The sequence below is a fragment of the Streptomyces sp. NTD91 genome (genome assembly GCF_059510455.1).
The window spans coordinates 1-57,671 of sequence record NZ_JCAJZW010000043.1; the positions used below are offsets into that span (position 1 = coordinate 1).

Annotated in this window: 25 protein-coding genes and 1 pseudogene (1 of these 26 running past the window's edge); 19 read left to right on the plus strand and 7 right to left on the minus strand. The window is 72.4% G+C overall.

What is annotated here, in order from left to right:
- Positions 1-110: 110 nt before the first annotated feature.
- The 7 genes from AC5WRT_RS31370 to AC5WRT_RS31400 all read right to left on the minus strand — a co-directional run bounded on the left by AC5WRT_RS31370 (position 111) and on the right by AC5WRT_RS31400 (position 7,627).
- A complete protein-coding gene (locus tag AC5WRT_RS31370; protein ID WP_496100829.1) occupies positions 111-1,331 on the minus strand; it encodes an acetylornithine transaminase in 1,221 nt (406 codons plus the stop codon).
- Positions 1,328-2,317: an acetylglutamate kinase gene (gene argB / locus AC5WRT_RS31375; protein ID WP_496097446.1), complete on the minus strand. Its 990-nt coding sequence runs from the start codon at positions 2,315-2,317 to the stop codon at positions 1,328-1,330. The genes AC5WRT_RS31370 and argB overlap by 4 nt, the downstream gene beginning before the upstream one ends.
- Positions 2,314-3,465 carry a bifunctional glutamate N-acetyltransferase/amino-acid acetyltransferase ArgJ gene (gene argJ, locus AC5WRT_RS31380; protein WP_496097445.1) on the minus strand — a complete coding sequence of 384 codons (1,152 nt, stop codon included), beginning with the start codon at positions 3,463-3,465 and terminating at the stop codon, positions 2,314-2,316. The genes argB and argJ overlap by 4 nt, the downstream gene beginning before the upstream one ends.
- Positions 3,462-4,490, minus strand: a complete 1,029-nt coding sequence (gene argC, locus AC5WRT_RS31385) for an N-acetyl-gamma-glutamyl-phosphate reductase (protein WP_496100830.1) — start codon at positions 4,488-4,490, stop codon at positions 3,462-3,464. The genes argJ and argC overlap by 4 nt, the downstream gene beginning before the upstream one ends.
- A gap of 27 nt (positions 4,491-4,517) precedes the next feature.
- Positions 4,518-5,714: a serine hydrolase domain-containing protein gene (locus tag AC5WRT_RS31390; protein WP_496100831.1), complete on the minus strand. Its 1,197-nt coding sequence runs from the start codon at positions 5,712-5,714 to the stop codon at positions 4,518-4,520.
- Between the two features lie 156 nt (positions 5,715-5,870).
- Positions 5,871-6,854 carry an AfsR/SARP family transcriptional regulator gene (locus AC5WRT_RS31395; protein ID WP_496097442.1) on the minus strand — a complete coding sequence of 328 codons (984 nt, stop codon included), beginning with the start codon at positions 6,852-6,854 and terminating at the stop codon, positions 5,871-5,873.
- A 26-nt stretch (positions 6,855-6,880) separates the two neighbouring features.
- Entirely contained in the window at positions 6,881-7,627 is a 747-nt protein-coding gene (locus AC5WRT_RS31400; RefSeq protein WP_496097441.1) for a thioesterase II family protein, read from the minus strand.
- A gap of 474 nt (positions 7,628-8,101) precedes the next feature.
- On the opposite strand from AC5WRT_RS31400, the gene AC5WRT_RS31405 reads away from it, so the two are divergent.
- The 19 genes and pseudogenes from AC5WRT_RS31405 to AC5WRT_RS31495 all read left to right on the plus strand — a co-directional run.
- Entirely contained in the window at positions 8,102-8,317 is a 216-nt protein-coding gene (locus AC5WRT_RS31405; protein WP_496097440.1) for an MbtH family protein, read from the plus strand.
- A gap of 188 nt (positions 8,318-8,505) precedes the next feature.
- A complete protein-coding gene (locus tag AC5WRT_RS31410; protein WP_496097439.1) occupies positions 8,506-9,231 on the plus strand; it encodes an LmbU family transcriptional regulator in 726 nt (241 codons plus the stop codon).
- 90 nt (positions 9,232-9,321) lie between these two features.
- Positions 9,322-10,902: an amino acid adenylation domain-containing protein gene (locus AC5WRT_RS31415; RefSeq protein WP_496097438.1), complete on the plus strand. Its 1,581-nt coding sequence runs from the start codon at positions 9,322-9,324 to the stop codon at positions 10,900-10,902.
- Between the two features lie 34 nt (positions 10,903-10,936).
- Positions 10,937-11,167, plus strand: coding sequence for a phosphopantetheine-binding protein (locus AC5WRT_RS31420; RefSeq protein WP_496097437.1), 231 nt, complete (start codon positions 10,937-10,939; stop codon positions 11,165-11,167).
- 16 nt (positions 11,168-11,183) lie between these two features.
- Positions 11,184-12,371, plus strand: coding sequence for an NAD(P)/FAD-dependent oxidoreductase (locus tag AC5WRT_RS31425; RefSeq protein WP_496097436.1), 1,188 nt, complete (start codon positions 11,184-11,186; stop codon positions 12,369-12,371).
- A 41-nt stretch (positions 12,372-12,412) separates the two neighbouring features.
- Complete coding sequence (locus AC5WRT_RS31430) at positions 12,413-20,206, plus strand: amino acid adenylation domain-containing protein (protein ID WP_496100832.1); 7,794 nt, start codon at positions 12,413-12,415, stop codon at positions 20,204-20,206.
- Positions 20,203-27,969, plus strand: a complete 7,767-nt coding sequence (locus AC5WRT_RS31435) for an amino acid adenylation domain-containing protein (RefSeq protein ID WP_496100833.1) — start codon at positions 20,203-20,205, stop codon at positions 27,967-27,969. Before AC5WRT_RS31430 ends, AC5WRT_RS31435 begins: the two co-directional genes overlap by 4 nt.
- Before the next feature lie 4 nt (positions 27,970-27,973).
- Positions 27,974-31,861 (plus strand): non-ribosomal peptide synthetase, encoded by a 3,888-nt coding sequence (locus AC5WRT_RS31440; protein WP_496097433.1) that lies wholly within the window; start codon positions 27,974-27,976, stop codon positions 31,859-31,861.
- A 278-nt stretch (positions 31,862-32,139) separates the two neighbouring features.
- Positions 32,140-32,874 (plus strand): thioesterase II family protein, encoded by a 735-nt coding sequence (locus AC5WRT_RS31445; protein ID WP_496097432.1) that lies wholly within the window; start codon positions 32,140-32,142, stop codon positions 32,872-32,874.
- A 100-nt stretch (positions 32,875-32,974) separates the two neighbouring features.
- The gene (locus AC5WRT_RS31450; RefSeq protein WP_496097431.1) at positions 32,975-33,949 is read left to right on the plus strand and encodes an ATP-binding cassette domain-containing protein; all 975 of its coding nucleotides are present in this window, start codon (positions 32,975-32,977) and stop codon (positions 33,947-33,949) included.
- A complete protein-coding gene (locus AC5WRT_RS31455; protein ID WP_496097430.1) occupies positions 33,946-34,710 on the plus strand; it encodes an ABC transporter permease in 765 nt (254 codons plus the stop codon). Before AC5WRT_RS31450 ends, AC5WRT_RS31455 begins: the two co-directional genes overlap by 4 nt.
- 408 nt (positions 34,711-35,118) lie before the next feature.
- A complete protein-coding gene (locus AC5WRT_RS31460) occupies positions 35,119-35,379 on the plus strand; it encodes an acyl carrier protein (RefSeq protein ID WP_496097429.1) in 261 nt (86 codons plus the stop codon).
- A complete protein-coding gene (locus tag AC5WRT_RS31465) occupies positions 35,376-36,626 on the plus strand; it encodes a cytochrome P450 (RefSeq protein WP_496097428.1) in 1,251 nt (416 codons plus the stop codon). Before AC5WRT_RS31460 ends, AC5WRT_RS31465 begins: the two co-directional genes overlap by 4 nt.
- Positions 36,623-37,360, plus strand: coding sequence for a thioesterase II family protein (locus AC5WRT_RS31470; protein WP_496097427.1), 738 nt, complete (start codon positions 36,623-36,625; stop codon positions 37,358-37,360). Before AC5WRT_RS31465 ends, AC5WRT_RS31470 begins: the two co-directional genes overlap by 4 nt.
- A gap of 55 nt (positions 37,361-37,415) precedes the next feature.
- On the plus strand, positions 37,416-40,508 hold the full coding sequence (locus tag AC5WRT_RS31475) for a type I polyketide synthase (RefSeq protein ID WP_496097426.1): 3,093 nt from the start codon (positions 37,416-37,418) through the stop codon (positions 40,506-40,508).
- A 70-nt stretch (positions 40,509-40,578) separates the two neighbouring features.
- A pseudogene (locus tag AC5WRT_RS31480) lies at positions 40,579-46,164 on the plus strand (type I polyketide synthase); the annotation flags it as partial.
- A gap of 9 nt (positions 46,165-46,173) precedes the next feature.
- Positions 46,174-52,734 (plus strand): type I polyketide synthase, encoded by a 6,561-nt coding sequence (locus AC5WRT_RS31485; protein ID WP_496097425.1) that lies wholly within the window; start codon positions 46,174-46,176, stop codon positions 52,732-52,734.
- A 5-nt stretch (positions 52,735-52,739) separates the two neighbouring features.
- On the plus strand, positions 52,740-55,850 hold the full coding sequence (locus AC5WRT_RS31490; RefSeq protein ID WP_496097424.1) for a type I polyketide synthase: 3,111 nt from the start codon (positions 52,740-52,742) through the stop codon (positions 55,848-55,850).
- A gap of 154 nt (positions 55,851-56,004) precedes the next feature.
- Positions 56,005-57,671, plus strand: the 5' portion of a protein-coding gene (locus AC5WRT_RS31495; RefSeq protein ID WP_496097423.1) for a non-ribosomal peptide synthetase. It continues 1,552 nt past the right edge of the window; the window shows 1,667 of its 3,219 coding nt (coding positions 1-1,667); it begins with the start codon at positions 56,005-56,007; its stop codon lies beyond the right edge, outside the window.

Below are 57,671 nucleotides of genomic sequence, written 5' to 3' on the forward strand. Positions count from 1 at the left end.
GGTGCAGGTGATAGCCGTGAAATTGTTGCAATGGATCTGAAAGTAACGCAACGTTCATGAGTGGAACCATTGCAATGAGCTGAAGGTGAACGCTATGCGCTGGGACGCCCTCAGACCGCTGTCAACGACCTGGCGTGGACCTCCGACAGCGCTGCTCGGAAGCCGGAGAGGAAGGTGTCCACCTCGTTGTCCGACACGATCAGCGGTGGGGCGAGCCGGATGACGGACGGTGCCACCGCATTCACCAGGAGGCCCCTGTCCTGTGCCGCCTGCTGCACGCGTCCGGCGAGGTCGCCGGCGAGCACCACGCCCAACAGCAGTCCCGCGCCGCGGACTTCGCGTACCAGCGGGTGCCCCGGGGACTCGAGGCCGTGGCGCAGCCGCTGCCCTGTGCGGGACACGTGGTCGAGGAGACCCGCCCGCTCGATGGTGTCCAGTACGGCGAGGGCGGCCGCGCACACCACGGGGTTCCCGCCGAACGTGGAGCCGTGCGCGCCCGGCGTGAGAAGGTCGGCGGCCCGGCCGAAGGCGAGCGTCGCCCCGATGGGCAGACCGCCGCCCAGGCCCTTGGCGAGGGTGACCACGTCCGCCTCCACGCCTTCGGCCTCGGCCGCGAACCAGCGGCCCGTGCGCCCGATGCCGGTCTGGATCTCGTCCAGGACGAGGAGGGTGCCGCTCGCCGCGGTGATCTCGCGGGCGGCCCGCAGATAGCCGGGCGGAGGCACGACCACCCCGTTCTCCCCCTGCACCGGCTCCAGGACGAGCAGCGCGGTCCGCGAGGTGACGGCGGCGCGCAGGGCCTCGGCGTCCCCGTACGGAACATGGGTGACGTCGCCCGGCAGAGGCTGGAAGGGATGCTGCTTGGCGGGCTGCCCGGTGAGCGCCAGGGCCCCCATGGTGCGGCCGTGGAAGCCGCCGGTGGCCGCCACCATGTGCGTGCGGCCGGTGAGCCTGCCGATCTTGAAGGCCGCCTCGTTGGCCTCGGCACCGGAGTTGGCGAAGTAGACCCGGCCCGGGCGCCCGGCGAGCCGCAGCAGGCGCTCGGCGAGCCGCACGGTCGGTTCGGCGAGGAACAGGTTCGAGATGTGCCCGAGCGAGCCGATCTGCTCGCGGACGGCTCGTACGACCGCGGGATGGGCGTGACCGAGCGTGTTGACCGCGATACCGCCGACGAAGTCCAGGTACTCCGCGCCCTCTGCGTCCCAGACCCGGGTGCCCCGGCCCTTGACCAGCGGCAGCCGGGGAGTGCCGAAGTTGTCCATCATGACGCCCTGCCAGCGGCGGGTCAGCGCCGCGTTGCCGGCCCCGGTGGTGTCCGCGCCGTCGCTCATGCCGTCGCTCCCTCGAAGGTGACGTCGTCGTCCGGCACGACCAGCGTGCCGGAGCCGTCCTCGGTGAAGATCTGCAGCAGGATGGAGTGCCCGACCCGGCCGTCGATGACGCGCGCCGCGCGCACCCCGTGGGTCACGGCGTGCAGGCACGCCTCCATCTTGGGGATCATCCCGGAGGCCAGCCGGGGCAGCAGCTCGGTCAGTTCGCCGGCGGTGAGGCGGGGGATCACCTCGTCGCTGTGCGGCCAGTTCGTGTACAGACCCTCGACGTCGGTCAGGATGAGCAGCATCTCGGCGCCGAGCGCGGCGGCGACGGCCGCGGCCGCGGTGTCGGCGTTGACGTTGAACACACCGCCCTCGGCGGCGTCCTTGTCGTCCTCGGGCCGGGCGACGGAGGAGACCACGGGGATGCGGCCGTCGTCGATGAGCGCCTTCAGGATCCCGGCGTCGACGTGGGCGACATCGCCGACGCGGCCGATGTCCACGGGCTCGCCGTCCTTCTCCGCGTAGCGCTTGACGGCGGTCATCAGGCGGGCGTCCTCGCCGGTCAGACCCACCGCGTGCGGGCCGTGTGCGTTGAGCAGCCCGACCAGCTCCCGCTGCACCTGCCCGGCGAGGACCATCCGTACGACGCTCATGGTCTCCTCGGTGGTGACCCGCAGGCCGCCCTCGAACCGGGACTCGAGGCCCAGGCGCCCCAGCTGCGCGCTGATCTGCGGGCCGCCGCCGTGTACCACGACGGGGTTCAGGCCCGCGTGCCGCAGGCAGAGGACGTCCATGGCGAAGGCCGTCTTCAGGTCGTCGTCGACCATGGCGTTGCCGCCGAACTTGATGACGACGGTCTTCCCGCGGTGGCGCGCCATGTGGGGCAGCGCCTCGACGAGGGCCCGGGCCCTGGACAGGGCCGCGCTCCCGCCGAGGTGGTCGGGGCCGGACGGCCGGGCAAGGAGGTGGGGGGCCGGTTGCGGAGACGGAGAATCGCTCATGAGGCGTACTCGCTGTTCTCGTGGACGTAGTCGGCGGTGAGGTCGTTGGTCCAGATGACGGCGGATTCCGCGCCCGCGGCGAGGTCCACGGTGACGGTGACCTCGCGGCCGGTCATGTCGACCAGCGCGCGGTCCTCGCCCACCGATCCGTATCTGCAGACCCACACGCCGTTGATGGCGACGCCGAGCCGGTCGGGTTCGAACGCGGCGGAGGTGGTGCCGATCGCGGACAGGACGCGGCCCCAGTTGGGGTCCTCGCCGTGGACGGCGCACTTGAGGAGGTTGTTGCGGGCGATCGAGCGGCCCACCTCGACGGCGTCGTCCTCGCTCGCCGCGCCCACGACCTCGACCCGGATCTCCTTGCTCGCGCCCTCGGCGTCCCCGACGAGCCGGCGGGCCAGGTCGGCGCAGACCGTGTGGACGGCCGCGGCGAACTCGCCGTGTTCCGGCGTGAGCCGGGAGGCGCCCGAGGCGAGCAGCAGCACGGTGTCGTTGGTGGACATGCAACCGTCGGAGTCGACCCGGTCGAAGGTGACCCGGGTGGCGTCCCGCAGTGCCCGGTCCAGGGCCGCGCTGTCGAGGTCGGCGTCCGTGGTGAGCACGACCAGCATGGTGGCGAGCCCGGGGGCGAGCATCCCGGCACCCTTGGCCATGCCGCCGACCGTCCACCCGCCTCGGGTGACGGAGGCCGTCTTGTGCACCGTGTCGGTGGTCATGACGGCGATGGCCGCGTCCTCACCACCGGACTCGGAGAGCCGGGTGACGGCGTCGTCGACGCCGGCCAGGAGCCGGTCCATGGGCAGCGGCACGCCGATGAGCCCGGTGGAACAGACCGCGACGTCCGCCGCGTCCAGGCCGAGCAGCTCGGCGGCCTTCTCGGCGGTGGCGCAGGTGTCCTGGAAGCCCTGCGGTCCGGTGCAGGCGTTGGCACCGCCGGAGTTGAGCACGACCGCGCGGATCTCGCCGTTCGCGAGGACCTGCCGGGACCACTGGACGGGGGCGGCCTGTACGCGGTTGGAGGTGAAGACGCCCGCCGCGGCACAGTGCGGCCCGTTGTTGACGACGAGGGCAAGGTCCCGGTTGCCGTTCTCCTTGATGCCCGCGGCGACGCCCGCCGCCGTAAAGCCTCGTGCTGCGGTGACACTCACGGTGCGACTCCGATCGTGGAAAGCCCCAGTTCCTCGGGCAGGCCCAGAGCGGCGTTCATGCTCTGCACGGCCCCGCCCGCGGTGCCCTTGGTGAGGTTGTCGATGGCGCTGATGGCGATGATCCGGCCGGCCGCCGTGTCGAGGGCCACCTGGATCTGCGCGGCGTTCGACCCGTACACGGCCGCGGTGCTGGGCCACTGGCCCTCGGGCAGCAGCCGTACGAACGGTTCGTCGGCCAGCGCCTTCTCGTACGCGGCCCGTACCTCGGGCGCGCCGACCCCGGGCCGGGCCGCGGCGGAGCAGGTGGCGAGGATGCCGCGCGGCATGGGGGCCAGGGTCGGGGTGAAGGAGACGGTGACCCGGCGACCGGCCACGGCGCTCAGGTTCTGCACCATCTCGGGGGTGTGCCGGTGGCCGCCGCCCACCCCGTACGGCCGCATGGACCCCATGACCTCGCTGCCGAGCAGATCCGCCCGCAGGGTCCTGCCGGCGCCGGACGTGCCGGACGCCGCGACGACCACCGCCTCGGGTTCGGCCAGGCCCGCCGCGTACGCCGGAAAGAGCGCCAGGGACACGGCGGTCGGGTAGCAGCCCGGCACCGCGACGCGCCGGGTGCCCGCCAAGGTGGCGCGGGCGCCGGGCAGTTCGGGCAGACCGTAGGGCCAGGTGCCCGCGTGCGGCGAGCCGTAGAACGACTCCCAGTCGGCCGCGTCCGCGAGACGGAAGTCCGCGCCGCAGTCGATGACGAGCGTGTCCTCGCCCAACTGCTGTGCGACGGCGGCGGACCGGCCGTGCGGCAGGGCGAGGAAGACGACGTCGTGGCCCTCGAGGACATCGGCGGTGGTGGGCCGTATCTCCCGCTCGGCCAGCGGAGCCAGGTGGGGCTGCAGCGCGCCCAGCCGCTCTCCTGCGCTGGAGTGCCCGGTCAGGGCACCGATCTCCACTTCCGGGTGAGCCAGAAGCAGGCGGAGGAGTTCGCCCCCCGCGTATCCGCTCGCTCCCGCCACGGCTGCTCGGACGGTCATGAACCCTCTCCGTTGACAGACATGTCGCTACTCGTGCGATCCGGTCCCCGAGGCGACAGGCGTGTCGCAGAACTCGGCGTTCAGAATGGGCAGCAGGGTCTCCGGTCCCCAGTCGCTGTTGTAGTTGAACGTCAGCAGGTGGCGGCCGTCCTCGGTGAAGGCGGTCATGGTGAGCGACCCCGTCGTGCCGCCGTCGCGGAACCAGACGGGGGTGCCGCAGGCCAGCGTCAGCTTCTCGACGTCCAGTCCGTACACCGCGCCCGGGAAGTCGGGGTTGGGCAGGGTCGTCGTCAGCTCCTTCAGCTGCTGCGGCGGCAGCAGCCTGCCCCGGATCAGGGCGCCGTAGAAGCGGTTCAGGTCGTCCGCGCTGGAGATGATGTCGCCGTTGCCCCAGAGCTGCGAGCCGTTCAGCTCGGTGACGTCGTCGATCCGGTCCGGCTGCGACAGGAAGAGCTTGGAGTAGCCGCGGCTGCTCGGGCGGGGCAGGCCGACGCTGTCGCCGGGGTTGGACGTCGCCCGCAGCCCCAGGGGTTCGATGATGCGCTCGCGCACCTCGTCCTCGTACGACCTGCCGCCCGCCTTCTGCACGATCAGCGCGGCCAGGACGTCGTTGGTGTTGGAGAACGAGAAGCGGGCCCCGGGCGCGAACAGGGGCGTGTGGCCGAGGGCCACCTTCACGCGCTGCTCGGGCGTCAGCGTGTCGTACCGGTGCTGCAGGAAGCCGTCGCCCAGCGCGTACGTCTCGTAGTACCCCTGGTCGGCGAGGTAGTCGTACAGGCCGCTGGTGTGGTTGAGCAGCTGCCGTACGGTGATCTTGCGGCCGTCGTTGCCGTTGCCCGTCACCAGGCCGGGCAGGTAGCGGTCCACGGTGTCGTCGAGGCTGAGCTTCTTCTCCGCCTCCATCTGCAGCAGGACGGTCGCCACGAACGTGTCGGTGAGGCCGCCGATGCGAAACCGGTCGTTCTTGCCGCGCGGCGCACCCGTGAGCCGGTTGCCCACGCCCGACGTCGACTTCCAGACTCCGTCGGTGTCGCGTGCCTCGACGGTGATGCCGGGGATGCCGGCCGCGACGGCCGCGTCGATCGCTTTCTGCGTCGCCCGGTGGGCGGCCGCTCGGGGAGCCGTGGCCTGCGCCGCCTGGGCGGGACCCGCGAAGGCGGTGGTCGCGAGCGCGACTGCCGCCAACACGACCACGCCGGCCCGTGGTCTCTTCCGTCTCGTCATTCCCCGCTCCTGACCATCGTGTCCAGTCGGCTGATGTCGTACTTGTGCGTTCCGTGGCGGCACAGTAGGTCAGCCGCCTCGAGCGCGGGTCGTGTGCGAACACCCCGGGGCGCACCGGTCCCGAAGACGCACGGCATGAGCCGCCTGGCAGCGTTGTCAGCAGGCCGGGGCCGCCACGTTGGACGTCAACTCGTTGAAGCGACTGACCAGTTGCTGCTGCTCCTGCTGCAGTCGCTCGATGCGGCGCTGCAGACGGGCTATCTCCTGGCAGAGGGTGAGCACCGTGCTGTCGGCCGTCGCGTCCGGCCGCGCGGGCACCGCCGCGGCCCGGACCGGGGCGGCCGGGCGGGGGAGGAGCGCGGTGGCGAGGGCCGGGTCGTGGTGCAGGATCGCCTCCATCAGGCCGCGCAGGACAGGGCCCGGCTCGACACCGAGTTCGTGCACCATGCGGGTGCGCGCCCGCTCGTACACGCCGAGCGCCTCCGCCTGCCGGCCGCAGCGGTAGAAGGCGACCATCAGCAGGTCGTAGAACCTCTCCCGCATCGGGTGGTCGGTGGTCAGCTCCACCAGCTCGCCGGTGATCTCACGGTGGCGCCCGGTGCGCAGATACGCGTCGTACATCATCTCCAGGGCGGTCAGCCGGTCCTCCTCGAGCTGGGCCGCCCTGCCCGCGCAGATGTCGCCGAGCACGCTGCCCTCCAGCGCCGGGCCGCGCCACAGCGACAGAGCCCGGCGCAGCAGCTCACCGGCCTGCCCCGGGTCGTCGCGCAGCACCCTGCGGCCCCGTTCGGCCAGGTGCTGGAAGCGCGCGGCGTCGGTGTCCACGGGGTCGAGCTGCAGGACGTAGCCGCGCGAGGTGGTCACGATCCACGGGTGCGGTGCGGGCCGGCCGGCGTGTCCGCCCTGGGGGCCCGCCAGCAGCCGGCGCAGCCGGGCCACCTGGAGCTGCAGCGCGTTCGCCGCGTTGGCGGGCGGGTGTTCGCCCCACAGCTCGTCGATGAGCCGTTGCACGGAGACGTTGTGCCCGGCCTTCACCACCAGCGTCCCCAGCAGCGCGCGCTGCTTGGCACCCGTGGGAAGGATCCGCAGACCGGTCTGTTCGTCCTGGGCCTCCACGAGGCCGAGAATGCGGAACTGCATCTCTTCCCCTCACACAGCCGAAAGGCTCAGCGGGAGCGCGCCGCGCCCGCCGCCCGAAGCGCCGTGGCCGCGTCCCGTTCGATCTGCCGCAGCAGCGGCCCGGGATCGGCCTGGAAGTAGAAGTGACCGCCGTCGAAGACCCGCAGTCCCAGGAAGTGCTCGCTGTACTCCGCCCAGCCGGCCATCCGCTGCGGTGAGGCGGAGTGGTCCAGGGCGCCCGCGAACGCGGACAGTGCCAACGGCAGCGGCCCGGCGCCGGGAGCGGGGCGCCAGTTCTCTACCAGGCGCAGGTCGGCCCGGATGATCGGGTCGAACAGGTCCCACAGCTCCGGATCCTCGAAGACCCCGTCGGGCGTGCCGCCGAGCAGCTTCAGACGGGTGCGCAGCTCGGCGTCGGGCAGCTCGTGGTATCCGCTCCCCGGCCCCGCCAGCTGCGGCGCGGAGCGTGCGGAGACACCGGCCCACACCGGCAGCGGCAGGCCCCGCTCGACGACCCGCCGGATGATCTCGTACGTCACGAGGCCGCCCATGCTGTGCCCGAACAGGGCGTAGGGGCAGGTCAGCTCGGACTCGATGCTGCGCAGCAGGTAGTCGGCGAGGCGGCCGGCCTCGGGGATCTGCGGCAGGTCCAGGAGGAGGCCGTGGCCCGGGGCGTCGAGCAGCCGGACGTCCCACGTGTCCGGAAGCAGGGCCGGCCAGTCGCGGTACAGCAGGTGTGAGCCGCCCGCGTGGTGCAGGACGAAGAGGCGCAGGTCGGGTCGTGTGCTGTCCATCGCTCTCCCTCGGATCGGGCCGCGCACCCTCGAACCATAGAGCGGTGTCCGGCCGCGGGGACGCGGACACCGGTCGGGCTCCGCCCGCGCTGAGACGGCTCTTGAGCGATCCTCAGGTGCCACACGTCGCGCGGCGCACGGGCGGCGGGGGCCCGGCATCGTGGCACACGAACCCGGCCGGGTACAGAGGATCCGGCGGCGTGCGGACCGGGGTGCACGGCCGGGCGCCGCCGAGCCCGTCGCGCCTTGTAGCGCCGACGGCCGAGTCCTTACGGTGACGTGGCAACGCCGGGGTCGCCACCGATGCCGGGTGTCCTGTCGACCGGACGCTCGGGTGTCCTGTCGACCGGACAGCGGAAGCGTCCTGTCGGCCGGACCACGCCGACCGGCGGCCTCGCGCCGGTGCGCTCTCGCACCCGGCCTGGCGATTTCCCCATCCCGAGTTACTCGATGACGGTTTAAGGACGGTGCCAGTTGAGCGCGAACCCCTTCGATGACGAGGACGGCCGCTTCTTCGTCGTGGTCAACGACGAGGAGCAGCACTCCCTGTGGCCGGCGTTCGCCGAGGTGCCCGCGGGCTGGCGGGTCGTCTTCGGCGAGGCGGCCCGGGCCGAGTGCCTGGAGTACGTCGAGCGGAACTGGACCGACCTGCGCCCCAAGAGCCTGCGCGAGGTCATGGCGGCCGACTGAACGTCCGGCCGCACACCGGCGGGCTCGCGGGCCCGCACACCTGCGTTTCACCGGACGCTCGCCTTTCGTGCCGAGCGGGCCGGCCGAAGAGGAACAACGGTGATCGCCGCCTGGGTGCCCGGCCGACGGAAACGCTCGACACCCGAAAAGATGGGCTGAGTTGGGAGATGAAGGTAGTGACGGGCGCTGTGAGAACCGCGAGCAGGTACAAGGCGATTCCGGTGGACGACAGCGGTGAACCGGCACAGCGCGATGTGCTCCTGTCCTTCGTGGGGACCCAGGCCAAGGTGCGCAAGTCCGGGCTGCTCTTCCCGCAGAACCTGCCGGAGCGGTCCTGGGAGCAGATCGGGACCAACCTGCGCGAGCTGGTCAACTCCTCGGCGTGGTGGCTCGCCGACTGGCTGATCTACGGCGAGGCCACCTACGGGTGGCGGCGCTACAAGGAGGCCATCGAGCGCACCGGGCTCGACTACCAGACCCTGCGCAACTACGCATGGGTCGCCCGCCGTTTCGAGCACCACCGCAGGCGGGACGGCCTCAGTTTCGCCCACCACGCCGAGGTGGCCCGGCTGTCGCCGCCGGAACAGGACTACTGGCTGCGCAAGGCCGAACAGCAGAAGTGGTCGCGCAACGAACTGCGCAGGGCGGTGCGCGCCAGCCTGGCCGTGCAGAACGACACCGCCGAGGTCACCCCGGGCACCCGCGACGAGCAGCAGGAGGTGCCCCGGCTGGCCGAGGCGGCCGGCGCCGACCAGCGCCGGCAGCAGGTCACCACGCTCACCATCGAGCTGTCCGCCGGCCAGTTGGAGCACTTCTCGAAAGCCGCAGCCGCGCACGGCCTGCCCGTCGACAAGTGGGTGGCCCAGCTGCTCGAGACCGCCGACCGGCGCATCCCCGGGACGCGCACCGCCTAGGCGCACGCCCCCGAAGGTGCCGGCAAGCCCGTTCGCCGGGGTGTGCCGGCGGCTCGTCCGACCGGACACCTCTCACATCGGAGTCAGTTCATGATCCTTCAGGGAAAGCGGGTCGCCCTGCCCCCGGCGCCCGTCGTCCACCAGCAGTTCGAGGCCCATGCGGCGGCCACCCCGGATGCCCTCGCCGTCGTCTGCGGAGCCGAGCAGGTGACGTACGCCGAGCTGGACGCGCGGGCCAACCGGTTCGCGCAGTTCCTCGCCGTGCGCGGACACGGCCGGGGCGCGAAGGTCGGCGTCTGCCTCGACTACTCGGCCGACCTGCTCGTCGCCATCCTCGGCACGCTGAAGGCCGGCGCGGCCTATGTGCCGTTCGACCCGGCCTACCCGGCGCAGCGGCTCCAGCTGCTGCTGGGCCAGGTCCCCGATCTCGCCCTGATCGTGGCCTCGGACGCGACGGCCCGGATGGTCGAGTCGGCGGCCGTCGACGTCATCGACCTCCAGCAGCTCTCCGGCCACCTGGCGGGTCTCCCGGCGACCGCTCCGGACGTCCCGGTCACCGGGGACGACATCTGCTACGCGGTCTTCACGTCCGGCTCGACCGGCACGCCGAAGCTGACCGCGGTACGGCACGAGGGCTGGTTCAACCTGATGAACTGGCTGAAGCTCGAGTACCACCTGGACAGCGCCTCGAACAACCTGGTCGTCAGCGCCTTCGGCTTCGACCTGTCCCAGCGCGCCCTGATGACAGCGCTGTTCTGCGGCGCCACCCAGTACCTGATGGGGAGCCGGAACTTCGACGCCATGCTGGCGTACCGGCTGCTGACCGAGCACGACATCCGCACGGTGCACTGTGCCTCCAGCACGCTGTACCTGCTGGTGGACTGGGAGACCGCACGCGGCGGTGACGCGCTCACCCAGCTCGACTACGTGCTCTTCGGCGGCGAGCCGCTGAAGTACGAGCGGATCGCGGACTGGGTGAGCCGCGAGGGCAACTACTGCACCCTCCTGCACCAGTACGGCGTCGCCGAGTGCACGGACGTCGCCACGTCGTACGACCTCGCCGGGCACCGGCCCTGCGAGCAGGACATCGCCCCGGTCGGCACGCCGGCTTACAACACCGACATCCACCTCGTCGACGAGGACCTGCGCGGTGTCGCGCCGGGGGAGTACGGCGAGATCTGCATCGCCGGGGCCGGTGTCGGCGCCGGCTACCTGGGCGGCTCGGGCCCCGAGAACGAGAAGTTCACGACCATCGTGGTCGACGGCGAGCCACGCCGGGTGTACCGCACCGGTGATCGCGGCTACGTCAACGAGGCGGGCGACCTCGTCGTCGCCGGCCGGATGGACGCGCAGGTGAAGGTGCGGGGCATGCGCATCGACCCCACCGACATCGAGCGTGCGCTCGGCAGGCTGCCCGGGGTCCGGGAGGCCGCCGTGGCGGTCACGTACACCGACGCCGGGGAGGCCGAACTGACCGCGTTCGTCGTCCCGTCGGGCGGCGAACTCGCCGAGGACGACCTGCGCACGGGCCTGTTGCAGACACTGCCGCGGAACATGGTCCCGGCCAGGTTCGTGAACATCACGCGCATTCCCCTGAGCCCCCACGGAAAAGTCGACCGCGCGGCGCTGGCCCATTCACTCGAGAACCAGTACAGCGGCACGGCGGCATAGTCGACGGACCTTGCCGACGAACGAGAGGACTGTGATGATTGCCGACCGCGTGCGCGCCATTTGGTGCCGGGAACTGCAGCGCGATGACATTTCGGCCGACGACGATTTCTTCGCCCTGGGCGGCCAGTCCGTGATCATGGTCAGGATCCAGGGTGCCTTCATCGAGGAGCTGGGCGCCGAGGTGCCGATGGACCAGCTCTTCCTCAACCCGACGGTGGCGTCGATCTCCGCCTACATCGAATCCCTGAGCGCGGTCACCAATTAGAAAGAGAGGCGCCGCCATGTACGACGTGATTGTCATAGGTGCCCGCTGTGCGGGTTCGCCGACGGCCATGCTCTTCGCCCGGCAGGGTTATCGCGTCCTGCTCCTGGAGAAGGCGAAGTTCCCGCAGGACACGCTGTCCTCGCACTACCTCCACATGCAGGGCGTGGCGCTGCTGAACCGGTGGGGGCTGCTCGACCGGATCCGTGAGTCGGGCGCCCAGCCGATCACCCGCCAGAGCTACCAGGGGCCCGATGTCCGCATCGAGGGCTTCTCCCTGCCGATCGACGGCCTGACGACCACGTACGCGCCGCGGCGGTACGTGCTCGACCCGATCCTCGCGGACGGTGCCGTGGCGGCCGGCGTGGAGTTCCGGCAGGGCTGCGCTGTCAGGGACCTGGTGTGGGAGGACGACCGGGTCGTCGGGGTGCGGTACACCACTCCGGGCGGCGCCGAGGCGACGGACCGGGCACGTCTGGTCGTCGGCGCGGACGGCATGCGCTCGCTGGTGGCACGCAAGGTCGGCGCGGAGAACGTCATCGAGCACCCGCGGATGACGACCACCTACTACAGCTACTGGTCCGGGGTCCCCGCGAACTTCGAGCTGTACGAGCGGCCGGGACGCTGGATCGGTGTCCTGCCCACCAACGACGACCTCACGCTGCTCATGGCCTACTTCCCGCAGGACGACTACAACGAGGTCCGCAGGAACGTGGAGCCGGCCTACCTCGACGCCTTCCGCACGACGGCGCCCGAGCTGTGGGAGCGGATGCAGTCCGGCAAGCGGGAGGAGCAGCTGTACGGCACCGGACACCAGGAGAACTACTTCCGCAAGGCCTACGGGCCCGGGTGGGTGCTGGTCGGCGACGCGGTGAACCACAAGGACTCCATCACCGCCCGCGGCATCACCGAGGCCTTCGTCCAGGCCCAGTCGCTCACCGACCACATCGGGGAGCGGCTGCACGACGACGAGGCGCTCAAGGCGGCGCTGCGGCGCTACGAGAACGACCTGGGCGGCGAAGCCCTCAGCCACTACCAGGGCGCGCTCAACGTGGCCGAACTCAAGCCCGAGGGCCGTACGGACATGCTGCGCAAGCTGGTCGGCCACCAGGAACACATCGACCGCTACTTCTCGACGCTGTCGGGCGCGTGCTCCATCGACGACTTCTACAACGACGAACTCCTGACCCTGCTCGACCAGGGCTGACCGACACCACCTGCTCACTGGTTTGCCGATTTGGAGACACAATGATCCCGTTGTCGTTCGCGCAGCGTCGGCTGTGGTTCGTGGACCGGTTCGAAGGCCCGTCGCCGACCTACAACGGCGCTTTCGCCCTGCGGCTGACCGGTGAGCTGGACGCGGGAGCGCTCGAGGCGGCGCTCCGCGATGTCATCGACCGGCACGAAGTGCTGCGCACGGTGATCGTCGAGGACGACGACGGTGTCCCGCACCAGCAGGTGCTGCCGTCCGGACGGCAGCCGTTCGACCTGCCGGTGGTCGAGGTCGCGGGCGAGGACGAACGGGCGGCGGCGGTCGACGAGGTGGCCACCGCGACCTTCGACCTGGCCGCCGACGCGCCGATCCGCGCCCGCCTGGTGCGGTCCGGGCCGCACGAGCACACCCTCGTCGTCGTGGCCCACCACATCGCCGTGGACGGCGAGTCCTTCGGGCCGCTGTTCCGCGATCTCACCACCGCCTACACGGCCCGCACCGAGGGCCGGGCCCCGGGGTGGGAGCCGCTGCCGGTGCAGTACGCGGACTACACGCTGTGGCAGCGGGACGTGCTCGGTGACGAGTCCGACCCCGACAGCACCGCCGCCCGGCAACTTTCCTACTGGCGCGAAGCGTTGGCAGATCTGCCGCAACCGCTGGCGCTGCCCACGGACCGTCCGCGCCCGAGGGTGATGAACCCCGACGGCGACCGGATCCCGTTCTCCGTCGGGCCCGACCTGCTCGCCGCCGTGGAGCAGCTGGCCGCGGAAGCGGGCACCACGGTGTCGATGGTCATGCACTCGGCGCTCGCGGTGCTGCTGCACCACCTCGGGTGCGGTGACGACGTGTCCATCGGCGCGCCGATCACGGACCGCACCGACGAGGAACTGCGCGACCTCGTCGGGTTCTTCGTCAACACCTGGGTACTGCGCGTCGACCTCTCCGGGAACCCGACCTTCCGCCGGCTGCTGGAACAGGTGCGGGAGAGGTCGCTGGCCGCGTACGACAACCAGGACATGCCGTTCGAGCGGCTGGTGGAGCTGCTCAACCCGGACCGGTCCACGGCCTACAACCCGTTCTTCCAGGTCATGCTCTCCTGGCAGCCGCCCGTGCCGCCCATGCAGCTGCCCGGCCTCGACGTGCGGGCCGAGCGGCTGGAGACCGGCACGGCCAAGTTCGACCTGTTCTTCGACCTGATCCCGAACGGCTCCGGCGGGGCGAACTGCCGTCTGGAGTACGCCACCAGCCTCTTCGACCGGGAGACGGCCGAGGGCATCGCGCAGCGGTTCGTCCGCGTCCTGGGCCGGCTCGTGGCCGACTCCGAGCGCACCATCGGCACCGTCGACGTGCTGGACGCGGCCGAGCGGGAGCGGCTGCTCACCGAGTTCAACGCCACCGCCACCGCGGCGCACGAGGTGACCGTCCCGGAGTTGTTCGAGGCCCAGGTCGCCAGGACGCCCGACGCCCCGGCGCTCGTGTGCGAGGACCGGACGCTGACCTACCGGGAGCTCGACGACCGGGCGAACGGCGTCGCCTGGGAGCTCATCCGGCGCGGCGCCGGTCCGGAGGACCTGGTGGCCCTGGCGCTCCCGCGCACCGAGGACCTGGTTGCCGGCCTGCTCGGCATCCTCAAGTCCGGTGCCGGGTACGTACCGTTGGACCCGCAGTACCTCAGCGGGCGGGCGGAGAGCGTGCTGTCCGAAGCGGCCCCGCGGTTCGCGGTTACCGACACCGCGACCTGGCAGGAGCTGCCGCAGGGCGCGATGGCGTGCGTCAACCTCGACCGGCGTGCGGAATGGGAGACGCCCGCGCAGGCGCCGCGCAACCTGGACCGGATCGCGCCGCTGGCCCCGGACAACCTGGCGTACGTGATGTACACCTCCGGCTCCACGGGCAAGCCGAAGGGCGCGGCGATCACCCACCGGGGTGTCGTGGGCGGCGTGCGGGAACTGGTGCGCGTCCTCGACACCCCGTCCGGCTGGCGGATGCTGGCCGGCACCTCGGTCAACTTCGACGTCTCGGTCTTCGAGCTGCTGACCACCCTGACCACCGGCGGCACGGCCGAGCTGGTGCCCAACGCGCTGGCGCTCGGCGAGCGGGAACGCTGGGACGGCCAGGTGATCAGCGGGGTTCCCTCGGTGCTCGGGGAACTGGTCGGCCAGCTGCACAAGGCGCCCGAGGTGCGCACGGTCGTGTTCGCTGGCGATGTGCTCCCGGGCCGGCTGGTGCGACAGGTGCGCGAGGCCCTGCCCGGCGTGCGGATCGTCAACTCCTACGGGCAGAGCGAGAGTTTCTACGCCACCACGTTCTCCCTCGCGGCCGGTGAGGAGTGGGCGGAGGGCGACGTCGCGCCCATCGGCACCCCGCTGGGGAACATGCGCGCCTACGTCCTCGGCCCGGGACTCGCCCCGGTGCCGCAGGGTGTGATCGGTGAGCTGTACGTGGTCGGGACCTGCCTGGGCCGCGGCTACCACGGTCGCCCGGGACTGACCGCCGAGCGCTTCGTGGCCAGCCCGTTCGGCCCCGCCGGCGAGCGGATGTACCGCACCGGCGACCTGGCCCGCTGGAACGCGCAGGGACAGCTGGAGTGCGTCGGCCGCGGCGACGGCCAGGTGAAGGTGCGCGGCTTCCGCATCGAGACGGCCGAGGTCGAGGCCGCGATCACCGCGCACCCAGGCATCAGCGAGGCCGTGGTGATCAGCCGGGAGGTGCCCTCGGGCGGGCGGCGGCTCGTCGCGTACGTGGTGCACACCGGTGAGGGGGCCGTCGGTGACGACGGCGCCGGTGGTATCGGCGACGTGGACGTGCAGTCCGGTGCCTCCGCCGCCGAGCTGCGCAAGTTCGTCGCGGCACGGCTGCCCGACTACATGGTGCCCTCGGCCTTCGTGGCCCTCGGCCGGCTGCCGCTCGGACCGACGGGCAAGCTGGACCGCAAGGCGCTGCCCGAGCCGGAGTTCCTCGGTGAGACCTACCGCGAGCCGCGCACCGAGGCAGAGAAGATCATCACCGCGGCGTACGCGGACGTGCTCGGTGTGGACCGGGTCGGCGTCGACGACGACTTCTTCGCGGTGGGCGGCGACAGCCTGCGCTCCATCCAGGTGGTGGCGCGGGCCCGGGCCCGGGGCCTGGAGCTGAGCACGCGGGAGATCTTCGAGTGCCGCACGGCGGCCCGCCTCGCCGAGGTGGCCTCCGCCCGCCAGGGCCTCGGGCCCGTGCTCGCCGAACTCGAGGGCGGCGGTGTAGGCCCGGTGCCGCTGCAGCCGGTGGCGCGGCAGGTGTTCGAGCACGGCGGCGGGACGAACCGTTTCGCCATGTCGATCGTCCTCGAACTGCCCGTCGGCATCGACGCCGACGGCCTCGCCGCGACGCTGGACGCCGTGCTCGACCGGCACGACCTGCTGCGCGCGCAGCTCGTACGCGGCGAGGAACCCTCCCTCGTCGTACGCCCGGCGGGCTCCGTGCGGGCCGCCGGCCTGATCCACCGCGTCGACTGCGACGGCGGCTGGGACGAGCCGTCCGTGCTTCAGGCGGCCAGGGAGGAGCTGGACGCCTCGGTCGGCCGGCTCGACCCGGAGGCCGGGACCATGGCGGACTTCGTCTGGTTCGCCGCACCGTCCGGTGCGGGCAGGCTGCTGCTGGTGCTGCACCACCTGGCGGTGGACGGCGTCTCCTGGCGGATCCTCATGTCGGACCTCGCCGAGGCGTGGCAGCAGGTCCGCTCCGGCAGGGCGCCCGAGCTGCCCGCCGTCGGCACCTCGGCCCGCCGCTGGGCGGCGGCGCTCCAGGACGAGGCGCTCTCGCCGGAGCGCGAGGCGGAACTGGCGTACTGGCGCGACCTGCTCGAGGCGGCCGACCCCCCGCTGGGCACCCGGGCGTTCGACCCGGCCGTGGACGTGTGGTCCACGCTCGACACCGTGCGGATCGAGCTGTCCGTCGAGGTCACCGAGGCCGTGCTGACCAGGCTGCCCGCCGCGTTCAAGGGCACCGGAACCGACGTGCTGCTCGCCGCGCTCGCCCTCGCGGTCGACCGGTGGCGCGGAACGGAGCGCTCGACCCTGGTCCGCCTCGAGGGCCACGGCCGCGAGGAGGAGGCCGTGCCCGGTGCCGACCTCTCCCGGACGGTCGGATGGTTCACTGCCATGTACCCGGCCCGGGTGGATGTGCAGGGCGTGGACCTGGCCGACGTACTGGTCGGCGGCCCCGCGGCCGGCCAGGCGGTCAAGCTGGTCAAGGAGCAGCTGCGCGCCGTCCCGGACAAGGGCCTGGGCTACGGACTGCTGCGCTACCTGAACCCGGAGACCGCCGAGCAGCTCGCCGAGTACCCGGCGCCGCAGATCGGCTTCAACTACCTCGGCCGGATCTCCGACACCGACGTGCCCGAGCACCTGCGCGCGCACGGCTGGGGGCCGGCGTCCTGGTCCGCCGAGCTGATCGCGACGCCCGACCCGGACCTGCCCGCGCTGTCCGCGCTCGAGGTCAACTCGGTCGTCACGGACACCGCCGACGGCCCCCGGCTGCAGGCGGCCTTCATGTTCCCCACCGGGGTGCTGTCCCGCGAGCGGGCGGGTGAACTGGCCGAGCTGTGGGTCGAGGTGCTGCACGGCATGGCCGCGTACGCCGCACGCCCGCACATCGGCGGGCTCACGCCCTCCGACGCCCCGCTGGTCTCGGTGCGCCAGGACGAGATCGAGGACTGGGAGGAGCGCTACGGCCGGCTGGTCGAGGTGTGGCCACAGGCCCCGGGACAGTCCGGCATCCAGTTCCAGGCGGCGCTCGCCGACGGCACCTTCGACGTCTACCACATGCAGTTCGTGCTGCACCTGTCCGGGCACGTCAACCCCGAGCGCATGCGGGCGGCCGGACAGGCGCTGCTCGAGCGGTACCCGAACCTGCGCTCCGCTTTCCTGACCGCGGCCGACGGCGACCCGGTGCAGATCGTGGCCGAACACGTCGCCCTGCCCTGGCGGCACCTGGACCTGACCGGGTGGAGCGAGGCCGAGCAGGACGCCGCGCTCGACAAGGCCCTGGCCGACGACCGGGCCGACCAACTCGACCCCGCCCGGCCGCCGTTGTTCCGCCTGGCCCTGCTCACCTGCGGGCCGCAGCGGGCGAAACTCGTCATCACGGCGCACCACACGCTGTTCGACGGCTGGTCGTCGCCGCTGGTGATCACGGACCTGATCCGCCTGTACGCCGAGACCCAAGACCTCGCCCCCGTCCGCTCCTACGGCGACTACCTGGCCTGGCTGTCCCGGCAGGACCGGGAGGCGTCCGCGGCCCGCTGGCAGGCCGAGCTGGAGGGATTCGACCAGCCGACCCTCGTGGCCGCCGACCTGCCCTCCGCGGGGGAGGCGACCGCCCTCGGACGGGTCGAGGTACCGCTGTCGATCGACAAGGGACGCGAACTCGCCCGGCGCGCCGCGGAACTCGGAGTCACCCTCAACACGCTGCTGCAGGGCGCGTGGGCGGTCCTGCTGTCGAAGCTGACCGGGCAGCACGACGTGGTGTTCGGCGCCGCCGTCAACGGCCGCCCGGCGGACCTGACCGGCTCCGACGAAATGGTCGGCCTGTTCATCAACACCCTGCCGACCAGGGCCGTGTGCCGGCCGGACCACAGCCTGGCCGAGGTCATCACCGACCTGCAGAACCGGCAGATCAGCCTGCTCGACCACCACTACTACGGCCTCGCCGACATCCAGCGCGGCGTCGGGCTGCCCTCGCTGTTCGACACGATCGTGGTGTTCGAGAACTACCCGATCGACCGCGCGGGCATCGTCGACGCCAACGCCTCGGCCGGCTTCACGATCGACGCCATCCGGCCGTTCGCGGGTTCGCACTACCCGCTCACCCTCAACTCCTCCGACCCCTATCTGCGGCTCTCCCTCGACTACCAGCGGAACCTCTACGACCGCGGCGCGGCCGAGGTGATCGCCGCACGGCTCGTCCGGGTCCTGGAACAGGTGCTTCAGGACCCGACGGTTCCGGTGGGCACGGTGGAGGTGCTCGGCGAGGACGAGCGGGACCGGTTGGTGCGCCGGGTGAACGACACGGCCCACCCGGTGCCCGCCGGCACCCTGCCGGGCGCGTTCGAGGCCCAGGCGGAGCGCGACCCGGACCGGGTGGCGCTGATCGGCGAGCAGGAGACGCTGACCTACGGAGAGTTCAACCGGCGTGCGAACCGGCTGGCGCACTGGCTGGCGGAGCAGGGCGCGGGTCCCGAGCAGCTGGTCGCGGTGAAGATCCCGCGCTCCGTGGACCTGCTGGTGGCGCTGTACGCGGTGGTGAAGGCGGGGGCGGCCTATGTGCCGGTGGACCCGGAGCTGCCCGAGGACCGGGTGCGGCATGTCCTGGACAGCGCACGGCCGCTGCTGGTCCTGGACGAGAACCTCCCGGACGTCTCCGCCTACCCGGAGACGAACCCGCAGCGTGCCCTGTCCCCGGACCACGCCGCGTACGTCATCTTCACCTCCGGTTCCACCGGCGGGCCGAAGGGCGTGCAGGTGGCGCACCGGTCGATCATGAACCGGCTGGCGTGGGGGCTGGCGCACTTCGGCGTCGGGCCCGAGGACCGGGTCCTGCTCAGCACGACGGCGAGCTTCGACGTGTCGGTGCCGGAGCTGTTCGCGCCGCTGCAGGTCGGGGCCGCGGTCGTCATCGCGCGTCCGGACGGGCGCCGGGACCCGGCCTACCTCGCCGAGCTGATCCAGCGCGAAGGGGTGACCGGCGCCGACTTCGTGCCCTCCCTGCTGGAGGCGTTCGTCGCCGAGCCGGCGGCCAAGGAGTGCACCAGCCTTCGCTGGATCGAGGTCGCGGGCGAGGCCTTCCCGCCCGCGCTGGCCAACAAGGCGGCCGGTGTGCTGCCGGGCTGCGGGGTGCACAACCTCTACGGGCCCACCGAGGCGTCGGTGGAGGTCACGGCGTGGCAGCACGTGCCGGGCGCGGACCGGGTGCCGATCGGCGCACCGATCTGGAACACCCAGGTGTACGTCCTGGACGCGGCGCTGCGCCCGGTCCCGGCCGGCGTCGCCGGCGAGCTGTACCTGGCCGGTACCGGGCTCGCCCGGGGCTACCTCGGGCAGACCGGGCTGACCGCGAGCCGGTTCGTGGCCTGCCCGTTCGGCGAGCCGGGCACCCGGATGTACCGCACCGGTGACCTGGTGCGGTGGAACACCGACGGCCAGGTGGAGTACATCGGCCGGACCGACTTCCAGGTCAAGGTGCGCGGCTTCCGCATCGAGCTCGGCGAGATCGAACAGACGCTGACCGCGCACCCGGACGTCGACGCGGCGGTCGTGGTCGTGCGCGAGGACCGCGCCGACGACCAGCGTCTGGTCGGGTACGTCGTGCCGGGCAAGGACATCGATCCGGCAGCGCTGGACCTGACGGCCCTGACGGGCCAGATCCGCGAGCGGCTGCCGGAGTACATGGTCCCCTCGGCGATCGTGCCGCTCGTCGAGCTGCCCACGACACCGAGCGGAAAGCTCGACCGCAAGGCGCTGCCCGCACCGGACTACACCAAGGAACCGGCCGGACGAGCGCCGCGCAACCACACCGAAGAAGTCCTGTGCCGCCTCTTCGCCGAGCTGCTCGGACTGACGGAGGTCGGCATCGACCTCGACTTCTTCAGCCGCGGCGGGCATTCGCTGCTGGCCACCCGGCTGGTCGGCCGCATCCGCAACGAACTGAACGCCGACGTGAAGGTCACGACCGTGTTCCGCAATCCGACCGTCGCCCTGCTGGCGGAGCGGATCGAGGAACTGGGCACGTCGAACCGCCCCCGGCTGCGTCCCCGGCTGGGCCAGATGACCGTTGAGGAGCCGCGTCGATGATCCCCCTGTCCTTCGCCCAGCGCCGGCTGTGGTTCCTGCACCGCCTGGAAGGCCCGTCCGCGACCTACAACATCCCGTTCGTGCTGCGCCTTCAGGGGCCGCTGGACACGGCGGCCCTGGCCGCGGCGGTCGGGGACGTCGTCACCCGGCACGAGAGCCTGCGCACCGTGGTCGCCGAGAACGCCGACGGCACGCCGGAGCAGCGGATCCTGCCTGCCCAGGAGGCGGCCGCGCCGTTTCGGGTGACCGACGTCGCCGCCGACGCGGTGGACGCCGCGCTGCAGCAGGCCGCGTGCGAGGGTTTCGAGCTGGACAGGGAACTCCCGCTGCGGACCACCGTGCTGCGCGTGACCCCGCAGGATCACGTGGTGGTGTTCGTGTTCCACCACATCGCCGCGGACGGGGCGTCGATGGCGCCGTTCCTGCGGGATCTGCTGGCGGCGTACGCGGCCCGCCACCGGGGCGAGACGCCGCAGTGGGCGCCGCTCGCCGTGCAGTACAAGGACTACACGCTGTGGCAGCGGGAGCTGCTCGGCGACGAGGAGGACCCGGAGAGCATCGCCGCGGCGCAGCTGGAGTACTGGCGCGGCGAACTGGCCGGGGTGCCTCAGCCGGTGCAGCTGCCGCTGGACCGGCCGCGGCCGACGGCGGCCGGTCACGACGGCGGCCATGTCGACTTCGAGCTGGACGCGGACCTGCTCGCCGGGATCGGCAAGCTGGCCGCGGAGCGCGGCGGCACGGCGCCGATGGTCGCGCAGGCCGTGCTCGCGGTGCTCCTGCACCACGTCGGGGCCGGCAACGACCTCACGATCGGCAGCCCGATCGAGGGGCGCGCCGACGAACAGCTCGACGACCTGATCGGTTTCTTCGCCAACACCTGGGTGCTGCGCGTCGACCTGTCCGGCAACCCGTCGTTCGGCGAACTGCTCGAGCAGGTGCGCGACCGGGCCCTGGCCGCCTACGACAACCAGGACGTGCCGTTCGAGCGCCTGGTGGAGCTGCTGAGCCCGGAGCGCACCACCTCCTACCAGCCGCTGTTCCAGGTGATGCTGGCCTGGCAGTTCGAGTGGTCGCGGATCGAGATACCCGGTCTGCGGGTGAGCCCCGTCCCGGCGGGCACCGGTACGGCGAAGTTCGACCTGTTCTTCAACATCGTCCCGGCTCCGTCCGGCGGCGCGTACGGCCGGCTGGAGTACGCGACGGAACTCTTCGAGCACGCCACGGCCGAGAGCCTCGTCGACCGCTATGTGCGCGTGTTGCGGCAGGTGGTCACCGATCCCGGGACGCGGCTCGGCGCGGTGGAGGTGCTCACCGGTGCCGAACGGGACCGGCTGGCACAGCTGAACGACACCACGGCCCCGGTGCAGCGGGCGACGGTGCCGGAGCTGGTCGCCGCACAGGTGGCCCGGACACCCGACGCGACCGCTGTGGTGTCCGGGCACACCGAGCTGCGGTACCGGGAGTTGGACGCCCGGGCCAACCGGTTGGCGGCGGTGCTGCGGGACCGCGGCGTCGGGCCGGACGTGCTGGTCGCCGTGGCGCTGCCGCGCTCGGCGGACCTGGTGGTCGCGCTGCTGGCCGTGCTCAAGGCCGGCGGCGCCTACCTGCCGATCGACCCCGGCTACCCCGCCACCCGCGTCGACCTCCTGCTCGAGACGGCCGATCCCGCGCTGGTCCTGACCGACTACGCGACGGCGGCGACCGTGGCGAAGAGCCGCACGCCCGTCCTCCACCTCGACGACCTGTGCCTCGACGGCCGCGCCGTCGAAGCCCCGGACGTGCGGACCGGCCCGGACAACCTGGCCTACGTGATGTTCACGTCGGGCTCGACCGGGACGCCCAAGGGCGTGGCCGTGACGCATGCGGCCGTGGTCAACGGGGTGCGCGATCTGCGTCGTACGGTCGCGGTCGGGGAGGGGTCGCGGATGCTCGCCGCGACGTCGGTGAACTTCGACGTGTCCGTGTTCGAGATCTTCACCGCGCTCACCGCCGGGGCGTGCGTCGAGATCGTCCGTGACGTCCTCGAACTCGCCGAGCGCGGCGGATGGTCGGGCACGACCGTCAGTGCCGTGCCGTCGGTGTTCTCCGCACTCCTGGACGAGGCCGCCGCGCTCGACGTGCGCACCGTCGTCTTCGCCGGTGAGGCGCTTTCGGCCGACCTGGTCCACAAGGTGCGCCAGGCCCTGCCCGGAGTCCGTGTCGTCAACGCCTACGGGCAGACCGAGAGCTTCTACGCCTCCACCTTCACGCTCCCCCAGCAGTGGAGCGGAACCGGCGCGATCCCGGTCGGCACCCCCCTCGCCAACATGCGCGCCCACGTCCTGGGGCCGGAACTGGCACCGGTTCCGCCCGGTGTGATCGGCGAACTGTACGTCACCGGCCTGGTCGCCCGCGGCTACCACCGCAACGGCCGCGCGACCGCGGAACGGTTCGTGCCCTGCCCCTTCGGCCCCGCCGGCACCCGGATGTACCGCACCGGCGACCTGGCCCAGTGGGACGAGCACGGCCGGCTGAGGTACGCCGGCCGGGCCGACACCCAGGTCAAGATCAACGGCATCCGCCTCGACGCGACCGAGATCGAGACGGTCCTCGCCCGGCACCCCCAGGTCGCCCAGGCAGCGGTCATGGCCCGGGAGGACCACACCGGCGGCAGACGACTCGTCGGATATGTGGCGCCGGCGGCGGACGCCGAGGTCCCGGTGGCGGAGCTGCGGCGGTTCATGGCCGAGCGGCTGCCGGACTACATGGTGCCCACCCTGTTCCTGGTGCTGGACCGGCTGCCGCTCAACGCCAACGGCAAGCTGGACCGGGCCGCGCTGCCCGAGCCGGAGTTCACCGGCGCCGCCTACCGGGCGCCGCGCAGCGAGGCGGAGCGGGTCCTGGCCGAGGTCTACGCCGACGTGCTCGACGCCGGGCAGGTGGGCATCGACGACGACTTCTTCACCAGCGGCGGCGACAGCATCCGGTCGATCCAGGTCGTGGCGCGGGCCAAGGCGCGCGGTGTCGTGGTCAGCACCCGGGAGATCTTCGAACACCGCACGGTCGCCCGGCTCGCCGAACTGGTCGAGGGCCGGGGGGAAGAGGAACCCGTCGGCCTGGCCGAACTGCCCGGCGGCGGCGTGGGCTGGGCCCCGCTGCCGCCGACGGCGGCCCACGTCCTCGCGCTCGGCGGTGGCATCGGCCGGTTCTGCATGTCCGCGCTGCTGACCCTGCCCGCGGACATCGACCGTGCGGGCCTGCTCGCCACGCTGCAGGCCGTACTGGACCGGCACGACGTGCTGCGTTCCCGGCTCGACCGGGAGCAGCCGGGCCTGCGGATGGAGCCGCCCGGCCGGGTGGACGTCGGCGCCCTGCTGCGGGAAGTCCGCTACGCCGGTGCCGACGTGCAGGCCGAACTGGACGCGGCCGCGGACCGCCTGGACCCGGACGCGGGCGTCATGGCGCAGTTCGTGTGGTTCACCTCCGACACGAACACGAACACGAACACGAACACGGACGCGGACGCGGACGACGCGGACCGGCTGCTGATCGTGCTGCACCACCTGGTCGTCGACGGGGTGTCCTGGCGGATCCTGCTGCCGGACCTGGTGTCCGCCTGGCAGCGCGTGCGTGACGGCCGCGCCTCGGCACGGCCGGCGGTGGGCACCTCGCTGCGCCGGTGGACGCACGCCCTGGCCGACGAGGCGGCGAGCCCCCAGCGGATCGCCGAACTGCCCGTCTGGCAGCGGATCCTGCGCGCCGACGAACCGGTGCTGGGCGCGCGGTCGCTGGACCCCGCACGCGATGTCACGGCCACCGTGGACACCGTGCGCGTCCAGGTGCCGGCGGACGTCACACGGACCCTGCTGACCACGGTGCCCGCCGTGTTCCGCGGCGGTGTCGACGACGGGCTGCTGACCGGACTGGCCCTGGCCCTGGCCCGCTGGCGCCAGGCACGGGGCGTGTCCGCGTCCGGGACCCTGGTGCGACTCGAAGGACACGGCCGGGAGGAGCACCTGGTGCCCGGCGCCGACCTGTCGGGCACGATCGGCTGGTTCACCGCGATGTACCCGGTGCGCCTGGACCTGGCGGGCGTCGACGTGGACGACGCGTTCGCCGGCGGCGCGGCCGCGTCACGGGCCGTCAAGGCCGTCAAGGAACAGCTGCGGGCCGTACCGGACAACGGCATGGGCTACGGCCTGCTGCGCCACCTCAACGAGGAGACCGCCGCCGAACTGGCCGGAGCGCGCGCACCGCAGATCGGGTTCAACTACCTGGGCCGCTCCTCCGGCGCCGACATCCCCGAGGAGCTGCGGGGCCTCGGCTGGGCCCCGGACACCACGCACCGGGACCTGATCGCCGCGCCCGACGCGGACATGCCGGTGCTGTCGGCGCTGGAGATCAACGCGGTGGCCGCCGGTGACGAGCTGACCGCCTACTTCGGCTTCCCCACCGGAGTGCTCACCCGCGCCGAGGTGACCGAGCTGGCCGGGCTGTGGGTCGAGGCGCTGACCGCCCTGGCCCGGCACGCCACGACCCCGGACGCCGGCGGGCTCACTCCGAGCGACGCACCCCTGGTCGAGGTCCGCCAGGACGAGATCGACACCTGGGAGGCCCGGTTCGGCAAGATGGCCACGATATGGCCCACCACACCGGTGCAGTCCGGGATGCTGTTCCACACGGCGCTGGCCGGATCCTCCTTCGACGCCTATCACATGCAGCTGGTCTTCCAGCTGTCCGGCGACATCGACCCCGATCGGATGCACCGCGCCGCGCAGGCCCTGTTGGGCCGCTACGCCGGCCTGCGCGCGGCGTTCGTCGACCGGGCGGACGGCGAGGTGGTGCAGGTCGTGCCGGAGACGGTGACCCTGCCCTGGCAGTACCTCGACCTGACCGCCGTCGGCGAGGCGGAGCGGACCGAGACGTTCGAGCGGTTCCTCGCCGAGGACCGGGCCACCCACTTCGACGTGCGCACCCCGCCGCTGCTGCGGATGACCCTCGCCGTCCTCGAACCCGGCCGTGCCGAACTGGTGCTCACCGCCCACCACGTGCTGATCGACGGCTGGTCCACGCCCCTGCTGATGCGGGACCTGCTGCTGCTGTACGCGTCCGGGGGCGACCCGGCCGGCCTGCCCGCGACCCGCGACTTCGGGCAGTTCCTGGCCTGGCGCGCCCGGCAGGACGAGGAGGAGTCGGCCCGGGTGTGGGCGGCCGAACTCGACGGGGTCGAGGAGCCGACCCTGCTCGCCCCCGGCTCCGAGGGCGTGGGCGAGCAGGGCGTCGACCAGCTCGACGTTCCGCTCCCGACCGAGGAGGCACGCGAACTCGTCAGGCGGGCCGCCGAGTTGGGCGTCACCGTCAACACCCTCGTCCAGGGTGCCTGGGCGCTGCTGCTCGGACAGCTCACCGGCCGCCAGGACGTGGTGTTCGGCGCGACCGTCTCCGGACGGCCGCCCGCCGTGCCGGACGTCGACTCGATGGTCGGGATGTTCATCAACACCCTTCCGGTCCGCGTCGCCCACGCGCCCGGCGACACCCTCGCCGAGGTCCTCACCGGACTGCAGAACCGGCAGGCCGCTCTCCTGGACCACCACTACTACGGCCTCACCGAGATCCAGCAGGCGGCCGGCCTGCCGTCCCTCTTCGACACACTGGTCGTCTTCGAGTCGTACCCGGTCGACCGGGACGCCATCGGCGCCGCCGGTGACGCCGCCGGAGGCCTCGCCTTCACCGGTCTGCGCCCGTCCACGGCCACCAACTACCCGCTGACCCTCCTGGCGGCGACCGACCCGCACCTGAAGCTCGTCCTGCAGTACGCGCAGGGTGTCTTCGACCGGGACACGGTGGAGCGGTTCGCGGCCCGCCTCGTGCGCGTCCTGCGGCAGCTCGCCACCACCCCCCGGCTGAAGGCCGCGCACGTCGACATCCTCGATCCGGCCGAACGTGAGCGGCTGCTCACCGAGTTCAACGACACGGCCGTGGCGACCCCGGACATCACGGTCGACGGGCTGGTCGCGGCACAGGTGGCACGGACCCCGGACGCGGTCGCCGTGGAGGCCGAGGGCACGTTGCTCACCTACCGCGAGCTGGACGCCCGGGCGGGCCGCCTGGCGCGCGAACTGGCCGGACGCGGAGTGGGACGTGAGTCGGTGGTCGCGGTGTCGCTGCCGCGCTCGGCGGACCTCGTGGTCGCCCTGCTCGCGGTGCTGAAGGCGGGCGGCGCGTATCTGCCGGTCGACCCCAAGTACCCCAGCCGGCGCCTGACCGCCGTCCTCGACGAGGCGCGCCCGCACCTGGTCCTGACGGACTCCGCGACGGTCGCGGCGCTGCCGGAGCACACCGCGCCGGACGTCCTCCTGGACACGCTCGACCTGTCCGGCCCCGACACCGGCCCCGAAGTCCCGCACCACCCCCAGCAGTTGGCGTACGTCATGTACACCTCCGGCTCCACGGGCAAGCCCAAGGGCGTCGCCATCACCCACGCGGGCGTGGTCAACGGCGTACTGCGGCTCGCCGACCGGGTGGGCCTGGCGCCGGGCAAGCGGCTCCTCGCGGGTACCTCGGTGAACTTCGACGTGTCGGTGTTCGAGATCTTCACGACCCTCGCCACCGGCGGCGTCGTCGAAGTGGTCCGGGACGTCCTGGTCCTGGGCGAGCGGAAGGGCTGGAGCGGCAGCGTCGTCTCCACCGTGCCCTCCGCCTTCGCCGAACTCGTCGACGAGATCGCCGGCCGCACCCGCGTGGAGACGGTCGTCTTCGCCGGCGAGGCCCTGCCCGCCTCGCTCGTCGACAAGGTGCGCACCGCCTTCCCGGGCGTACGGGTCGTCAACGCCTACGGACAGAGCGAGTCGTTCTACGCCACCGCCCACACCGTCGACGACGACACCCGCGGCTGGACGGGCAGCGCACCCGTCGGCACCCCGCTCGGCAACATGCGCGCCTACGTCCTCGGCCCGGGCCTCGCGCCGGTGCCGCCCGGTGCGGTCGGCGAGCTGTACGTCGGCGGGATGGTGGGCCGCGGCTACCACGGCCACGCCGCGCTGACCGCCGAGCGCTTCGTCGCCGACCCGTTCGGCCCGTCCGGCGCGCGCATGTACCGCACCGGCGACCTCGCCCGCCTCCGCGAAGAGGGCCGACTGGAGTACGTGGGCCGCGCGGACACGCAGGTCAAGGTGCGCGGCTTCCGCGTCGAGCCCGGCGAGGTCGAGGCCGCGCTCACCGCGCATCCCGGCGTCGCGCAGGCCGCCGTCCTCGCCTGCGACGGGCGCGGCAGCGGCACCGGCAGGCAACTGGTCGCGTACGTGGTGCCGGCCGTCACCGGCGACGACGCCGCGGCCGGCGACCGCGCCGGCCTGGACTCCAGGGAACTGCACGGCTTCGTCACGCAGCGGCTGCCGGACTTCATGGTGCCGGCCGCCTTCATGGTCCTCGACCGGCTGCCGCTCACCCCGAACGGAAAGCTGGACCGGGCCGCGCTGCCCGAACCGGAGTACACCGGCGCCGCCTACCGGGCGCCCCGCACTCCCCGCGAGGAGACCCTGGCCGGGCTGTTCGCCGAGGTGCTCGGCATGGACCGGGTCGGCATCGACGACGGCTTCTTCGAGCTGGGCGGGCACTCCCTGCTCGCCACCCGGCTGATCAGCCGCGCCCGTGCCGAGCTGGGGATCGAGATACCCATCCGCAAGATCTTCGACCTGCCGACGGTCGCCGCGCTCGCCGCGTGGTCGGAGGAATCGGCCGCTCCCCGTCGCCCCAGTCTGCGCCAGATGATCGTTAAGGAGTGAATCGATGATTCCGCTGTCATTCGCACAACGCCGTATGTGGCTTCTGCACCAACTGGAGCAAGGGGCGGCGACCTACAACATATCGGCGGCGTTCCGGCTGACCGGGTCCCTGGACGAGGCCGCGCTCGGCGCCGCGGTCCGTGACGTGGTCGGCCGGCACGAGATCCTGCGCACCGTCTACGCGACGGACGACGGCGGTGAGCCCTACTCGCGGATCCTGCCGACGGAACAGGCGGATCCGCGGCTGCGGGTGGTCGAGGTGGCGTCCGAGGACCTGGCCGGCGCGATCGACGAAGCCGTCGCGCACCGATTCGACCTGGCCGCCGAACTCCCGCTGCGGGCAAGCCTGTTCCGCGTATCCCCCGAGGAGCGCGTGCTGGTCGTGGTCGTCCACCACATCGCCTCGGACGGAAGCTCCAGCGCGCCCATGATGCGGGACCTGATCCAGGCGTACACCGCCCGCCGCGACGGCCGCGCCCCCCGGTGGGAGCCGCTGCCCGTGCAGTACAAGGAGTACGCGCAGTGGCAGCGCGAGGTGCTCGGCGACCCGTCCGACCCCGAGAGCGTCGCCGCGGCGCAGATCGACTACTGGCGCGGGGAACTGGACGGGGTGCCGCAGCCGCTGAACCTGCCGTTCGACCGCCCGCGGCCCGCGGCCGCGAACTCGCACGGTGACACGATCGGCCTCTCGGTGCCGGCCAAGGTCGCGGCCGGGCTGCAGAAACTGGCCGACGAACGCGGGGCCACCATGTCGATGGTCCTTCAGGCCGCCCTGGCGGTGCTGCTGCGCAAGCTCGGCGCCGGGGACGACGTGACCATCGGCAGCCCGATCGCCGGGCGGACCGACGAGGCGCTCGCCGATCTGATCGGGTTCTTCGTCAACACCCAGGTGCTGCGCGCCGACCTGTCCGGCAATCCGGCCTTCACCGACCTGCTCGCGCAGGTGCGGGACAAGGCGCTGACCGCCTACGAGTACCAGGACCTGCCGTTCGACCTGCTGGTCGAGGCCATCAACCCGGAACGCTCCGCCGCCTACCAGCCGCTGTTCCAGGTGATGTTCGCCTGGCAGAGCTACCAGAAGCCGGACCTCGACATCCCCGGCCTGAAGGTGACGTTCGAGCAGGCCATCCCGTCGACCGCCATGGTCGACCTGTTCTTCAGCCTGACCGTGGACGAGTCGGGGGCGCTGCGGGGCGACCTGCAGTACGCGACCCAGCTGTTCGACCGCGACTCGGCCGAGGTCATCGCCGCCCGGCTCGTCAGGGTGCTGGAGCAGCTGGCCGCCGATCCGGCGATGCGGGTGGGGGACGTCGACGTGCTCGGAGCGGCGGAGCGCGAGCACCTGCTGACGGAGGTGAACGCCACCGGCCGCGACATCCCCGACGCCACCCTGGTCGAGCTGTTCGAACGGCAGGCGGCCCGGCGGACGGACGCGGCCGCGGTGACCTGCGAGGGCACCACGCTCACCTACGGCGACCTGAACGCCCGGGCCAACCGGCTCGCGCGGCACCTCGTCGCCCAGGGCGTGGGCCCGGAGTCCCTGGTCGGGGTCTGCCTGGAGCGCTCGGCCGAACTGGTCGTCGCGCTGCTCGCGGTGCTCAAGGCGGGCGGCGCCTATCTGCCGATCGACCCCGACTCCCCGGCCGACCGCATCGCCTACATCGTCGAGGACGCCCAGCCGGTCCTGCTGGTCACCACCAGCACCAACACCACCGCACAGGACCTGGCCCACGACCTGCCGCTGGTCCACCTCGATCGGGCCGAGGCCTTCTCCGGACAGCCGGACGCCGACCTGACCGACGCCGAGCGCCGGGCGCGCCTGCGCCCCGGACACCCCGCGTACGTCATCTACACGTCCGGGTCGACCGGCCGTCCCAAGGGCGTGCTGATCCCGCACCGCAACGTGGTCGGGCTGTTCACCGCCACCGAGGACTTCGCCTTCGGTGCGGACGACGTGTGGACCCTCTTCCACTCCTACGCCTTCGACTTCTCGGTGTGGGAGCTGTGGGGGCCGCTGCTGTACGGCGGCCGCCTGGTCGTCGTCCCCTACGACGTCTCCCGTTCCCCGGCCGACTTCCTGAGGCTCCTCGCCCGCGAACGGGTCACCGTCCTCAACCAGACGCCCTCGGCCTTCTACCAGCTCATCCAGGCCGACGCCGAAGCCCCCGGCCAGGAACTGGCGCTGCGCTACGTGGTGTTCGGTGGCGAGGCCCTCGACCTGGGCCGCCTCGCGGACTGGTACGCGCGTCACGCCTCCGACGCGCCGGTCCTGGTGAACATGTACGGCATCACCGAGACCACCGTGCACGTCACCCGCATCGACCTGGACGAGCACTCCGCCGCCCGCTACCGGGCCAGCGTGATCGGACCGGCCGTCCCGGGCCTGCGCGCCCATGTCCTGGACGAGAGCCTCAAGCCGGCGCCCGTCGGCGTGACCGGGGAGCTGTACGTGGCCGGCTACGGCCTGGCCCGCGGCTACCACGGTCGGCCCGGGCTGACCGCGGGACGGTTCGTCGCCTGCCCCTACGGCGAGGCCGGCGAACGCATGTACCGCAGCGGCGACCTGGTCCGCTGGAGCAGGAACGGCCGGCTGGAGTACGTGGGACGGGCGGACTCCCAGGTGAAGATCCGGGGCTTCCGCATCGAGCTGGGCGAGATCGAGCACGCGCTGGCCGGGCACCCGGGCGTGGCGCAGGCGGTGGTCCTGGTGCGCGAGTACCAGGAGGGCGACAAGCGCCTCGTCGGCTATGTGGTGCCCGAGCCGGATGCCGCGGTCGACGCCGGTGAGCTGTCCGCGTACCTGCACGAGCGGCTGCCGGACTACATGGTGCCGTCGGCGCTGATCCCGCTGGCAGAGATCCCGCTGACCTCGAACGGCAAGCTCGACCGGCGCGCCCTGCCCGCGCAGGACACGCACGCCGCGGCCGGCCGGGAGCCGCGCAACGCCTTCGAGGAGAAGCTGTGCGCCCTCTTCGGCGAGCTGCTCGGGCGGGACGACATCGGCATCGACGACGGCTTCTTCGCGCTCGGCGGGCACTCGTTGCTGGCCACCCGGCTCAGCGTCCGCATCCGCAAGGAGTTCGACATCGACATCCCCATCAGGACGATCATCAAGTACCCCACGGTGGCCGAGCTGGCCGCGCTGATGCTCGCCGGCGGCGTGCCCGCCGACGACGCCGACGCCTTCGCGGTCGTCCTGCCGCTGAACGGCGATCCCGGTACGGGCAAGCCGCCGGTGTGGTTCTTCCACGGAGGCGGCGGGCTCGGCTGGGCGTACTACAGCTTCGCCGCGCATCTGCAGGACCGCCCGGCCTACGCCCTGCAGTCCCGTGGCTCCGACGGCGTGGAACCGCTCGCGGGCTCCGCCCAGGAGATGATCGACGACTACGCCGACCAGATCCTGAAGATCCAGCCGGAAGGGCCGTTCTACCTGATCGGCTGGTCCTACGGCGGCACGGTCGTGCAGGCCGTCGCGGACGCCCTCGACCGGCGCGGGCACGAGGTCCGCCTCGTGGCCGTCCTGGACGCCCAGCCCGGCGGGCACGGGTTCAGGCAGGTCCATGCCGACAAGCAGTCGTCGGACTACCGGGTGGAGCTGGAGGACGACTTCGGTCAGTACATCCGCATGGGCAACCGGCAGGGATTCCTGGACACCATGGCGAAGGTCATGGCCAACAACACCTCCCTCATGATCGACTTCGACTCCCCGGTCTACCGCGGCGATGTGCTGTATTTCCACGCGGCCCTCGAGGAGACGTCGTACGCCCACCTGTGGCGGCCGTACGTCGGCGGTCAGCTGGAGGTGCACGAGCTGCAGGCCACGCACCACGAGATGCACATGCCCGCGCCGGTGGCCCAGTTCTTCGAGGTCGTCCGCCCCAAGCTGCCCTAGGGCGTGTTTCGAAAGTCCCGTCTGGTCCGCGACGTCCTGCACCCTCCCCACTGCCTGGGCGGCGTGGGCGGTGCCGCCACTCGCCGCACCGGAGCCAGATCCACGTACGTCCGGTGCGGGGACCGGGGGCCGGCACGCCGAGAGCACGCACCCGACGCCGCGCGGCCGCCCTTCGGGCAACGACGCGCATGGTCGGACAGGCCCTGGCGAGGACACGGCCGGGGCCGGGGACGACCGTTCAACACACGATCCGAGAGAAGTGAAGGGGGTTGGTCAGGGTGACGGAATCCAGCGCATCCGCCGACCACGGGGAACAGACCACGCTGCTGTGCGTGCCGTTCGCGGGGGCAGGTCCCTCGTTCTTCCACCCGTGGCGGGAGCTGGCCGCCGGCCGGTGGCGCGTGACCTCGGTCGAACTGCCCGGCAGGGAGCGGCGGATCCTCGAGACGCCGTACCGCAACGTCGTCGAGGCGGCCAAGGGTTCGATCGACGACGTCGTCGCGGACCTCGGCGCGGGGGCGCGGACCGTGCTGTTCGGGCACAGCCTGGGCGCGGTGCTCGCCTACGAGCTGGTGCACCTCCTCAAGCAGCGCGACGTGCGCGTGGAGCGGCTGGTCGTCAGTGGTTCGCCGGGGCCGTGGACCCAGCGCGAGCGGCGCGCGGCGGGCCTGCCGGACGAGGAGTTCCTCGCCAGGGTCGAGGAGTTCGCCGGGTTCCGGCACGAGGCGCTCGACCACCCGGAGATGCGGGAACTCATCCTCCCGGCGCTGCAGGCCGACTGCGAGATGCACGAGGCCTACGTCCCGAGCACCGACGAGCCGGTGTCGGTGCCGATCTGCTCGCTGCGCGGCGACGTCGACGGCCTGGTGACCGCGGAGGAGGCCCGGCAGTGGCAGGACGCGACCACCGCCGAATTCAGCTACGCGGAGTTCACCGGCGACCACATGTATCTGGTCGACCACGGCCGCGAGGTGCTCGACGTGATCGAAGCGGAGTGCGCCCGCGGCCGCTGACCAGGTGCCGGCCGTCCGCCGGACGCGTGACTGTGACCAGGCGAGACGGAGTCGAGCGCCGTGACAGGGGGGTAACAGGCCCGGAGAGGAAAGTGGAAGCATGAGAAGTTCAGCGATTGCAGTTTCAGGGCTGCGCAAGGCATACGGCGACAAGGTCGTGCTCGACGGCGTCGACTTCGATGTCGCCGCAGGGTCGATCTTCTCCCTGCTCGGCCCGAACGGGGCCGGCAAGACGACGACGGTGAACATCCTGACGACCCTGATGAAGGCCGACGCCGGAACGGTGCGGGTCGCCGGTCACGACGTGGTGACCGCGACCAAGCAGGTGCGCGCGGCCATCGGCGTCACCGGCCAGTTCGCCGCGGTGGACGAGCTGCTGTCGGGCCGGGAGAACCTGCGGCTTGTGGCGGACCTGAAGCGCGTGCGCGCGGCCGACCAGCTGGTCACCCGGCTGCTGGAGCGGTTCGATCTGGTGGAGTCGGCGGACAAGATGGCCGGCACCTACTCCGGCGGTATGCGCCGCAAGCTGGACCTGGCGATGACGCTGGTCGGCGACCCGGAGGTCATCTTCCTGGACGAGCCGACGACGGGTCTCGACCCGCGCAGCCGGCGCACCATGTGGAGCATCGTCCGCGAGCTGGTGGCCGAGGGCACCACCATCTTCCTGACCACCCAGTACCTCGAGGAGGCCGACCAGCTCGCCGACCGGATCGCGGTGCTCAACCAGGGCCGCCTGGTCGCCCAGGGCACCCCCGAGGAGCTCAAGCGCCAGATCCCCGGCACCCACGCCCGGTTCCGCTTCGCCGACGTCCACGAACTCGACGTGGCGGCGCGGGTGCTGCCCGGCGCCACGCGGGACGACGAGGAGCTGACCCTGCGGGTGCCCAACGACGGTGAGTCGAGGTCGCTGCTGGCCCTGCTGAGCCGGCTCGACGAGAACAACATCAACGCCCAGGAGTTCTCGGTGCACACACCGGACCTCGACGACGTCTTCCTCGCCCTGACCGACAACTCGGCCGGCGGCGGCACCACCACCGAGAACCTGATCAACGACAAGGAGGCGGTCGCACCGTGAGCAGTGTCTCGACGTCGTTCGGCGACGCGGCCATCATGATGCGCCGCAACTACAAGCACACGACGCGGAATCCGGTCACCGTGTTCAACGCGGTGCTGTTTCCCATCGTCATGATGCTCATGTTCGTCTACGTGTTCGGCGGCGCCTTCAAGGTCCAGGGCAAGTACGTCGACTACGCCGTGCCGGGCCTGCTCGTCATGGCCATCACCTACGGGCTGGGGCCGACCGCGGCGGCCGTGAACAGCGACATGACCACGGGCATCACCAACCGGTTCAAGGCCATGGACGTCTCGCACGGCGCCGTGCTGTTCGGCCACGTCGTCTCCACGACGCTGCGTGCCCTGATCGCCGACGCGGCCATCATCGGCGTCGGCTTCGCGATGGGTTTCCGTCCGCACGCGAGCTTCCCCGAGTGGCTCGGCGCGATCGGCCTCATGCTGTTCCTCGGGTTCGCCACCAGCTGGCTCACCGTCGCCATGGGCCTGGGCGCGAAGACGGTGGAGTCCGCGGGCATGGCCACCGTGCCGCTGATCATGCTGCCGTTCCTGAGCAGCGCGTTCGTCCCCGCGCACACGATGGGCGCCGGCGTGCGACAGTTCGCCGAGTACCAGCCCTTCACCCCGATCATCGAGACGCTGCGCGGCCTGCTGTTCGGCACCGAGCCGTCGACCGGCCACGTCGTCGCCGCCGTCGCCTGGTGCGCCGGGCTGACCGTCCTGGGCTATGTGTGGGCGGTCGCCAACTTCAAGAAGCGGGTGTGACCTCCTCCCACCCCTTCGCACCCCCTCCCCGGCCGCCTCGGCGAACGCGTTCGCCGAGGCGGCCCTGTGCGTTGTGGGCGTTCTGCCGCGTTCCAGCGGGGCTCTAACGGCGTTGCACCGGGCCGCTGTCGAATTGCTCTGTCCCACCGGCGGGGCGAAAGGCGTGCCTGCGGGCTTTCCCCCGGGCCGCTTTCAACCCCGCTCGCCGGCGCGCCCGGGACACCACCGATCCGGTGGGAACGGAAGCGCGTGCACGCGACACTCGAATCGGCCATTCGAAGAATCTGTCTCGCCGGCGGGACAGCGCACACAGGGCCCCGGTGGCCGTCATGGCATGACGGTCCGGACACCGGACGGCAAGGGACGCGAGCGGGCATTCCCGGTCGGCGGAGGAAGGAAAGACTGGCAATGGAACGTCAAGCCGCGCCGTCTGGCGCACCGGTGTCACTGGGTCAGGAAATCGCGGATCTGTGGGGGGAATACCTCGACTGCGAAATGGGGCCGGAGGACGACTTCTTCGCGTTCGGCGGCAATTCGATCGCCGGCATCAAAATCATCGAGCGGGTGCACCAGGACTACGGCGTCAAGCTGTCCGTGCGCGACTTCTACCTGGCGCAGACCCCGGCCCGGGTCGCCGAGCTCATCGAGCAGGGGAGGGCGGCGGCGTGAGGTTGACGCCGGGGCCCGGGCGCGACATCGACCTCGACCACGTCGACCTGTTCGACCTGGACCTGTACACCTCGGGGGATCCGCACCCGGTCTGGGACGTGATGCGGGACAGGGCGCCGCTGCACCACCAGGTCCTTCCCGACGGCCGGGAGTTCTGGTCGGTGACCCGCTACGAGGACGTCTGCCGGGTGCTCGGCGACCACCGGGAGTTCACCTCCGAGCGCGGCACCACACCCACCCACGTCGGGGTGGACGACCCCGCCGCGGGCAAGCTGCTGACCTCCACCGACCCGCCGCGGCACACCGAGGTCCGCAGGCCGCTCGGCGCCAAGCTCACCGCCCGCGCGGTGAAGTCCTGGGAGGACTCGATCCGCGGGACGATCCGGCGCTTCCTCGAGCCGGCCCTCGGCGGTGAGACCTTCGACCTGGCCGAGCGGGCGCTGCTGCTGCCGGCGATGGTCACCGGCCCGCTGCTCGGCATCCCGGCGAAGGACTGGGAGGAACTCGTCCAGCTGACCGCGATGGTGACCGCTCCCTCGGACCCGCACTTCATGGTCGGCAACGAGGCCGCCACGCTGGCCATCTCCCACCACGAGCTGGTCAACTACGTCACCGAGTGGGTCAAGCGGCGCCGGTCGACCGGCGAGGAGGACGACACCCTGCTCGCCCACCTCATGAGCGTCCGCGCCGGCGGCGCGCCGCTGACCGACGAGGAGATCGCCCTCGACGGCTACAGCATCCTCGTCGGCGCCAACGTGACGACACCGCACACCGTCTCGGGCCTGGTGCACACGCTCATCGAGCGGCCCGAGCAGTTCGAGAAGGCGCAGGCCGACCCGTCGCTGATCCCCAACCTGGTCGAGGAGGGGCTGCGCTGGACATCGCCCGCGTGCAACTTCATGCGGTACGCGGTGGACGACGTGCGGATCGCCGGTGGCACGATCCCGGCCCGGGCGGCGGTCGTCGCGTGGATCGGCTCGGCCAACCGGGACGCCTCCCAGTTCCCCGACCCGCACACCTTCGACATCACGCGCAGCGGCGCCAAGCGCCACGTCGCGTTCGGGTTCGGCCCGCACTTCTGCATCGGTGCGCCGCTGGCCCGGCTGACCCTGCGCGTCTTCCTCGAAGAACTGACCCAGCGGTCGGGCTCCCTCGAACTCGCCGGTGAACCGCAGCACCTGCGGTCGTACTTCATCGCCGGGATGACCCACCTCCCCATCGTCGCGCAGAAACGAAGGACGCCATGACCTCCGGCTCCACCACCGTCGCGTCGCCGTGGTTCGTCCGGCCGCCGTCCGCCGAGCACCCCGCCCGGATGTTCTGTTTCCCCTTCTCCGGGTCCGGGGCCTCGGCCTTCAGCGCCTGGCCGGCCGTGCTCGGCGACGTCGAGGTCTGTCCGGTGCAGTTCCCCGGCCGTGAGAACCGGCTGGCCCACCTCCACTACGGCACCTACGAGCAACTCTCCGCCGACCTGGCCGAGGCCCTGGCGCCGCTGCTGGACCGGCCGTTCGCGTTCTTCGCGCACTGCGCGGGCGCGCTGCCCGCGTACGAGACCGTGCTGAGGCTCGCCGAACGCGGCCTGCCCACCCCGGACCACCTGTTCGTGTCGGGCCAGCCGGCGCCGCACGACGCCTCGCGCGACCGGATGCTCACCATGTCCGAGGCCGAACTGCGCACCGAGGTGGAGGCGTTCATCCGCAGCCGCGGGATCGAGCCGCGGCCGGACATGGTCGACCTGGGCCTGATGGTGCTGCTGCGCGACCACGCGGCGGCGACCGCGTACCGGCGGAGCGAGCCGGCCGCGGTCGACTGCCCCGTCGTCGTCCTGCACTGGCGGGACGATGCGGACGTCACCCTCGCCGACCTCCAGGGCTGGCGCCGGTACGCGGACTCGGTCGAATTCCGGGAGATCGACGGCGGCCACTACGACTTCATGGACGCGCCGGACGAGCTGCGGAAGTTGCTGACCCATTGGCTGTGAGCGCGGTCCAGCCGCCCGTAGGAGCCGTACACCGAGGGAACCGGAAGGAATGCAGATGACCGGCGCAGCCACCGATATTGCCGTCATCGGGATGTCGTGCCGCTTTCCCGGTGTGAACAACCCGGCAGAGTTCTGGCGCCTGCTGGTCGACGGGAAATCGACCATCGGAACGTTTCCGCGGGAGCGGGCCGCCGACGCGAACGCGAAGCACACGTCCCACCCGGACGCCGCCACCTTGGACTCGGGATCGTTCTTCGACTCCATCGACGGATTCGACGCCGCCTTCTTCGGCACGGAGGCGGCGGAAGCCGCCGCCATGGACCCCGTGCAGCGCCTCGGCCTCGAACTCGCCTGGGAGGCCGTCGAGGACGCCCGCATCCCGGCGAGCGCGCTCGCGGGCCGCGAGATCGACGTCGTGGTCGGCGCGGCGCCCTCCGGGTACGAGCTGCTGCGCAAGTTGTCCGGCAGCGACCGGGACGACCACTATGCCGCGCTCGGCTCCAGCGGCGCGCTGATCGCGAACCGCATCTCGAACCTGTTCGACGTGCGCGGCATGAGCTTCTGCGCGGACTCGGGCCAGTCCTCCTCCCTCGTGTCGCTGACGCTGACCTGCGAACGGATCCGCTCCGGCGCCGTCGACGCGGCGATCGCCGGCGGCGTGCAGCTGATCGTCGATCCGGAGGCGGGAGCGGGCCTGGCCAATCTGGGCGCCCTGTCGCCCGACGGCCACTGCTTCCCCTTCGACGCACGGGCCAACGGTTTCATCCGCGGAGAGGGCGGCGCGTTCGTCCTGCTCAAGCGGCTCGACCTCGCCCTCGCCGACGGCGACCACGTCTACGCGGTGGTGCGTGGCTGGGGCGTCAGCAGCAGCGGGGCGACCAGCAGGATGCCGGACCCCAGCCCCAGCGGGCAGGCGGCGACCGTGCGGTCCGCGCTTCTGCGCGCCGGCGTCCCGTTCGACGGCGTCGACTACGTCGAGGCCCACGGCACCGGCACCCGGCTCGGCGATCCGGCCGAGACGTCCGGTCTGCGCGAGGTGTTCCGCGAGTCCGGCCGCACCCGCACCCTGACGATCGGCTCGGTGAAGGCGAACGTCGGGCACCTGGAGGCCGCCGCGGGAATCGTCGGCTTCGTGAAGGCCGCGCTCTGCGTGGACCGCGCGCAGCTGGTCCCGCACCCGGACTTCCGCTCCCCGAACCCCGCCATCACGGACTTCGAGGAGCACTTCGAGGTCCTGACGGCCGCGCGGCCCTGGCCCGGCGAGCCCGGCCGGCCGCGGCGGGCCGGGGTGTCCTCGGTCGGGATGGGAGGCACCAGCGCGCACGTGATCCTCGAACAGGCCCCCGAACCAGCCGCCCCGGCCGGTGAGTCGACCACCGCGGGTGTGTCCGGGACGGTGCCGTGGGTGCTGTCGGCGCACTCGGAGCCGGCCCTGCGGGAGCAGGCGGCGCGGCTGCGGAAACGCGTGGCCGCGGACGCGTCGCTGTCGGCGGCCGACGTGGGTCACTCGCTGGTGTCGACGCGGACGTCGTTCTCGCACCGGGCGGTGGTCCTCGCCGGTGACCGCGAGGAAGCGCTGGCGGGCCTGGACCTGGTGGCGGCGGGCGGTCGTGCGGCGCGGGCGGTGCGCGGCGTCGCCTCGGGCCCCGCGGGCCCGGTCGTCTTCGTGTTCCCCGGCCAGGGCTCGCAGTGGCTGGGCATGGGACGGCAGCTCTACACGGAGTCGGCCCAGTTCGCGCGCGCGATCGACGAGTGCGCGCGCGCCCTCGACCCCTGGCTGGACTGGTCGCTGCTGGACCTGGTGACCGGTGCCGAATCGGCGCCGTCGCTGGAGCGCGGGGACGCCGTGGTCCAGCCGGCGCTGTTCGCGATGATGGTGTCCCTGGCCCGGGTGTGGCGCTCGCTCGGCGTGGTCCCCGACGCGGTGGTGGGCCACTCGCAGGGAGAGATCGCCGCGGCGTGCGCGTCGGGTGCGCTCTCGCTGGAGGACGCGGCGCGGATCGTCGCCCTGCGCAGCCGGGCACTGACCGCGCTGGCCGGTCTGGGCGGTCTGAACGCGGTGGCCGCACCCCTGAAGTGGGTCGAGGACCGGCTGGGCCGGTGGTCCGGGCGGCTGTCCGTGGCCGCGGTCAACGGGCCGGCCTCCGTGGTCGTCGCCGGGGACCTTCAGGCGCTGGAGGAGTTCGCCGCACTGGCGGCCGGTGACGGTGTCCGGGTACGCAGGGTCAGGATCGAGTACGCCTCCCACTCCCACCACGTCGAACGCATCCGTGAGCGGGTCCTCGAGGCCGCCGCGGGCGTCACGCCGCGGGAGACGGCGGTGGAGTTCCACTCCACGGTCACCGCGGGACCGCTCGACACCCGCCGGCTCGACGCCTCGTACTGGTACGACAACCTGCGTTCGACGGTGCGTTTCGGCGAGGTCGTCGAGAAGCTCATGCGCGAGCGCGGCGGCGTGTTCGTCGAAATCAGCCCGCACCCGGTGCTGCAGGTGGCGATGGAGGAGGCCGCCGACGCGCTGGCGAACCCGCCTGCGGTGGTGAGCACCCTGACCAGGCACGACGGGAGCCTGGGCAAGATCCTCGCGTCGCTGGCCGAGTTGCACGTGCGCGGTGTGCCGGTGAACTGGCAGGCGGTGTTCGCCGCAGGCCGACCGCGCCGGATCGGTCTGCCCACCTACCCCTTCCAGCGGCAGCGGTACTGGCTGACGGCGCCCGCCGCCACCGACACCCCGCACGGTCCCGGCGCGCAGGCGAACGGACCGGGCCCCGACGCCGGGGCGGCGGGCCTGGACTCGCCCTCGGCGGTCCGCACCCTCGTGTGCGCCGAGACGGCGGCTCTGCTGGACGCCAAGGGCGTGGGACCGGCGGCCGCCGATCTCGAGGCGCGGTCTACCGAGACCTTCAAGGCGCTGGGCTTCGACTCCTCGATGGCGGTGGAACTGCGCAACCGGCTGGGCAGGGTGACCTCGGTCAGGCTCCCGGCCACCGTCGCGTTCACCTACCCCACTCCGCACGCGCTCGCCGATCACCTCTTCTCCCTGCTGGAGCCCGAGGCGCCCGAAGCCGGCGAGGCGGCGCGGGAGACGACCCTGGACAGCAGCAGCGATGACGATCTCTACGCGTTGATCGAACGCGGATACGTATGAGCCGCACCGTTCTTCTTAACAACCTTTGGGGGAGGCCCTGGTGGAGGATGTCGACAAGCTCCGGTCCTACCTGCGGCGCGCCGTCGGCGACGCGCAGGAACTGCGCGAGCGGGTACGCGAGTTGGAGGAGTCGGCGCGCGAGCCCATCGCCGTCGTGGGTGTGGGGTGTCGCTTCCCGGGCGGGGTGACGTCCCCCGAAGGTCTGTGGTCGGTCGTGTCCGACGGGGTGGACGCGATGGGCGACTTCCCGCAGGACCGCGGATGGGACGTGGACGGCCTCTACGACCCCGACCCCGAGGCGCACGGAAAGACGTACACGCGCACGGGCGGATTCCTTGCCGAACTCCCGGACTTCGACGCGCAGTTCTTCGGCATCAGCCCGCGCGAGGCGCTGGCGATGGATCCGCAGCAGCGGCTGATGCTGGAGACGACGTGGGAGGCGCTGGAACGGGCGGGCATCGACCCGGCCGCGCTGCGGGGTTCGGCGACCGGGGTGTTCACCGGCATCTACGGCGTGGACTACGGCCCACGGGTGGGCGGCGGGGCAGCCGGCGAGGTGGAGGGCTTCCAGCTCACCGGCAACTACCTCAGCGTGGCCTCGGGCCGGGTGGCGTACGTCCTGGGCCTGCACGGCCCGGCGGTGTCGACCGACACCGCGTGCTCGGCGTCGCTCGTCGCCGTCCACCAGGCCGTGCGGTCCCTGCGATCCGGGGAGTGCACGCTGGCACTGGCCGGCGGTGTGGCGGCGCTGCCGACCCCGGGGATGCTGGTGGAACTCGCCCGGCAGCGGGGTCTGTCGGCCGACGGGCGGTGCAAGGCGTTCGCGGACGCGGCGGACGGCACCGGCTTCGCCGAGGGCGCGGGCGTGCTGGTCCTGGAGCGGCTCTCCGACGCGCGGCGCAACGGGCGCCGGATCTGGGCGGTGATCCGCGGTTCGGCGATCAACCAGGACGGGGCGTCCAACGGGCTCAGCGCGCCCAACCCGCTGGCGCAGCAGCGCGTCATCCGGGCAGCCCTGGCCGACGCGGGCCTCGCGACCGGCGATGTGGACGCGGTGGAGGCGCACGGCACCGGTACCCGGCTGGGCGACCCCATGGAGGCGGAGGCGCTGCTGGCCACCTACGGGCAGGACCGGGATTCGGGCCGTCCGCTGTGGCTGGGGTCGCTGAAGTCGAACATCGGGCACACGCAGGCCGCGGCGGGGGTCGGCGGCATCATCAAGATGATCATGGCGATGCGTCACGGGGTGCTCCCGAAGACGCTGCACGTGGACCGTCCCTCGACGCACGTGGACTGGTCGGCCGGCGCGGTGGAGCTGCTGACCGAGGCCAGGCAGTGGACCACGGCGGCGGGCCGGCCCCGCCGCGCGGGCGTGTCGTCCTTCGGCATCAGCGGCACCAACGCCCACCTGATCCTCGAGCAGGCCCCCGAGACGTCCGAGCAGAACCGGGCCCCGGTCCCCGAGGCTGCGCACGCGGCCGTCGGCCCGGTGGCCACCGGCGCCCCGGGGGCGGTGCCCTGGGTGCTGTCGGCCAAGTCGGAGCAGGCGCTCAGGGAACAGGCGGCGCGGCTGCGGGAGTTCGTGGCCGCCGACGCGGACCTGCCGGCCGAGGGCGTCGGGCATGCGCTGGTGACCACGCGGTCGCTGTTCGAGCACCGTCAGGTGGTGATCGGCGCCGGCCGGGAGGAACTGCTCGCCGCGCTGGCCGCCGTCGCCGCCGGTGACGAGCCCGCCCCGGCCCGTGCGGTGACCGGCGTGGCGAAGCCGGTGGGCAGGACGGTGTTCGTCTTCCCGGGCCAGGGGGCGCAGTGGGTCGGGATGGGTCGGCAGCTGTGGGAGTCCTGCCCGGTCTTCGCCGAGGAGTTGCGCGCCTGTGCGAAGGCGCTCGAGCCGTGGGTGTCCTGGTCGTTGATCGACACCGTGTGCGGCGGACCGGAGGCGGCGGACCTGGAGGACATCGGCGTCGTCCAGCCGGCGCTGTTCGCAGTGATGGTGTCGCTGGCGCGGGTGTGGCGTGCTCTGGGGGTGACACCGGACGTGGTGATCGGCCACTCCCAGGGCGAGATCGCCGCGGCCTACGTCGCGGGCGCCCTGACCCTCGAGGACGCGGCCAGGATCGTGGCCCTGCGGTCGCGGCTGCTGACCGAGGTCGCCGGGCAGGGCAGCATGGCCGGGATCCTGCTGCCCGAGGACCGCGTGCGGGAACTGATCCGGGGCCAGGAGTCCCGGATCGGGGTCGCCGCGGTGAACGGAGCGAACTCGACGACGGTCTCGGGCGAGACCGAGGCGGTCGAGGCACTCGTCGCCGCCTGCCAGGCCGAGGGCGCCCGCGCCCGGCTCGTCAAGTCCAGCGTGCCCGGCCACTCACCGCTGATGGACCGGTTCGACGGCCGGCTCCAGGAGGAACTGGGCCGCATCACCCCCGTGCCCACACCGGTGGCGATCCACTCGACGGTGACCGGCCGGCTGGTCGACCCCATGGACCTCGACGCGGCCTACTGGTACCGCAACCTGCGCGAGCCGGTCCAGTTCGCGGGCGCCATGCAGCGCCTCGTCGAACAGGAACGGGGCAGCGCGGTCGTCGAGCTGAGCCCGCACCCGCTGCTCGTGATGAACATCCAGGAGATGTTCGACGCCACCCCCGGTGCCACCGGGTTCGTGGTGGGATCACTGCGCCGCGACGAGGGCGGCCTCGACCGGCTGTACCAGTCGGCGGCCGAGGCCTTCGTGGCGGGCCTCGCGGTGTCGTGGCAGGCGGCGTTCCCCGGCCGGGACGGCCGTTGGGTCGAGCTGCCCACGTACGCCTTCCAGCGGCAGCGCTACTGGCTGAACACCCCCAACGAGACCACCGCCACGAGCACGTCCGACCACCCGCTGCTCGACGCCGTGATCGATCTGCCGGGCGACGGCGAGCACGCCGGCGTCGTGGGCAGCGGGCGCCTGTCGCTGGAGCGCCACCCGTGGCTGGCCGACCATGTGGTGCACGGCGCCGTCCTGGTGCCGGCGGCGGTCCTGGCGGAGCTGGCGCTGTGGGCGGCGCACAGGGCGGGTGGCGACGTCGTCGACGAACTCACCCTGGAGACACCGCTGGTGCTGTCCCGGACCGGTGAGCGCGAGGTCCGCGTCGTCGTCGACGGCAAGCGCGCGATCAGCGTGCACTCCCGCGGTCAGGGCGAAACGGAGTGGACGCGCAACGCGGTCGGGACCGTCGGATCCGCCACCGCGGCGACCCCCGCACCCGAGGACCTCGCCTCGTGGCCTCCGGCGGGCGCCACCGGTGTGCCCTTCGAGGACGAGTACACCAGGCTGTCCGCCCTGGGATTCAGCCACGGGCCGCTCTTGCGAGGTCTGAAGCAGGTGTGGCGCCAGGGCGACACCCTGTTCGCGGAGGTCGAACTGCCCGCGTCCGAGGGCGCGGACCAGGGCCGTTTCCGGATCCACCCGGCCCTGCTGCACGCCGCGCTGCTCCCGGTCGGCCTGGGGCGGTTCGTCGACTCCTCCCGGCCCGAGGGATGGCTGCCGTACCGCTGCACGGGCCTGAGCGCCGGCTCCGCCCGGCCGACCGCGCTGCGCGTCCGGCTCGCCCCCGCGGGCGAGAACACCCTGTCCGTGACCCTCGCGGACCAGAGCGGCACCCCCGTCGGCGGTGTCGCCGCGCTGAGCCTGCGGCCCGCGGACGTGGAGAAGCTGACCGAGCTGAGCTTCGACCACCAGGACTCCCTCTTCCAGGTGGACTGGGCCCCCGTCACGGTCGCCTCCGGTCCCGCCACCGGCCGGTACGCGGTGCTGGGAGCCTCCGGCCCGGTCACCGCATCCCTGGAACAGGACGGGGCCGTCTTCACCGGCCTCGAGGAACTCGCCGCGTCCGGCGCCGGGATTCCGCCCGTCGTCATCGCCGGCGTCGACGGTTGCACGGACGGCGACGACACACCCGCCGCCGTCGAGCAGCGCCTGCACCACCTGCTCCGGCTGACGCAGGAGTGGCTCGCCGACGAGCGGTTCTACGACGCACGCCTGGTCGTCGTCACGCGGGACGCGTTCGGCGACGAGCAGGTTTCCGACCCCGATCCGGCGGCAGCCGCGATCTGGGGCTTCGTCCGGACCGCGCAGACCGAGAACCCGGGCCGGTTCACGCTCGTCGACACCGACGACCAGCCCGCCTCGTGGGCCCTCGTCCCGGCGGCGGCCGGAACCGGAGAAGCCCAGCTCAGGATCCGGGCCGGTCACGTCACCACCCCCCGACTGGGCCGTGCCGCAGCCGCGTTCACCGGGCGCAGGCCCGAGGACGGCGGCACCGAGGCCGCCTCAGCTCTCGGGTCCGGATCGGTGCTGATCACCGGCGGCACCAGCGGACTGGGCGCCATGCTCGCCCGGCACCTGGTGGCGCACCACGGAGTGCGCCGGCTGGTGCTGACCAGCAGGCGCGGCACGGCGGCTCCGGAGGCGGCGGCGTTGCGCGAGGAGCTGACCGGGGCCGGCACCCAAGTCGAGATCGTGGCCTGCGACGTCACCAGCCGCGAGTCCGTCGCCGAACTCGTCGCCGCGGTGCCGTCCGAGCACCCGTTGACGGCGGTGATCCACTGTGCGGGCGTGCTGGCCGACGGCGTCGTCGAGGCCCTGACCGAGGACCGCGTGGACGCCGTCCTCGCGCCGAAGGTGCGCGGCGCCTGGCACCTGCACGAGCTGACCCGGCATCTGGAACTGTCCGCATTCGTGCTGTTCTCCTCGATCGCGAGCGTGCTCGGCACGGCCGGACAGGCCAACTACGCGGCGGCCAACGCCTTCCTCAACGGCCTCGCCGAGGCCCGCCGGGCCCAGGGACTCGCCGCCACCGCGCTGTGCTGGGGCTTCTGGGCCGAGCGCAGCGAGATGAGCGCCGACCTCACCGGGACGGACGTCGAACGCATGCAGCGCCAGGGCGTGCAGCCGATGTCGTCGCAGCAGGGGCTCGCGCTCTTCGACGCGGCGGTCTCGGCGGACCAGCCGGTGCTGGTGCCGGTGCGGCTGACCCTCTCCGCACTGAGCACACCGGAGGCCGGCCGGATGGCCTCGCCGCTCCTGCGCACCCTGGCCGGAACGCGCGCCGCAACCGGCGGCCCGGCCGGCCGGGAGTCCGGCGACATCGCACTCGCGCAGACGTTGAGGTCGCTGCCGCCCGCCGAGGCGGAGGCGGCACTGCTCGATGCCGTACGGGCGCAGACCGCGCTCGTCCTCGGTCACCCCGACACCGGGCGGATCGGCGCCGCCGCGACCTTCAAGGAACTCGGCATCGACTCGCTCACCGCGCTGGAACTGCGCAACAAGCTGGCGGCGGTGACCGGCCTGAAGCTGCCGGCCACGCTCGTGTTCGACCACCCGAACCCGGTCGCCGTCGCCCGCTTCCTCGGCGCGCGCATCACCCCCGACTCCGGTGCCGGCCCGCAGTCCCCGGCCGATCACCTGGTCAAGGAGATCGAAGAACTGGGCGCCCGGCTGGAGGAGGCGTTCCTCCAGCTCGCGGAAGAGGACAAGACCACCATTTCCACCCTGCTCGGCGAGCTGCAGGGCCGGGTCCGTCCGATGGCGAGCGGCCCGGAGCCGGCCGGCCTCGTCGACCAGATCGGTTCGGCCTCAGCGGGAGAACTCCTCGCGCTGCTGGACAAAGAGCTTGGCTAGGGGAAAGCGATGACCAACGACAACAACGCCGACGTTCTCGACTACCTCAGGCGGACCTCGATCGAGCTGATCGAGACACGTAAGCGCCTGCAGGAGCTGACGGACGCCTCCGCCGAGCCCATCGCGATCGTGGGTGTCGCCTGCCGTTACCCGGGCGGGGTCGCCTCCCCGGACGACCTGTGGGAGCTGGTGCGGGCGGGCGCGGACGTCGTGTCGGACTTCCCCGACGACCGCAACTGGGACCTGGAGCACGACCCGGACCCGGACCGGCCCGGCACCTGCTACACCCGCAAGGGCGGATTCCTGTACGACGCGGGTGACTTCGACGCCGAGTTCTTCGGGATCAGCCCGCGCGAGGCGCTGGCGATGGACCCGCAGCAACGGCTGCTGCTGGAGACCGCGTGGGAGTGCGTGGAGCGGGCCGGCATCGACCCGGAGTCCCTGCGCGGCAGCGACACCGGCGTGTTCGCCGGTCTGGCCTACTTCGGGTACGGCAACCACTTCTTCACCCCCGAGGCCATCGCGGGCTACGCGCAGATCGGTTCCCTGCTGAGCGTGGCGTCCGGGCGGGTGGCGTACACGCTGGGTCTGGAGGGCCCGGCGGTGTCCACCGAGACCGCGTGTTCGTCGTCGCTGGTGGCGGTGCATCAGGCGGTGCAGTCGCTGCGGCAGGGCGAGTGCGGTCTCGCCCTCACCGGTGGTGTCACCGTCGTGGGGATGCCACAGGTGTTCCGGGAGATGTCGCGGCAGCGGGGTCTGTCGGTCGACGGGCGGTGCAAGGCCTTCGCGGACGCGGCGGACGGCACCGGCTTCGCCGAGGGCGTCGGCATGCTGGTCCTGGAGCGGCTGTCCGACGCGCGGCGCAACGGGCGCCGGATCTGGGCGGTGATCCGCGGTTCGGCGATCAACCAGGACGGGGCGTCCAACGGGCTGACCGCGCCGAGCGGTCCCGCACAGCAGCGTGTCATCCGTGCGGCGCTGGCGAACGCCCGGCTGCAGGCGGGCGATGTCGACGCGGTCGAGGCGCACGGCACCGGCACCACGCTGGGCGACCCCATCGAGGCGGGCGCGCTGCTGGCCACCTACGGGCAGGACCGGGATCCGGGCCGTCCGCTGTGGCTGGGGTCGCTGAAGTCGAACATCGGGCACACGCAGGCCGCGGCGGGGGTCGGCGGCATCATCAAGATGATCATGGCGATGCGTCACGGGGTGCTCCCGAAGACGCTGCACGTGGACCGTCCCTCGACGCACGTGGACTGGTCGGCCGGCGCGGTGGAGCTGCTGACCGAGGCCAGACAGTGGCCGAGCGATCCGGGCCGTCCCCGCCGGGCCGGCGTGTCCGCCTTCGGCGTCAGCGGCACCAACGCGCACGTCATCCTGGAAGAGGCCCCGCCCCAGGAGCAGGAGGAGAGCCGCCCGCAGGACGGCGTCGCCGGCGGCCTGGTGCCGTGGGTGGTGTCCGGCAAGAGCGCCGAGGCCGTGGAGCAGCAGGCGGGCCGGCTGCACGAGTTCCTCGCCGCCGACGCGGACCTGGACCTCGCCGACGCCGGCTGGTCGCTGGTGTCGAGCCGGTCCCGGTTCGAGCACCGCGCCGTGGTCCTGGGCCACGACCGCGACGAACTGCTCGGCGCCCTGGCGGCGCTGCGCGACGGCGAGGAGTCCGCCGCCGTCGTCCGCGGCGCTGCCGGGGACCGGGGCGGAACCGTCTTCATGTTCCCCGGCCAGGGCTCGGCATGGGCCGGTGTGGCACGGCGGTTGTACGACACCTTCCCGGTCTTCGCGCAGAGCCTGGACGAGATCTGCGCCCGCTTCGACGCGCACCTGCCCTTCGCGCTGGGGCCGCTGCTCCTCGCCGACGACCCCGCCGAACGCGAACGCACGGACATCGCCCAGCCGGCGCTGTTCACCCTGCAGGTCAGCCTGTACCGGCTCCTCACCCAGTACGTCCCGCGGCCGGACCACCTGATCGGTCACTCGGTCGGCGAGATCGCCGCCGCCCATGTGTCCGGGGTCTTCGACCTGGACACCGCGACCCGGCTGGTGGCCGCGCGCGGCCGGACCATGCAGACGGTCACCGAGCCCGGCGCCATGCTGGCCGTACGCGCGTGCGAAGCCCATGTCACCGAGCTGCTCGGCGGCTACGACCGCGTCGGCATCGCCGCCGTCAACGGCCCGGAGTCGGTGGTCGTATCAGGCCTGCGCGACCAGGTGCACGCCCTGCGCGACCGGCTCGTCGCCGACGGCACCTCGGCGAAGCTGCTCGCGGTCGACCACGCCTTCCACTCCCCGCTCATGGACACGATCCTGGACGACTTCGCCCAGTCCCTCGCCCCGCTCCCCCCGGGCGAGACGGCGATCCCGATCGTCTCCACCCGGCTGGGCCGCGAGGTCACCGCCCAGGAGCTGACGACCGTCGAGTACTGGGTGAGCCACCTGCGGGAACCCGTCCGCTTCCACGACGCGGTCGCGTGTGCCCGCGAGGCCGGCGCGGACGTCTTCCTCGAGGTGGGGCCGGGAGCGACGCTCGCGAGCATCACCCAGGAGGCCTTCGCCGCCGAGGGCGTGCACGACGCCGTCGTCCTGTCCGCGTCGCGGCGGGACCGCACCGGGCCGCAGGCGCTGATCGGCGCGCTGGCCCACCTGCATGTGCGGAGCGGTTCCGTGGACTGGCAGGCCCTGTTGGGCACGCGCCGTCAGGTGGACCTGCCGACGTACGCGTTCCAGCGGCAGCGGTACTGGCTGGACCTGCGGGCCGGGACCGAGTCGGCGGACGTCGCCTCCGCGGGTCTGTCGGCCGTGGACCACCCGCTGCTCGGTGCCTTGGTGGACCACCCCGGCACCGACGAGGTGGTGTTCACCGACCTGTGGTCCCTGCGCACCCACGGCTGGCTGGCCGACCACACCGTGTTCGGCGCCGTCGTCGTACCCGCGACGGCCCACCTCGACCTGGCGCTGTCGGTGGGCGGCCACGTCGGGTGCGGTCAGGTGGAGGAACTCACCCTGGAAGTCCCCCTGATCATCCCCGACTCGGGCGATGTGCAGGTGCGGATCGTCGTCGGCGCCGCGGACGAGACGGGCCGCCGCTCCCTGGACGTGTACTCCCGCCCCGGCGAGGACGATGCGGCCGTGGGCGGCTGGACCCGGCACGCCATGGGCACCCTGGCACCGGCCGGGGCGCCGACGGCCGCCCGGGCGGACGACCCGCGCGCACTCGCCGCCTGGCCGCCGGCCGGTGCCCGGCAGGTCGGCATCGACACCCTCTACGACGACTTCGCGGACGCCGGCTTCGACTACGGTCCGGCGTTCCGCGGACTGCGCGAGGTCTGGCGGCACGGCGACGACCTCTTCGCCCTCGCCACGCTCCCGGACACCCCCGGCACTCCGGCCGCCGGCGCCTTCGCCCTGCACCCGGCCCTGATGGACACCGTCCTGCACGCGTCGATCGCCGGCGGTGTCATCGAGGTGACGGGTGAGCAGGGCCGGATGCCCTTCGCGTGGTCCGGTGTGGAAGCGGCCGGGCAGTGCGGCCCGACGGTGCGGGTCCGGCTCTCCCCGTCCGGCGAGGACCGGGTGTCGCTCGCGGTCGCCGATGAGCAGGGCCGCCCGATCGCGTCCGTCGGGGCGCTGATGTTCCGGCCGGCCAGTGCCGAGCAGGTGCGCGCGGTGCGCGGCGGGCGGCAGTCGCCGCTGTACGAGATGCAGTGGCGGCCCGTCAACGGCGGCAAGGCCGGCGCCCACCGCGAGCGGTGGGGCGTCCTCGGCGCGCGGAGCGGCCTGGCGTCCCGGCTCGTCGAGGCGGGCGGCGGGAGCGCCGTGTCCTACGCGTCCCTGGACGAGGTCCCCTCCGCGCAGGTGCCCCGGCACATCGCCGTGTGCCTGGACGACGCCGCCGCCGACGCCGACCTGCTCACCGCGGTCGGCGACACGGACAAGCACGTACTGGACCTGGTCCAGCGGTTCCTCGCCGCCGAACACCTCGCCCGGTCCACGCTGGTGGTGCTCACCCGCCGGGCCCTGGACACCGGCGCCGGTGACGGCGTCCGGAGCCTGACCGGCGCGTCCGTGTGGGGCCTGATCCGCTCCGCCCAGACGGAGCACCCCGGCAGGTTCCAACTGGTGGACATCGACGACGAGGACAGTTCCTGGGCACGCCTGTCGGACGTGCTCGCCCTCGACGAGCCCCAACTCGCCATACGCGAGGGGGAGTTGCTCGTTCCTCGCCTGGCCTCGGCCGCGCCGGACGACCAGCGGATCGAGCCGCCGGCGGCCGGCGCCCACCGTCTCGGCATCCCGAACAAGGGCACCCTGGAGAACCTGGCCTGGATCCCGTGCCCAGAGGTGGAAGCGCCGCTGACCGGCGGCCAGGTCCGCATCGCCGTACAGGCGGCAGGACTGAACTTCCGCGACGTCACGATCGCGCTGGGCCTGGTGGACAAGACCGCCATCGACGCCGGGCTCGGCAGCGAGGGCGCCGGAGTCGTCCTCGAGGTGGCGGACGACGTGACCCGTCTGGCGCCGGGCGACCGGGTGATGGGCATCTTCACCGGCGCCTTCGGCCGCACGGCCGTAGCAGACCACCGCATGCTCATGCCCGTCCCCGACGGGTGGAGCTACGCGGAGGCGGCGTCCGTGCCGTGCACCTTCCTCACCGCCTACCACGGGCTCTTCCGCGTCGCGGACCTCAAGAAGGGGCAGCGGATCCTCATCCACGCCGCCGCAGGCGGCGTCGGCATGGCAGCCGTCCAACTGGCCCGGCACGTCGGCGCCGAGATCTACGCCACCGCGAGCCCGGCCAAGTGGCCCGTGCTGCGCGGCCTCGGTCTGGACGAGGCGCACCTGGCGTCCTCGCGCGACCTGGAGTTCGCCGAGAAGTTCCAGGAGTCCTCCGGTGGCCGTGGTGTGGACGTCGTACTCAACTCCCTCGCACACCAGTTCGTCGATGCCTCGCTGACGCTGCTGCCCGGTGGTGGGCACTTCGTCGAGATGGGGAAGACCGACATCCGTGACCCCCGCCGGGTGGCGGCCGACCACCCCGGGGTCGACTACGAGGCCTTCGACCTCTACGAGGCGGGCCCGGACGCGATCCACGAGATGTTCCGGGCCGTCATGGAACTGTTCGCCGACGGCCGCATCCGGCTGAACCCCGTATCCCTGCGGAACATCCGCGACGCGCGCCGCACCTTCCGCGAGATGAGCCAGGGCCGCCACGTCGGCAAGCTGGTCCTCGAAGTGGGCGAAGGCCTCGGCGGCGGCACCGTGCTGGTCACCGGCGGTACCGGCGGCGTGGGTTCCCTCGTGGCACGGCACCTCGTCGCCGAGCACGGGGTCCGCAGCCTGCTGCTGGCGAGCCGGCGCGGAGCGGCGGCCGACGGGATGGCCGAGCTGGTCGCCGACCTGGAGGGCGCGGGAGCGGCGGTCCGGGTCGTGCAGTGCGATGTCGCCGACCGGGCGGCCGTGGCGGACCTGCTCGCGGACCTGCCGGGCCGGTACCCGCTGACGGCGGTCGTGCACGCCGCGGGTGTGCTCGCCGACGGCACCGTCGAGTCGCTGACCGCGCAGAGCATCGACCACGTGCTGCGCGCCAAGGCCGGCGGCGCGATCAACCTGCACGAGCTGACCCGGGACCGCACCCTGTCGGCGTTCATCCAGTTCTCCGCGCTCGCCGGCACCCTCGGCAACGCCGGTCAGGCCAACTACGCGGCGGCCAACGCCTTCCTGGACGGTCTGGCGGCACAGCGCAGGGCGTCCGGGCTGCCCGGGACCTCGCTGTGCTGGGGCTGGTGGGAGCAGAGCAGCGGCATGACCGGGGAGCTGGAACAGGCCGACCTCTCCCGGCTGCGCCGGATGGGCATCGCCGCGATGCCGACGCACGAGGCACTGGCCCTGTTCGACACGGCGTGCGCGAGCGGCAAGCCGGTCCTCGTCCCGGCCCGGCTGGACCTCGCCGCGCTGCGCGAGAAGACGGGCGAGGAGCTGCCGCCGCTGCTGCGCGACCTCGTCGAGGGCGGCCGGCCCCGCCGCGACAAGGCGGGCACGGCCAAGGACGGCGGACCTGCCGGGCTGTCCGCCAGGCTGGCGACAATGCCGGCCGACGAGGCGCGCGAGACCGTCCTCGGCTGGCTGCGCGAGCAGATCGCCGTCGTGCTCGGACACGCGTCCGGCGCGGGCGTCGACGTCGACGAGGCGTTCGCCCGGTTCGGCTTCGACTCGCTGACCGCGGTCGAACTCTGCAACCGCCTGAACGCGGCGACCGGGCTGCGCCTGCCGTCCACCGTCGTCTTCAGCTATCCCACGGCACGCGAGCTGAGCGAGCACCTCTTCGGCCTGCTGCGTCCCGCCGAGGACACCGGCCCGGCCGAGGACGCGAAGGACGCCGAGGACGAGCGGATCCGGGAGGTGCTGCGGACCGTGTCGATCGACAGCCTGCGCAGCGCCGGCGTCCTGGAACTGGTCCTGGCCTGCGCCGAGGCGCCCGAGCCGGGCGGCGGCACACCGGTGGCGGACGCGGACGAACTGTCGGACCTGGACCTGGAAGCACTGGTCGACCTGGCTCTGGACGAGAAGAGGTAAGAGACATGACCAACTCCGCGGAACGCACGGCGGACGGCGCGGACCGGGTCCAGCGAGCGCTCCGCACGCTTCTGGAGGAGCGCGACCGCCTCCGGCGGGAGAACGACGCCCTGAAGGCCGGCCGTGGCGAGCCCGTCGCCGTGGTGGCCATGGCGTGCCGCTACCCCGGAGGCGTGTCGACGCCGGAGGATCTGTGGGACGTCGTCCGCGAAGGCCGGGACGTCGTGGGCGACTTCCCGCAGGACCGCGGGTGGCGGGACGTGTACGACCCCGATCCCGGCGCCGCCGGCAAGGCGTACACGCGCCAGGGCGGGTTCCTGGCCGACGTCGCCGGTTTCGACGCCGACTTCTTCCACCTCAGCCCGCGCGAAGCGCTGGCCGTCGACCCGCACCACCGGCTGCTGCTGGAGACGTCCTGGGAGGTCTTCGAGCGGGCCGGCATCGTCCCCGCCGATGTGCGCGGGTCCGAGGTCGGCGTCTTCTCCGGGGTCAGCTCCTCCGAATACGGCTGGCGGTTCCTGGAGGGCGGCCAGAAGGAGCTGGAGGGCTACTTCCTGTACGGCAGCGCGCTGAGCGTCGCCTCCGGCCGGGTGGCGTACGAGCTGGGGCTGACCGGCCCGGCGGTGTCGGTGGACACGGCGTGCTCGTCGTCGCTGGTGGCCCTGCACATGGCGGTGCAGTCGCTGCGGTCGGGCGAGTGCTCGCTCGCCCTGGCGGGCGGGGCGCTGGTGATGGCGACGCCCGCGATGTTCGTGGAGTTCTCCCGGCAGGAGGCCCTGTCGCCCGACGGCCGGTGCAAGGCCTTCGCGGACGCGGCCAACGGCACCGGCTGGGCCGAGGGCGTGGGTGTGCTGCTCCTCGAGCGGCTGTCCGACGCCCGGCGCAACGGCCACCCGGTGCTCGCCGTCGTACGCGGCAGCGCGGTGAACCAGGACGGCGCCAGCAACGGGCTGACCGCCCCCAACGGCCGCGCGCAGGAGAAGGTGATCCGCAGGGCGCTGGCCAACGCGGGGGTCGCGGCCTCGGAGGTGGACCTCGTCGAGGCCCACGGCACCGGTACCGCGCTGGGCGACCCCATCGAGGCGGGCGCCCTGCTGGCGACCTACGGCAGGGACCGGGCCGAGGACAGGCCGCTGTGGCTGGGGTCGCTGAAGTCGAACATCGGGCACGCCCAGGCCGCGGCCGGGGTCGCCGGGATCATCAAGGCCGTGATGGCCATGCGTCACGGGTATCTGCCGAAGACCCTGCACGTGGACACGCCCTCGCACCACGTCGACTGGTCCTCCGGTGCGGTCGAACTGCTGGTGGAGGGCCGTGAGTGGCCTCGGCCGGACGGCCCTCGGCGGGCCGGGGTGTCGTCGTTCGGGGTCAGCGGCACCAATGCGCACGTGATCCTTGAGGAGGCCCCGCCCGAGGAGCGGACGGAGGACGGCGGGCCCAGCGAGGGCGTCGTCGGCGGTCTGGTGCCGTGGGTGGTGTCGGGCAAGCGGGCGAAGGCGCTGGAGCAGCAGGCGGGCCGGCTGCACGAGTTCCTCGGCGCCGACGCGGGCCTGGACCTCGCGGACGCGGGCTGGTCGCTGGTGTCGAGCCGGTCGCGGTTCGAGCACCGCGCGGTCGTGCTGGGCCGCGACCGCGACGAACTGCTCGGCGCCCTGGCGGCGCTGCGCGACGGCGCGGAGTCCGCCGGGGTGGTGCGCGGCGTCGCCGGAAACCTCGGACAGGTGGCCTTCGTGTTCCCGGGGCAGGGCTCGCAGTGGGTCGGCATGGGCCGGCAGCTGTACGACGCCTTCCCGGTCTTCGCGCGCTCGCTCGACGCGTGCGCGGACGCGCTGTCCGAGTGGGTCGACTGGTCGCTGCTCGACGTGCTGCGCGGAGTGGAGGGCGCGCCGACCTTCGAGCGGGTGGACGTGGTGCAGCCGGCGCTGTTCTCGGTGATGGTCTCCCTGGCCGCGCTGTGGCGGTCCTGGGGGGTGGAACCGGCCGCGGTGGTGGGCCACAGCCAGGGCGAGATCGCCGCCGCGTACGTCTGCGGTGCGCTGTCCCTGCGGGACGCCACCAGGGTCGTGGCGCTGCGCAGCAAGGCCCTGATCGAGCTCAAGGGGCTCGGCGGGATGGCCTCCGTCGCGGAGTCCGCCGGGACCGTGGAGGAGCGACTTGCTCCGTGGCGCGAGAGGGTGAGCGTCGCCGTGGTCAACGGACCCCGTTCCGTGGTGGTGTCCGGCGAACCGGAGGCACTCGACGAACTCGTCGAGAAAATCAAGGCCGACGGCGCACAGGCGCGGAGAATACCGGTCGACTACGCCTCCCATTCCCCCCAGGTGTCCCGGGTCCGCGAGCAGGTGATCGGCGCGCTGACCGACCTGGAACCCATTTCGTCGACGCTGCCGTTCTATTCGACCCTGCACGGCGAAATCATCGACACCGCGCGCCTGGACGCCGAATACTGGTACACCAACCTGCGCGAGAAGGTCCTCTTCGAGACCGCTGTCCGGCGCCTGGACGAGGACGGCTTCAGGGTGTTCATCGAGATGAGCCCGCACCCCGTGCTCAACGTCCCGGTGCAGGAGATCGTCGAGGACAGGGACGACGCGCTGGTCCTGGCGTCGTCGCGGCGTGACAGCGACGAGGTCGCGGCCGTGCTCGGCTCGCTGGCCCAGCTGTACGTCCGGGGCGGATCCGTGGACTTCGGTGCCCTCTTCGGCCCGCGCCGGCGGGTGGATCTGCCGACGTACGCCTTCCAGCGGCAGCGGTACTGGCTGACCTCCGCGCCCACGACGGCGGTGGCGACCCAGGTGCCCCCGGCCGAGCCGCCCGCGGACGACGACCAGGGCCTCGCGCTGCCGGAGCGGATCCTGGCCCTCCCCGAGGAGGAGGCGAGGACGGTCGTCCTCGACCACGTCCTGGAGAAGGCCGCCGTCGTCCTCGGACATCCCTCCAGCGCGTCCATCGACCCCGACGAGAAGTTCTGGGAGATCGGGTTCGACTCGATGCTTTCCATGGAACTGAGCAAGCGCTTGAGCGCGTCGACCGGGCTCAGACTGAAGGCGAACATGGTGCTGCGGCACCCGACGGCGCGAGAGATCGCCGGGCACCTCGTCTCCCGGATGGCCGCGTAGGAGTGTCCCGCCGGCGGGACACCGCAAGCACGGCAACGGCTTGTCCCGCCGGGAATCAAGTTGTCTTGAACGGCTGACCCACCCCCCTGACCATGGGGGGTGATCTGCGAATTCCGCGGCTTCACGGGCCTGTTTCGTCGAGGGGTTGATCTGTGTGCGTTCGTTCGGTGCGTCGTCTGCGCATAAAGGCATGTGGCGGGCGCAGGAAATGGCTCCCGACACGCCGAACCATGCGCTGACCATGTGGGACGTGGACGGTGAGCTGGATATCGCAGCCATCGAGTCCGCTTTCCTGCACGTGATGGGTGAGGCGGAGGTGCTGCGCGTCAATTTCGTCGAGGACGGCGGGCAACTGCGCCTCATTCCGCGGGAGCTGGGGGACTGGCGGCCGTTCCTCCTGGACCTCAGCGCCGAGACCGACCCCGAGCAGGCGGCCCGTGACGCCCTGGCCGACCTGGTGCGCAAGCCGTTCGACCTGGGGCGGGACCTGCTGTTCCGGCTCGGCGTGGTCAAACTCGCCGAGGCCCGCTTCCTGCTGGTGATCGCCTACCACCACCTCATATCGGACGGGTTCGGCGCGGGCGGCCTGCTGTCGAAGCGTCTCGCCGAGGTGTACACGGCGCTGGTGCGCCAGGAGCCGGTACCGCAGCTGCCGCACCCGTGGGACGCCGAATCGTTCGCCACCGAGGCCACGGAGTACCTCGCCTCCCAGAAGTTCACCGAGGACTCGGAGTTCTGGCGCCAGTACCTGACGGACGCGCCCCCGCCCGCGCAGGTTCCGCGCGTCGCCCTGTCCGACGCGCAGCGCTCGGCGCTGTCCGAACCGATGAGCAGCGCCGACCGCTGGTCCCAGGTGGCCGAGACCATCGGCATGGTGAGCCGGACGTTGACGGTTCCCCGGGCCGAGGCGGACGTGTGGGCCAAGACCGCGCAGTCCATGGGCCTGTGGATGTCGCAGATGCTGACCGCGGCCACGGCGGTGTACCTGCGCCACCGCTGCGACCGCCCGGAGTTCCTCCTCTCGCTGGCCGTGGGCAACCGGGTCGGCGTGGCCAGCCGTACGCCAGGCCTGGCGGTGAACGTGGTGCCGGTGCGGGTGGCGATCGACCTGGGCGCGACGTTCACCGAGATCGCCGACGCGCTCGTCGAGCAGACCTACGACCTGTTCGACCACACCGCCTGCCACTACTCCGACATCCAGCGCGCGGCCGGTACGGTCCTGAGCGGCCGCGGCAGTTACGGCGCCGTCGTCAACGTCGTCGAGTTCGTGGAGCAACTCCGCTTCGGCGACTGCCCGGCGCGCTACTCGGGCGCGACGACCGGGACCTTCGAGGAACTGTCGATCGGTGTCTACACCGACGGCAGCGCCGACAGCGACCTGTTCATCCGGCTCGACGCCCCCGCGAGCCTGTATCACCGCGCGGAACTGCGCCTCATCGGCGAGGAGCTGATCGCGTACGTCCGTGCCGCGGTGGCCGCCGGCGCGCAGCCGGTCGGCGCGCTGGACGTGGTCAACGGTGCCGAACGGCACCAGGTGCTGACCGAGCCCAACGACACGCACGTGCCGCTTCCCGGACTGACCGTTCCCCAGCTGTTCTCCCGCCAGGTGGAGCGCGACCCCGACGCCGTCGCGCTGGCCTGCGGCCACGTCACGGTCTCCTACCGAGAGCTGGACGAGCGCTCGAGCCGACTGGCCGAGGCGCTGCGCCGGCGGCACGTGGGACCCGAGACGGTCGTGGCGGTGGCGATGCCCCGCTCGGTGGATCTCGCCGTCGCCCTGCTGGGCGTGGTGAAGGCCGGCGGAGCCTACCTCCCGGTCGA

What these genes read in the sequence shown, in the direction of transcription:
- AC5WRT_RS31435 (WP_496100833.1), top strand. Translation starts at nt 20,203, where the DNA reads ATGATCCCCCTGTCCTTCGCCCAGCGCCGGCTGTGGTTCCTGCACCGC.
- AC5WRT_RS31400 (WP_496097441.1), bottom strand. Translation starts at nt 7,627, where the DNA reads ATGGACAGCACACGACCCGACCTGCGCCTCTTCGTCCTGCACCACGCG.
- AC5WRT_RS31460 (WP_496097429.1), top strand. Translation starts at nt 35,119, where the DNA reads ATGGAACGTCAAGCCGCGCCGTCTGGCGCACCGGTGTCACTGGGTCAG.
- AC5WRT_RS31370 (WP_496100829.1), bottom strand. Translation starts at nt 1,331, where the DNA reads ATGAGCGACGGCGCGGACACCACCGGGGCCGGCAACGCGGCGCTGACC.
- AC5WRT_RS31395 (WP_496097442.1), bottom strand. Translation starts at nt 6,854, where the DNA reads ATGCAGTTCCGCATTCTCGGCCTCGTGGAGGCCCAGGACGAACAGACC.
- AC5WRT_RS31485 (WP_496097425.1), top strand. Translation starts at nt 46,174, where the DNA reads ATGACCAACGACAACAACGCCGACGTTCTCGACTACCTCAGGCGGACC.
- AC5WRT_RS31490 (WP_496097424.1), top strand. Translation starts at nt 52,740, where the DNA reads ATGACCAACTCCGCGGAACGCACGGCGGACGGCGCGGACCGGGTCCAG.
- AC5WRT_RS31415 (WP_496097438.1), top strand. Translation starts at nt 9,322, where the DNA reads ATGATCCTTCAGGGAAAGCGGGTCGCCCTGCCCCCGGCGCCCGTCGTC.
- argC (WP_496100830.1), bottom strand. Translation starts at nt 4,490, where the DNA reads ATGACCGTCCGAGCAGCCGTGGCGGGAGCGAGCGGATACGCGGGGGGC.
- AC5WRT_RS31390 (WP_496100831.1), bottom strand. Translation starts at nt 5,714, where the DNA reads ATGACGAGACGGAAGAGACCACGGGCCGGCGTGGTCGTGTTGGCGGCA.
- AC5WRT_RS31420 (WP_496097437.1), top strand. Translation starts at nt 10,937, where the DNA reads ATGATTGCCGACCGCGTGCGCGCCATTTGGTGCCGGGAACTGCAGCGC.
- argB (WP_496097446.1), bottom strand. Translation starts at nt 2,317, where the DNA reads ATGAGCGATTCTCCGTCTCCGCAACCGGCCCCCCACCTCCTTGCCCGG.
- AC5WRT_RS31470 (WP_496097427.1), top strand. Translation starts at nt 36,623, where the DNA reads ATGACCTCCGGCTCCACCACCGTCGCGTCGCCGTGGTTCGTCCGGCCG.
- AC5WRT_RS31425 (WP_496097436.1), top strand. Translation starts at nt 11,184, where the DNA reads ATGTACGACGTGATTGTCATAGGTGCCCGCTGTGCGGGTTCGCCGACG.
- AC5WRT_RS31440 (WP_496097433.1), top strand. Translation starts at nt 27,974, where the DNA reads ATGATTCCGCTGTCATTCGCACAACGCCGTATGTGGCTTCTGCACCAA.
- AC5WRT_RS31450 (WP_496097431.1), top strand. Translation starts at nt 32,975, where the DNA reads ATGAGAAGTTCAGCGATTGCAGTTTCAGGGCTGCGCAAGGCATACGGC.
- AC5WRT_RS31430 (WP_496100832.1), top strand. Translation starts at nt 12,413, where the DNA reads ATGATCCCGTTGTCGTTCGCGCAGCGTCGGCTGTGGTTCGTGGACCGG.
- AC5WRT_RS31475 (WP_496097426.1), top strand. Translation starts at nt 37,416, where the DNA reads ATGACCGGCGCAGCCACCGATATTGCCGTCATCGGGATGTCGTGCCGC.